Source organism: Streptococcus suis (assembly GCA_022354845.1).
Lineage (GTDB): Bacteria > Bacillota > Bacilli > Lactobacillales > Streptococcaceae > Streptococcus > Streptococcus suis_AA.
The window spans coordinates 1,902,187-1,957,524 of record CP031970.1 but is presented as its reverse complement, the minus strand read 5'-3'; the positions used below and the strand labels follow the sequence as shown (position 1 = coordinate 1,957,524).

Genomic DNA, 55,338 nt, shown 5'->3' with positions numbered 1-55,338 from the left:
CAATTGATAGAATTTGTGAGTTCTATATATAGTGCATGGATAGGTTGTTTAATATTTTTTTACACAAGATATTGATTTTTGTTTTGTGAAGTGCTACACTATAAGGAGTGAAATATTTGGAGGTTTGTCAGATGAAAGTACAAGAAAATGTCTTGCCAAGCATAGAGTTGTTGGTATTAAAGCGTGATGGACGGAAAGTATCCTTTGAACAGGATAAGATTTTTTCGGCTCTTCGGCGGGCAAACCAAGAATTAGAACATCCTGTTTCAGAAGCAGGTTTGAAAATAGTATTAGAAGCTGTTTTGGCTGAAATTGGTCGCCGATATGAGAAAGATGTTCAAATTTACGAAATTCAAACGGTTGTTGAGCAAGAATTGTTAAAAGCTCATTTGTATGATTTGGCGGAGCTTTATATTCAATACCGAACACGTCGTGATTTTCGCCGTCATCAGGCTACCGATATCAATTTTGAGATCCATAAATTATTGAGCAAGGATCAAACCGTTGTTAATGAAAATGCTAATAAAGACGCGGATGTGTTCAATACCCAACGTGACTTGACAGCAGGAATTGTCGGCAAGTCAATCGGTCTCAAATTATTGCCAGCTCACGTGGCCAACGCCCATCAAAAAGGCGACATCCACTACCACGACTTGGATTACAGCCCTTATACACCTATGACTAACTGTTGTTTGATTGATTTCAAAGGTATGTTGGCACAAGGCTTCAAGATAGGAAATGCGGATGTAGAAAGTCCGAAGTCTATCCAAACAGCTACGGCTCAGATTTCACAAATCATTGCCAATGTGGCTTCTAGTCAATATGGTGGTTGCTCAGCTGACCGTATCGATGAAGTTTTGGCGCCTTATGCGGAACTCAATTACCAAAAGCATTTGAAAGACGCCAAGGATTGGGTGTTACCAGACAAGCAAGAAGAATATGCGCGTGCTAAAACGCAAAAAGACATCTATGACGCTATGCAGTCTTTGGAGTATGAAATCAACACTCTTTTTACTTCCAATGGACAAACACCCTTTACCTCACTCGGTTTTGGGTTAGGGACATCATGGTTTGAGAGAGAAATTCAAAAAGCGATTTTGAACATTCGTATCAAGGGTCTGGGGCGCGAAGGGCGGACAGCTATCTTTCCTAAGTTGATTTTCACCGTTAAGCGTGGATTGAACTTGGAGCCAGATTCTCCAAACTATGACATCAAGCAATTGGCGATTGAATGTGCGACCAAGCGTATGTATCCAGATATGCTTTCTTATGACAAGATTGTTGAGTTGACAGGTTCCTTCAAGGTGCCAATGGGCTGCCGCTCTTTCCTTCAAGGTTGGAAGGATGAAAATGGGCAGGATGTGACATCTGGTCGTATGAACCTCGGTGTCGTAACCGTCAACTTGCCACGAATTGCCATGGAGTCTGCAGGAGATAAGGATAAGTTCTGGGAAATCTTTGCAGAACGCATGGCCATTGCTAAGGATGCTCTGGTCTATCGTGTGGAACGAGTGAAAGAGGCAACCCCGGCCAATGCTCCAATTCTCTATCAATATGGGGCATTCGGCAAACGCTTGGCTAAGACAGATGCAGTAGATGAAGTCTTTAAAAATCGTCGAGCAACCGTATCTTTGGGGTACATTGGTTTGTATGAAGTCGCAACAGTATTTTACGGTGGCGAATGGGAGACCAACCCAGAGGCAAAAGATTTCACGGTGGATATTATCAAGAAAATGAAAGCCTTGGGTGAAGATTGGTCGGATGAATATGGTTATCATTTCTCAGTTTATTCGACACCATCTGAAAGCCTGACAGACCGCTTCTGCCGTATGGATACAGAGAAATTTGGCATCGTTAAGAACATTACGGATAAAGAGTATTACACTAATAGTTTCCACTATGATGTACGCAAAAATCCAACACCGTTTGAAAAACTGGATTTTGAGAAAATTTATCCTGCTGTAGGTGCTAGTGGTGGATTTATCCATTACTGTGAATACCCTGTACTGCAACAAAATCCAAAGGCTTTGGAAGCTGTTTGGGACTATGCCTATGACCGTGTTGGTTACTTGGGAACCAATACTCCGATTGACCATTGTTACGCCTGCGATTTTGAAGGTGATTTTGAGCCAACAGAGCGTGGTTTCAAGTGTCCAAATTGCGGGAATAGCGATCCTAAGTCGGTGGATGTTGTTAAACGAACTTGTGGATATCTAGGCAATCCGCAGGCACGTCCGATGGTAAAAGGCCGTCACAAGGAAATTTCATCGCGTGTGAAACACATGAACGGGTCAAGTTTGTAAATCATAAATAAACAAGATAGGACTTCCACAGTACCAGGTAGCTGTAGAAGTTTGTTATAAATGAACACAGGTTCGAAAATGAAAATGAGGTGAAAAGAATGGGAAAATATCAACTGGACGATAAGGGTAAGGCACTTATTGAGCGCTATCATGAGAAAAATTCTAACGTGAACCAGGACAAGAAGTCTCGCGTAAAAGAATTGTTAAAGCAAGCTAGAAATAAGAAAAAATAGTCATGGATTTTAAAGACATCAGCATACTTCATACCAATGACATGCATTCCTATATGGAGAATTTTCCAAAGAAGGCGCAACTAATTACGGACATTCGAGCGAGCAATGAGAAAAGAGGGATTCCAACCTTTGTTTTTGACAGCGGCGACCTCTTCTCTGGAAATGTTTTCTTCAATATGTACCGAGGTGTGAAGGAAATCGAATTAATGAATAGAATTGGTTGTCAGGCTATGACCTTGGGCAACCATGAATTTGACCACGGAGATGAGTTGCTTAGTCGTTTGAATGACTATGCTAAATTCCCCGTTGTTTCAACCAATATTACCTATCGGAATCCCCATGAGGCTGAGGAATTGGTTCCAATTGAAGATAAGTTGGTTTTCGATATAGCTGGTCAGCCTCTCTACGTTCTTGGTTTAACGACCCTAGAGACAGAAGAAGTCGCCTCTCCATCGGAAAAAGTGGTCTTTGAAGACCACAAACAGGCCTTGAAACGAGTATTAACGGAGATAGAGGAGGATGCACACATTGTTTTGCTTAGCCACTTGGGTTATGAAGAAGACCTCCGACTGGCGAGGGAATTTCCTCAGTTGAATCTTATTTTCGGGGGTCATACCCATACGATTTTATCAGCACCGAGTCAGGTTGGAAATGTCAGTATTTTTCAAGCTGGTCAGTATGGGCGTTTTCTTGGCAATCTACTGCTTAGTTGCTATGCGGATGGTAGTCACAAGGTCTTGTCCTATGACTTGGTGGAGATTGATAAACGAAAAACCGAAGACGAAGAGATTCGAAGAGTGATTGATCAGATGCAAGCAGAACGCAATGCACGCTTTGCACACCCCATTGCTCAGCTCCCAGCTCCCTTAGATGGAGAAAGGGACAGTATCCGTAACGGGCGATCAACTTTAGCCCCCCTCATTACGCAAGCTCTATTTGAACAGGCGGTTTCTTTCGGCTATCAGCCAGACGGGGCAGTTATCAATGGTTTTGGTATCCGAACATCCCTAAGTGCAGGCCCTGTTTACTATAGTGATGTCGTCAAGGTCTTGCCCTTTTCGAAGCGCGTGCTCCTAGTCAGCATACGGGGGGAGGACTTGATTTCTAGTCTCACGACAGGCCTTCATCCGCAAGTACATGGAATTCAACGTCGAGGAAATCGCTTCGGTATCAATGGCAGAGCAGTTGAGCCAGCCAAGAACTATCGGATAGTGACCAACTCTTTTGTTTGGTCGGGTAAGGACAACTACGATGAATTTCACAAAGCTACCATCATTCGTGACTTAGGTCTAGATGTGGATATTCTAAGCAATTTCTTAGAAGAAAAATTTGGAAATTAAGAGGAAATGTTCATGAAAAAGATTGGAATTGTTGGCCTGGGTGGTATTTTTCAAAAAGCCTATCTACCATATTTACGAACGCTATCGGGAATTGAGTGGCATCTATTTACCCGCAACCAATCAGTTCTCGCCAAGATCGCGACTAGTTTGCCTCACAGCCAAAACTACACCACGGTTCAAGAGTTGGTTAACCTTGATTTAGATGGGGTCATGATCCATGTAGCCACAAAGGCACATATGGAAATAGCAGAGCTGTTCTTGGAAAAAGGCATCCCAGTCTATATGGACAAGCCATTGACAGAGGATGTTTACCACACAGCAACCCTTTATCAATTAGCCCAATCCAAGGGTGTTTTGCTGATGGCAGGTTTTAACCGTCGCTTCGCACCCACCATTCAAAATCTAAAAAGCAAGCCTGATAAGCGAAGAATTGTTGTAGAGAAGAATGAAGTCAATGACGTGGGAAGTCAAACGTTCAAACTATTTGACCTTTTTATTCATCCCTTGGATACAGCCCTTTATTTGCTGGATGACCAGCCACTTTCGGCTACGTATAGTTATCATCTTGAAAATGGACAGCTTAGTCAGGTTTTGGTTACCTTACAAAGTAAGCAAACTTCAGTCCTTGCCTCAATGAATCTTCAAGCAGGTAGCCGTAGAGAGATCATGGAGGTACAGACGCCTCAGGCCACTTATCAGGTAAAAAACTTAGAAGAATTGCGCATGTATACGGCCGGCCAGGAAATACTAGAAAGTTTTGGATCTTGGGATAGCACCTTGTATAAACGAGGGTTTGAAAGCATGGTGGATGCATTTTTAGATGCCTTAGTTACCAAGCAAAATCCAGTCAATCCTACATCCAGTTTGTTGAGCCACTGGATTTGCCATCAAATCGCACACGCTGAGCACCAGATAGGAGAATTACATGTCAATATCCCAACCGAAATTAACCTTGAGACGTCCATCACTGTCGGATAAAACCACGATTTTAGAAATGATTGCTGAGTTTAAGCGGGCAGAAAGTGCCATGGATGGTGGCTTCTACCAGATGGGTGAAGAGTATGAAAATTGGTTAGAGAAATTACAACTAGCTGAGGCTGGCCTGGACTTGCCAGAGCGCTTTGTCCCTTATATCCAGTATGTTTCATTTGATGAAAGGGGCCAAGCCGTCGGTTTTCTCAATCTACGACTGCGACTCAATGACTTCCTGCTCAACAAGGGAGGCCATATTGGTTATTCTATCCGCCCTAGCCAACGGGGGAAAGGATTTTCCAAGAAGCAACTACATCAAGGCCTTCAGGAAGCTATTTCCAAAAACATTTCCCGAATTCTAGTGACCTGCTCACCAGAAAACGAAGCCAGTCGCAGAACGATTCTAGCCTGCGGAGGCGTCTTAGAGGATATCCGCGAAGGGACAGAACGCTATTGGATTGAGGGGAAGTAAGAAAGAAAAGCTACGAAAGCAAAATTGGAAAGGAATAAAGGTCATTTCGGGCACCATGACTCGAGCTGACCGAAGCAACCGTATGAGGAATACCATCAGACATTCGTTTATCCTACAGAGGATGGATTTCCTTTACACTTGCTCAAGGTATCAGATATGAATAATCCCAAACCACAAGACTGGAAAAGTGAGGAACTCAGTCAAGGACGCATTATCGACTATAAGGCTTTTAACTTTGTGGATGGTGAAGGCGTTCGCTGTTCCCTATACGTCAGCGGATGCATGTTCCATTGCGAAGGTTGCTACAATGTTGCAACCTGGTCTTTTAAGTCTGGCATTCCCTACACCCAAGAACTCGAAGACCGCATTATAGATGACTTATCTCAGCCCTACGTACAGGGATTGACCCTTCTTGGAGGAGAACCCTTTCTCAATACCGGGACGGTCTTACCCTTGGTCAAGCGCATTCGGAAAGAATTACCCGAAAAGGATATTTGGTCTTGGACAGGCTACACATGGGAAGAACTGATGCTGGAAACTCCAGACAAGTTGGAGTTGCTCTCGTATTTAGATATCCTAGTAGACGGCCGCTATGAGCGAACCAAACGCAATCTCATGTTGCAGTTCCGCGGCTCATCTAACCAACGAATTATTGATGTCCGACAGTCCTTAAAAGACAGTCGTATTCATCTATGGGAAAAGCTGAAAGATAATGGATAAGAACCGTAGATCAAATTGGCGATATGAAACGAGAAGAATCAACACACAACCAGTTAGTCCCAAAGATGGGAGCTGGTTTTTTTAATAAGTGTTGAAATGTATGAGATACTGCCTGCTGTTTTTGTTCGATATATGGAGAATGAACCGAGTCGAGAAAAAGCTGTTTAGTATAAGGATTCTGAGACAGTACAAAATAAGTGCAACTAAATAACAGGTGATATTTTCTTTAGAATAGTCATCGACAAAGGGATAATCAATCCATTGTAGCTTTGACTTGTGAACAGCTAGTAAGGATTGTTTGTTATAGAAGTCTGTAAAAATAAGATGAATATTCACTGTTCACTGTTTGTTAACACAAACATATCAAATGTTTATCAGAATTTGCATGATAAAGAACAATGAGGAGTCGAATTGGAATAAAAAGCAATGGGTTTGATGTAAAACCCCAAATTTCAAGTTGAAATTAGCCACCCATAAGAAATTCACTCGACGACTTGTAGTCAAAGCATTTTTTAGGGTAATAGTTCATCCAATTTTCGATAAAAGCGACTTCTTTTGGGGTCGTTTTCTTGGTTCCTTTTGGTAACCATCTCCGAATCAATCGATTGTGATTTTCATTCGTTCCCCTCTCCCATGAAGAGTAGGGATGCGCATTGTAGATATGTTCCTCAGGAAACAACTCAGCCAGACGACTAAATTCTGTACCATTAACAGAATACGATGTTCCCTCAAGATTCCCTCCAGTGCCTGATTGATTGATTCAGTGGTTTTGTTAGGTATCAGACGGATGATTTGGTGTCTACTCCGACGGTCGGTCAAGACTAAAAGGCAATGATTTTTTACTCTGGTTAGTAGAACGATATCAATTTAATAATGACCCTTTTCTAAGCGAAGATTAATAACTTCAGGTCGTTCTTCAATTGATTTGCCTGCTGGTTTAAAGTTAGGACTAGCTTTCTTTTTGATCGCTTTCTTTTTGATCGCTTTCTTTTTTCTAGGATAAAGCATATCCGCTTTTTTCAATCCTAAATGACCATGATGAACCCAATAGTAAATAGTTGAAATCCCAACAGCCAGCTGTTTCTTCTTCACCATCATTTCAGGAGAAAATTTTTGCTTAGCATAGTGTAAAATCTTCTCTTTGATTTCTTTGGTTAGAATTAATTTTTTCACCGACCTCTTTCGATTGGTGTGGTAAACAGTTTGTGCGTAGTCAGCTGAATAGACCTTTTTATACACCCCTTTTCGTACTTGTTGTAAGGTTGTACCCCGATTGATCTCGTTATTAATGGTCTGAGGAGCCTTTGCAAGTAAACCAGCAATTTCACGATTAGACTTGCCTTCCTTCTTCCACCGTTCAATCAAGCGACGGTTATCCATTGTCAAATGTTTGCCTTTTGGTGTATACTGTTCTTGCATCTCTGTGCCCTTCCTTGTGTTTGTGGTGAACGACAAGTATAGCATAGAGGTATTTTCTTTTGCCTTAAATTGGATTTCATTTGACAACAGGAACCCTTGAACCTGTTTTGTCAGCTAAACCAAGGCTACTGTTAGCCTTGGCTACTTAGCCTAACAGCTTCAAGCCTGTTATCAAATGAAATTACCGGCTTACTCAAAGATAGCGAAACAAATATTTTTGAGAAAGGCGAGATGGCTAACTTCATTATAGAAATTTCAAGGAAATTGAATAAACTATTTTTTTAAAAATAAAAAGCAAAACTTCTTGCATTGTTTCCGATAATTTGGTAAACTGTTCTAGTGCCGTAAAATTTACGGCTATAGCTTTGATGCAAGAGGTTGCGACACGCTCGGTTGCATTGCCACGCAACAGGTGTTGGTTTTCTTGTGGAGCTAGCCTATTATTCTAAATAGACGAAAAGGAGAAAAAGATGGCAAACAAAAAAATCCGCATCCGCTTGAAAGCGTACGAACACCGTACACTTGATACAGCAGCTGCAAAAATCGTTGAAACTGCAACACGTACAGGTGCTCAAGTAGCAGGTCCAGTTCCGCTTCCAACAGAACGTAGCCTCTACACAATCATCCGTGCGACTCACAAGTATAAAGACTCTCGTGAGCAGTTCGAAATGCGTACACACAAACGTTTGGTAGATATCATTAACCCAACTCAAAAAACAGTTGATGCGTTGATGAAATTGGATCTTCCAAGTGGTGTGAACGTAGAAATTAAATTGTAATCAAGTAGCGAGGCAAAAAAGCAAGTGTTCATTTAGTAATTGAACACGGGCTAAACTCCGTGTGAAAAAGATAAAATCGCCTAGGCTCGTTGAGTCGTCGTCAGATTTTCCTATTTTCACTTTGAGTTTGATGCCCTTTGTATCTTGATTTGAGCATGAAAAACGCTCGTTAAAAACTTTTTAACTATAAAATAAGAAAAGGAATATTTTTCTCATGACAAAAGGAATCTTAGGGAAAAAAGTGGGAATGACTCAAATCTTCACTGAATCTGGTGAATTTATCCCTGTTACTGTCATCGAAGCAACTCCAAACGTTGTTCTTCAAGTGAAAACAGTTGAAACTGACGGTTATGCAGCAGTTCAAGTTGGTTTTGATGACAAACGCGAAGTATTGAGCAACAAACCTGCCAAAGGCCATGTAGCTAAAGCTAACACAGCTCCTAAGCGCTTCATTCGTGAATTCAAAAACATTGAAGGCTTGGAAGTTGGACAAGAAATTACAGTTGAAACTTTCGCAGCTGGTGATGTTGTTGATGTAACTGGTACATCTAAAGGTAAAGGTTTCCAAGGTGTTATCAAACGCCATGGTCAATCACGTGGTCCTATGGCTCACGGTTCTCGTTACCACCGTCGTCCAGGTTCTATGGGTCCTATTCCACCTAGCCGTGTATTTAAAGGTAAAAATCTTGCAGGTCGCATGGGTGGCAACCGTGTAACAATCCAAAACCTTGAAGTTGTACAAGTTGTTCCGGAAAAGAACGTTATCCTTATCAAAGGTAACGTACCAGGTGCTAAGAAATCTCTTATCACTATCAAATCAGCAGTTAAAGCTGGTAAATAATAAGGAAAGGGGAAATCAGTCGAAATGGCAAACGTAACATTATTTGACCAAACTGGTAAACAAGCTGGTGAAGTAGTTCTTAACGATGCAATCTTTGGTATCGAGCCAAACCAAGCAGTTGTATTTGATGTGATCATCAGCCAACGTGCTAGCCTTCGTCAAGGTACTCACGCAGTTAAAAACCGCTCAGCAGTTTCAGGTGGCGGACGCAAACCATGGCGTCAAAAAGGAACTGGACGTGCTCGTCAAGGTTCTATCCGTTCACCACAATGGCGTGGCGGTGGCGTAGTCTTCGGACCAACTCCACGTTCATATGCGTACAAACTTCCACAAAAAGTTCGTCGCTTGGCACTTAAATCTGTTTACTCACAGAAAGTTGCTGAAAACAAATTTGTAGCTGTTAACTCACTTGAATTCACAGCTCCAAAAACTGCTGAATTTGCAAAAGTGCTTGCAGCATTGAGCATTGATTCTAAAGTCCTTGTTATTTTTGAAGAAGGCAACGAATTCGCAGCTCTCTCTGCTCGTAACATCCCAGGAGTGAAAGTTGCAACTGCAACTACTGCAAGCGTACTTGACATCGCAAATGCAGACAAACTTCTTGTAACTCAAGCAGCTATCTCTAAAATTGAGGAGGTTCTTGCATAATGAATTTGTATGATGTTATCAAAAAACCTGTCATCACAGAAAGCTCAATGGGCCAACTCGAAGCAGGCAAGTATGTATTTGAAGTTGACACTCGTGCACACAAACTCTTGATCAAACAAGCTGTTGAAGCTGCATTTGAAGGTGTTAAAGTTGCAAATGTTAACACAATCAACGTGAAACCTAAAACAAAACGCGTAGGTCGTTATGTAGGTCGCACAAACAAAGTGAAAAAAGCAATCATCACATTGACTGCTGATTCAAAAGCGATCGAATTGTTCGCTACAGCTGACGCTGAATAATCAAAGGAGGAATTAACGTGGGTATTAAAGTTTATAAACCAACGACAAATGGCCGTCGTAACATGACTTCTTTGGACTTCGCTGAAATCACAACAAGCACTCCAGAAAAAAGCTTGCTTGTTGCATTGAAAAACAAAGCTGGTCGTAACAACAATGGTCGCATCACTGTTCGTCATCAAGGTGGCGGTCACAAACGTTTCTACCGTTTGGTAGACTTCAAACGTAACAAAGATGGCGTTGAAGCAGTTGTTAAAACAATTGAATACGATCCAAACCGCTCAGCAAACATCGCTCTTGTACACTACACAGACGGTGTAAAAGCATATATCATCGCTCCTAAAGGTCTTGAAGTTGGTCAACGCATCGTTTCAGGTCCAGAAGCGGATATCAAAGTTGGTAATGCACTTCCACTTGCAAACATCCCAGTCGGTACTGTTGTTCACAACGTCGAGTTGAAACCAGGTCGCGGTGGTGAGTTGGTTCGTGCTGCTGGTGCATCTGCACAGGTTCTTGGTCAAGAAGGTAAATACGTTCTTGTTCGCCTTCAATCAGGTGAAGTTCGTATGATCCTTGGTACTTGCCGTGCTACTGTTGGTACTGTAGGTAACGAACAACATGGCCTAGTAAACCTTGGTAAAGCAGGTCGTAGCCGTTGGAAAGGCATCCGTCCAACAGTTCGCGGTTCTGTAATGAACCCTAACGATCACCCACACGGTGGTGGTGAAGGTAAAGCGCCAGTTGGTCGTAAAGCACCATCTACTCCATGGGGTAAACCAGCTCTTGGTTTGAAAACTCGTAACAAGAAAGCTAAATCAGACAAACTTATCGTTCGTCGTCGCAACCAAAAGTAATTTATACTTAGTTGCTTAGCATGCTATATCATCCGCCAACTCGGTAGCCCGCATTGCGGGCAAGCCGCTGTGGTACATATTTTAAAGGAGAAAACACTATAATGGGACGTAGTCTTAAAAAAGGACCTTTCGTCGATGAGCATTTGATGAAAAAAGTTGAAGCTCAAGCAAATGACGAAAAGAAAAAAGTAATTAAAACTTGGTCACGTCGTTCAACGATTTTCCCAAGTTTCATCGGTTATACAATTGCAGTTTACGATGGTCGTAAACACGTACCTGTATACATTCAAGAAGACATGGTAGGTCACAAACTTGGTGAATTCGCACCAACTCGTACTTACAAAGGTCATGCTGCTGACGACAAGAAAACTCGTCGTAAATAATTTAGGAGGAAAACACAATGGCAGAAATCACTTCAGCTAAAGCAACTGCTCGCACAGTACGTGTTTCACCTCGTAAATCACGTCTTGTCTTGGATAACATCCGTGGCAAAAGCGTAGCAGACGCAATCGCAATCTTGAAATTCACACCAAACAAAGCTGCAAGCATTATCGAGGAAGTTTTAAACTCAGCAATCGCTAACGCTGAAAACAACTTTGGTTTGGAAAAAGCTAACTTGGTAGTCAGCGAAGCATTCGCAAACGAAGGACCAACGTTGAAACGTTTCCGTCCACGTGCGAAAGGTTCAGCTTCACCAATCAACAAACGCACAGCTCACATCACTGTAGTTGTGGCAGAGAAATAAGGAGGTAAAAACGTGGGTCAAAAAGTACATCCAATTGGTATGCGTGTTGGCATCATCCGTGATTGGGATGCTAAATGGTATGCTGAAAAAGAATACGCGGATTACCTTCATGAAGATCTTGCAATCCGCAACTTTATCAAAAAAGAATTGGCTGATGCGTCAACGTCAACAATTGAAATCGAACGTGCTGTAAACAAAGTAATCGTTTCTATCCACACTGCAAAACCAGGTATGGTTATCGGTAAAGCTGGTAGCAACGTTGATGCGCTTCGTGCTCAATTGAACAAATTGACTGGTAAACAAGTACACATCAACATCATCGAAATCAAACAGCCTGATTTGGATGCACACCTTGTTGGTGAGTCAATTGCTCGTCAATTGGAACAACGTGTGGCTTTCCGCCGTGCTCAAAAACAAGCTATCCAACGCACAATGCGCGCTGGTGCAAAAGGTATCAAAACACAAGTTTCTGGTCGTTTGAACGGTGCTGATATTGCCCGTGCAGAAGGCTATTCAGAAGGAACAGTTCCTCTTCATACACTTCGTGCGGATATCGACTATGCTTGGGAAGAAGCTTTGACAACTTACGGTAAACTAGGTGTTAAAGTTTGGATTTACCGTGGAGAAGTTCTTCCAGCTCGTAAAAACACTAAAGGAGGTAAATAACAAATGTTAGTACCTAAACGTGTAAAACACCGTCGTGAATTCCGTGGAAAAATGCGCGGTGAAGCTAAAGGTGGAAAACAAGTAGACTTTGGTCAATACGGTCTTCAAGCAACTACTAGCTCATGGATTACAAACCGCCAAATCGAAGCTGCCCGTATCGCTCTGACGCGTTACATGAAACGTGGTGGTAAAGTTTGGATTAAAATCTTCCCACACAAATCATACACTGCTAAAGCTATCGGTGTACGTATGGGTTCTGGTAAAGGTGCTCCTGAAGGTTGGGTAGCTCCAGTTAAACGCGGTAAGGTTATGTTTGAAGTTGCTGGCGTTTCTGAAGAAGTTGCACGCGAAGCATTCCGCCTTGCTGGTCACAAATTGCCAGTTAAAGTTAAATTCGTAAAACGTGAAGCAGAATAAGGAGAAGACATGAAACTTCAAGAAATTAAAGATTTTGTAAAAGAACTTCGTGGCCTTTCTCAAGAAGAACTTGCTAAGAAAGAAAACGAATTGAAGAAAGAACTCTTCGAACTTCGTTTCCAAGCTGCTGCTGGTCAACTTGAGCAAACTGCTCGTTTGAACGAAGTGAAGAAACAAATTGCACGTATCAAAACTGTGCAATCTGAAACTAAATAATAGATTGGGAAAGGAGAATTTCAATGGAACGCAATAATCGTAAAGTTCTTGTTGGACGCGTAGTATCTGACAAAATGGACAAAACAATCACAGTTGTAGTTGAAACTAAACGTAACCACCCAGTCTATGGTAAACGTATTAACTACTCTAAAAAGTACAAAGCTCATGATGAAAACAATGTTGCTAAAGAAGGCGATATCGTTCGTATCATGGAAACTCGCCCACTTTCAGCTACAAAACGTTTCCGTCTTGTAGAAGTTGTGGAAGAGGCAGTTATCATTTAATCAACCTGAAAGGAGAAAATTGACATGATTCAAACAGAAACCCGTTTGAAAGTTGCTGACAACAGTGGCGCACGTGAAATCTTGACAATCAAAGTTCTTGGTGGTTCAGGACGTAAATTCGCGAACATCGGCGACATCATCGTTGCTTCAGTAAAACAAGCTACTCCTGGTGGTGCGGTTAAAAAAGGTGACGTTGTTAAAGCCGTTATCGTTCGTACTAAGACAGGTGCTCGTCGTGCTGATGGTTCATACATCAAATTCGATGAGAATGCTGCAGTTATCATCCGTGAAGACAAAAATCCTCGCGGAACTCGTATCTTTGGCCCAGTGGCACGCGAATTGCGTGACGGCGGTTTCATGAAAATCGTTTCATTGGCACCAGAAGTACTTTAATTTAAAATCTAACAAACTAAGTCCCCTGGTTAACTAACTAACTAACCAGGGTGCCCATTAGGGCGTAAGAAATTATAGGAGAAATCAAATGTTTGTAAAAAAAGGCGACAAAGTTCGCGTAATCGCTGGTAAAGACAAAGGCGTTGAAGCAGTTGTCGTAACAGCACTTCCAAAAGTTAACAAAGTGATTGTTGAAGGTGTTAACATCGTTAAGAAACACCAAAAACCAAACAACGAAAACCCTCAAGGTGCTATCGTTGAAAAAGAAGCTCCAATCCATGTGTCAAACGTTCAAGTTCTTGACAAAAATGGTGTTGCTGGACGCGTTGGTTACAAATTTGTAGACGGCAAAAAAGTTCGTTACAATAAAAAATCAGGCGAAGTGCTTGATTAATCACGAAGGAAAGGAGAAGTATAATGGCAAATCGTTTAAAAGAAAAATATCTTAAAGAAGTAGTTCCTGCCTTGACTGAACAATTTAACTATTCTTCAGTTATGGCTGTGCCAAAAGTTGATAAGATTGTTTTGAACATGGGTGTTGGTGACGCTGTTTCTAACGCTAAAAACCTTGAAAAAGCTGCTCAAGAGTTGGCTTTGATTTCAGGTCAAAAACCACTTATCACTAAAGCTAAGAAATCAATCGCCGGCTTCCGTCTTCGTGAGGGTGTTGCAATCGGTGCGAAAGTAACTCTTCGTGGCGAACGTATGTATGAATTCTTGGATAAATTGGTTTCAGTTTCACTCCCACGAGTACGTGACTTCCACGGAGTACCAACTAAGTCATTCGACGGACGTGGTAACTTCACACTTGGTGTGAAAGAGCAATTGATCTTCCCAGAAATCAACTTCGACGATGTTGATAAAACTCGCGGTTTGGATATCGTTATCGTTACAACTGCTAACACTGACGAAGAATCACGTGCATTGCTTACTGGCCTTGGTATGCCATTTGCAAAATAAGAGGGAGAGAATAAATGGCTAAAAAATCAATGATCGCTAAGAACAAACGCCCAGCTAAGTTCTCAACTCAAGCCTACACACGCTGTGAAAAATGTGGACGTCCACACTCAGTTTACCGCAAATTCAAACTTTGCCGTGTATGCTTCCGCGACTTGGCTTACCTTGGACAGATTCCGGGCGTAACGAAAGCTTCTTGGTAAAATAAGATGTGAGAGCGGTTAGCAACCAGTGCAAAGATAGGAGATTTGACGATGAAGCTTCCTTCTAGGAAAATCTATCTTCTTTGCTAAGGTTGTAGCCCGAACTCAAGTGTCTAAATAAACTCGATACAAAGTTTGCTTGTCAATTTGGATTTTAGCGCTCTTTGTATCATGAATTAACTAGTAAGTGATTTAATCAAACTGCTAGTAAGAGGAGAAACAACAAATGGTTATGACTGACCCAATTGCAGATTTTTTGACACGTATTCGTAATGCTAACCAAGCAAAACACGAAGTGCTTGAAGTACCTGCATCAAACATCAAAAAAGGTATTGCTACAATCCTTAAAAACGAAGGTTTTGTAAAAAACGTTGAATTTATCGAAGATGACAAACAAGGCATCATCCGCGTATTCTTGAAATACGGACAAAACGGTGAAAAAGTTATTACTAACTTGAAACGTGTTTCAAAACCAGGTCTTCGTGTTTACTCAAAACATGAAGATATTCCTAAAGTTCTTAACGGACTTGGTATTGCAATCATCTCAACATCAGAAGGTCTTTTGACTGACAAAGAAGCTCGTCAAAAGAAAGCTGGTGGTGAGGTTCTTGCATACGTTTGGTAATTGGATGATACCAAGAGCGTAGTGACCCAAGTGAAAATAGGAAATCAAACGAAGAATGCTTGCATTCAAGTTTGATTTATCTTTTTCACACAGGTCATAGCTCGGGTTAAAATCTAACAATCTGATTTGAATGTATCATAAAACCAAATAGCATGATTGCTTCTCAAGTGCGATCATGAATCCTGCTCATTCGAACACGGGCTAAAGTCTGTAAAAAAGACAATCCTTCCTCGAAGCTTAGGCTTCTGCGTCAGGATTCCTATTTTTACTTTGACTTCTTTACGCCCTCTGTATCATGAGCCCCCGTGAAAACTAGTCGCTCGACGGCTTGATAATTTAACAGGAGAAATAAAAAACATGTCACGTATTGGTAATAAAATTATTACATTGCCTGCTGGTGTTGAGTTTACTCAAGACAACGGTGTGGTAACTGTAAAAGGACCTAAAGGGAAATTGACTCGTGAATTCCCGACTGCTATTGAAATCCGTGTGGAAGGTACAGAAGTAACTCTTCGCCGTCCAAACGATTCAAAAGAAATGAAGACTATTCACGGTACTAGCCGTGCCAACCTCAATAACATGGTTGTTGGTGTTTCTGAAGGCTTCAAAAAAGAACTTGAAATGCGTGGTGTCGGTTACCGTGCGCAATTAGCTGGTAACAAATTGACACTTGCTGTTGGTAAATCACATCCAGATGAAGTGGTTGCACCAGAAGGTATTACATTTGAAGTTCCAACACCAACACAAATCGTCGTGTCTGGTATCAACAAAGAAGTTGTTGGTCAAACAGCAGCTTACATCCGTAGCCTTCGCGCTCCTGAGCCATACAAAGGTAAAGGTATTCGTTATGTTGGTGAATTCGTTCGCCGCAAAGAAGGTAAAACAGGTAAATAATAAGTTGCTGAGGTGGCTATGCCACCTGGCTGACTATTTCTCAAATTGTTTCGAAAGAAACAGAATCATACATTAAGAGGTGAATATTGTGATTTCAAAACCAGATAAAAACAAAATCCGCCAAAAACGCCATCGTCGCGTTCGCGGTAAAATCTCTGGAACTGCTGCTCGCCCACGTTTGAACATTTTCCGTTCTAATACAGGCATCTACGCTCAAGTGATTGATGACGTAGCGGGTGTAACGCTCGCAAGCGCTTCTACTCTTGATAAAGAAGTTTCAAAAGGTACTAAGACAGAACAAGCTGTTGTTGTAGGTAAACTCGTTGCTGAACGCGCGGTAGCTAAAGGTATTTCTGAAGTGGTCTTTGACCGCGGTGGATATCTCTATCACGGACGTGTGAAAGCTTTGGCTGAATCAGCTCGTGAAAACGGATTGAAATTCTAATAGGGAGGACACTAAGAAATGGCATTCAAAGATAACGCAGTTGAAATTGAAGAACGCGTAGTAGCCATCAACCGTGTTACAAAAGTTGTTAAAGGTGGACGTCGTCTTCGTTTCGCAGCTCTTGTGGTTGTTGGTGACCGTAACGGTCGCGTAGGTTTCGGTACTGGTAAAGCTCAAGAAGTACCAGAAGCTATCCGTAAAGCAGTTGAATCTGCTAAGAAAAACATGATTGAAGTACCAATGGTTGGTACAACAATCCCTCACGAAGTTCGTTCAGAATTTGGCGGAGCTCGTGTATTGTTGAAACCTGCTGCTGAAGGTTCTGGGGTTGCTGCCGGTGGTGCAACTCGTGCCGTAATCGAATTGGCAGGTATCGCAGATGTGACTTCTAAGTCACTTGGTTCAAACACACCAATCAACATCGTTCGTGCAACTGTTGAAGGTTTGAAACAATTGAAACGTGCTGAAGAAGTGGCTGCACTTCGTGGCATCTCAGTTTCTGATTTAGCATAAGAAAGGAGATACTAATGGCTCAAATTAAAATTACTTTGACTAAGTCTCCAATCGGTCGCAAACCAGAGCAACGTAAAACAGTTGTTGCACTTGGACTTGGTAAATTGAACTCTTCAGTTGTTAAGGAAGATAACGTAGCTATTCTTGGAATGGTTAATGCTATCTCTCACTTAGTAACTGTTGAAGAAGTTAAGTAATCATACAAATAGGCTAAGTCGCATAGAAGAATCTTTGCGACTTCTAGTCCATTTTTACATAAGGCGAGTTTGTGAATGAAGACTCTTGTACTTCACAGGCGCTAGCATATAAAAGAGGAGAAAATAATAATGAAACTTCATGAATTACAACCTGCTACAGGTTCACGTAAAGTACGCAACCGTGTAGGTCGTGGTACATCATCAGGTAACGGTAAAACATCTGGCCGTGGTCAAAAAGGTCAAAAGGCTCGTAGCGGTGGCGGTGTTCGCCTAGGTTTTGAAGGTGGACAAACTCCATTGTTCCGTCGTATTCCAAAACGTGGCTTTACAAACATCAACGCTAAAGAATATGCAATCGTTAACCTTGATCAATTGAACGCTTTTGAAGATGGTGCAGAAGTAACACCAGTTGTGCTTATCGAAGCTGGAATCGTTAAAGCTGAAAAATCAGGAATTAAAATTCTTGGTAACGGTGAATTAACGAAGAAATTGACAGTTAAAGCTGCTAAATTTTCTAAATCAGCTGAAGAAGCAATCACTTCTAAAGGTGGGTCAGTAGAAGTCATCTAAGAGGTGCTAGCCTATGTTTTTAAAACTTTTAAAGGATGCCGTAAAGGTTAGATTAGTACGTAACAAAATATTGTTCACTATCTTCATCCTTTTTGTCTTCCGAGTTGGAACTCACATTACAGTTCCAGGTATTAACGCCAAGAGTCTTGAAGCCCTCTCAAATGTACCATTTTTAAATATGTTGAGCTTGGTTTCAGGAAACGCAATGCGTAATTTTTCAGTTTTTGCACTAGGGGTTAGTCCATATATCACTGCTTCGATTATTGTTCAACTTTTACAAATGGATATCCTTCCAAAATTTGTTGAATGGGGTAAGCAAGGTGAAGTGGGCCGTCGCAAACTGAATCAAGCAACACGTTATATCTCTTTGGGATTAGCTTTTGTCCAATCTATTGGTATTACTGCAGGTTTTAATGCGCTTTCGGGTGTACAACTGACAAATATGCCCTTGAATTGGCAAATGTACCTTTTGATCGGTTCTATTTTGACAACTGGTTCAGTCATTGTAACTTGGTTGGGTGAGCAGATTACAGAAAAAGGGTATGGAAATGGTACGTCCATGATTATCTTCGCAGGGATTATATCTTCCCTACCAGGAACGTTTCACGAGATTTATATTGATCGTTTTGTCAATATTGAATCTAGTCGATTGGGAGAATCAGCTATCTTTGTAGCAATCTTGGTTGTATTAATTTTATTAGTCGTTTACTTCACGACATTTGTACAACAAGCAGAATACAAATTGCCAATCCAATATACAAAAAGAGCTCAAGGAGCACCATCTAGTTCTTACTTACCATTGAAATTAAATCCAGCAGGTGTTATTCCCGTGATTTTTGCTGGTTCAATTACAGCAGTACCTACATCTCTTATTCAATACTTTGCAAGTCAGAATCAGAGTGCAGGTTGGTTATTGACTGTTCAAGAATATTTTGATTATTCAACGGTAAAAGGAATGCTGGTATATGCCGGATTGATTATTTTATTCACATTCTTCTATACCTTTGTTCAAGTCAATCCAGAAAAAACTGCTGAAAGCCTTCAAAAGAGCGCAGCATATATCCATGGGGTTCGACCTGGTAACGGGACTGAGCAATATCTTTCTAAGCTTCTAACAAGATTGGCAACAGTTGGTGCTTTATTCTTGAGTTTTGTTGCTTTGTTGCCGATTATTGCACAAAATCTCTTTGGACTTTCTTCAAACATTGCATTCCTAGGTACAAGTTTGATCATTGTTATCTCTACAAGTATTGAAGGAATCAAGCAATTGGAAGGCTACCTTCTTAAGAGAAAATATGTAGGTTTCTTAGAAATTACAGAATAGAATACAGGTTGACCTCGTCAACCTTCTATTTTGTTTTTAGATAAGTTTGTCAATATTGGCAAATTTATGTGAAAACAAAATAAGGAGTTTGTCATGAATCTTTTAATTATGGGTTTACCAGGTGCTGGTAAAGGAACACAAGCAGCTAAGATTGTTGAGAAATTTAATGTTGCTCACATTTCAACTGGCGACATGTTTCGCGCAGCAATGGCTAATCAAACTGAAATGGGCAAATTAGCTAAGTCATATATTGACAAAGGCGAACTTGTGCCTGATGAGGTTACAAATGGTATTGTGAAAGAGCGTTTAGCTCAGAATGATATCAAAGAAAAAGGTTTCTTATTAGATGGATACCCACGAACAATTGAACAAGCATATGCGCTTGATACAAACCTAGATGAGTTAGATATTGAGCTGCAGGGAGTTATCAATATTGAAATTGATCCTTCTAAACTTGTAGAACGTCTCAGTGGACGTATCATTCATAAAGAAACTGGGGAAACGTTCCATAAGGTATTCAACCCACCTGTTGGAGACTATAAGGAAGAAGATTTTTATCAACGTGAAGATGACAAACCAGAGTCTGTTAAGCGCCGTTTAGAAGTAAACATTGCCCAAGGTCAGCCAATTATCGACCATTATCGTGCAAAAGGTTTGGTTCATGATGTTGAAGGCGATCAAGACATCGAACTTGTTTTCCAAGCAATTGATACTGTATTATCAAAATTGCAATAATCTAATGGATTTGGCTTGCGTTTTTCTTGCAAAGATGATAAAATAGCCTAGTCTGACTTATAATTGTTACCTCTGTGTTCAGAGGACATCAAATCGATATTTAGAGAGGGGTTACTTTTGCATGGCAAAAGAAGATGTGATTGAAATTGAAGGCAAAGTAGTCGATACAATGCCAAATGCTATGTTTACTGTTGAGTTGGAAAACGGACACCAAGTCCTTGCAACTGTTTCTGGTAAAATCCGTAAAAACTACATCCGTATTTTGGTCGGTGACCGCGTAACTGTTGAGCTTAGTCCTTACGACTTGACACGTGGACGTATCACATACCGCTTTAAATAGTCGAAATACTTGGAGGGATTAAACATGAAAGTAAGACCATCGGTCAAACCAATTTGCGAATACTGCAAAGTTATTCGTCGTAATGGTCGTGTTATGGTGATTTGCCCAGCAAACCCTAAACACAAGCAACGTCAAGGTTAAGAAATAGAAAGGAGAAAACATGGCTCGTATTGCTGGAGTTGACATTCCAAATGACAAACGTGTAGTTATTTCATTGACTTATGTTTATGGTATCGGTCTTGCAACATCTAAAAAAATTCTTGCAGCTGCAGGCATTTCAGAAGATGTACGCGTGAAAGATTTGACATCAGATCAAGAAGATGCTATTCGTCGTGAAGTTGATGCAATCAAAGTTGAAGGTGACCTCCGTCGTGAAGTTAACTTGAACATTAAACGTTTGATGGAAATCGGTTCATACCGTGGAATCCGTCACCGTCGTGGACTTCCTGTCCGTGGACAAAACACTAAAAACAATGCTCGTACTCGTAAAGGTAAAGCCGTTGCGATTGCAGGTAAGAAAAAATAATATAGGAGGTAGAAAAATTGGCTAAACCAACACGTAAACGTCGTGTGAAAAAGAATATCGAATCTGGTATTGCACATATTCACGCTACATTTAATAACACAATTGTTATGATTACTGATGTGCATGGTAACGCTATTGCTTGGTCATCAGCTGGTGCTCTTGGTTTTAAAGGTTCACGTAAATCTACACCATTCGCAGCCCAAATGGCTTCAGAAGCAGCTGCTAAATCTGCACAAGAACACGGTCTAAAAACAGTTGAAGTTACCGTTAAAGGCCCAGGTTCAGGTCGTGAGTCTGCTATCCGCGCTCTTGCTGCCGCTGGTCTTGAAGTAACAGCAATTCGTGATGTGACTCCTGTACCACACAATGGTGCTCGTCCTCCAAAACGTCGCCGTGTATAATCATACATACCATACACAGCTTTTCGTTTAAGAGGGAGTAAGAAATGATTGAGTTTGAAAAACCAACAATAACAAAAATTGATGAAAATAAAGATTACGGCAGATTTGTAATCGAGCCATTAGAACGTGGTTACGGTACAACTCTTGGTAACTCTCTTCGTCGTGTACTTCTTGCATCACTCCCAGGTGCTGCAATTACATCAATTAAAATTGATGGTGTACTCCACGAATTCGACACAGTTCCGGGTGTCCGTGAAGATGTTATGCAAATCATTCTTAACATCAAAGGCATTGCTGTAAAATCTTATGTCGAAGACGAAAAGAAAATTGAACTTGATGTAGTAGGTCCAGCTGAAGTGACAGCAGGTGACATTCTTACAGATAGTGATATAGAAATTGTAAACCCTGACCATTATCTATTTACTATTGCTGAAGGTAAAACATTTAAAGCGATTTTGACAGTCAATTCAGGTCGTGGTTATGTCCCTGCAGAAAGTAATAAAAAAGATGACGCGCCAGTAGGTACACTTGCTGTAGATTCTATCTATACGCCAGTAAAAAAAGTCAATTATCAAGTTGAACCGGCCCGTGTTGGTAGCAACGATGGTTTTGACAAATTAACACTTGAAATCAATACTAATGGTACTATTATTCCAGAAGATGCTCTAGGTCTTTCTGCACGTATTTTGATGGAACACCTTGGTCTATTTACTGATTTGACTGAAGTTGCAAAGTCAGCAGAAGTGATGAAAGAAACAGAGACTGCATCGGATGATCGCATGCTTGATCGTACGATTGAGGAATTGGACCTTTCTGTTCGCTCATATAACTGTCTTAAACGTGCAGGTATCAACACTGTATTTGATTTGACAGAGAAGACTGAACCAGAAATGATGAAAGTGCGCAATCTTGGCCGTAAGAGTCTTGAAGAAGTCAAAGTTAAATTGGCAGATCTTGGTCTGGGATTGAAAAAAGATAAATAATATAGGAGGAAATCATGGCATACCGTAAACTAGGACGCACTAGCTCACAACGTAAAGCAATGTTGCGCGATTTGACAACTGACCTTTTGATCAACGAATCAATCGTTACAACTGAAGCTCGTGCTAAAGAAATCCGTAAAACAGTTGAAAAAATGATCACACTTGGTAAACGTGGTGACTTGCACGCTCGTCGTCAGGCTGCTGCATTTGTTCGTAATGAAATTGCATCTGAAAACTATGATGAAGCAACAGATAAGTATACTTCTACAACTGCACTTCAAAAATTGTTCTCAGAAATCGCACCTCGTTATGCTGAACGCAACGGTGGATACACTCGTATTCTAAAAACTGAACCACGTCGTGGCGATGCTGCCCCAATGGCAATTATCGAACTTGTATAAGATCATCAATTTTGTTGAGTGTTATGATGATGGAATTCCATGTGGGTTCTTAGTCTAGCTCTGGTCTACCGCCGAGCCTGTCTCGGCGGTAACACTCATCATATTGATTGGACGCTTGTTTACGAAATTATTCTAAAGTAGAATAATTTCGTAAGCAGGCGTTTTTCTTTCTATAAAACTATACCTGAAGTGACGTTTTATGCTTGCTCAATGTCAATTAGGATGAAGAAAGCATAAACGTTGTGTTTTTTGTGCAAAGCAATTCAGCTAAAACATTTGAAGTAAACTTCCAAAAAGTAGAGAGAGCAAAATGTGTGGGTATTTAAGGCTACCTGATCAACTTTTAAATTTCTTTAGAGTCCCATCTCAGAATCTATAGATTAAGAATTATTCATCACTCTTTAGTCTTTATATTTTGACCTAAAAACGTCCACTGATCTAATATACTCCGTCTTTCCCATGAAGGGGGTAGCTGTTGCAGCAAATACATTCTTCAGGAAACAATTCGCTTAAATGACAAAATTCTGTACCAGATGCAGCAGAGATGTGAGAATTTGCTAAACTATAAAGATTACCATCAGTGCGGGATACCTGCACAGTCTGTAGTTTTGTGAGAATGAATTGGTATCAACTTCGTCAATCCTAAATGGCGATTATGAAACCAAAAGTAAATGGTTGAAATACCCACTTTTATTTTCTTCTTCTTAACCATCATTTCAGGAGAAAATTTTTGCTTAGTATAGTATAATATTTTCTCTTTCAATTCTTTCGTTAGGATTATCTTTTTTACCGATCGTTTTCGATTAGTTTGGTATACCGTTTGTGCATAGTCGGCAGAATAGGCTTTTTTATACAGCCCTTTTCGCACTTGTTGTAAAGTTGTCCCACGTTTTACTTCATTATTAATCGTCTGAGGAGCCTTTCCAAGCAACCCTGCAATTTCACGATTGGATATATTTTCATTCTTCATCGTTCAATCAGGCGACGGTTATCCATTGTCAAATGTTTGCCTTTTGGTGTATACTGTTCTTGCATCTCTGTGCCCTTCCGTGTGTTTGTGGTGAACAACAAGTATAGCACAGAGGTGTTTTCTTTTGCCTTAAATTGGATTTCATTTGACAACAGGAACCCTTGAACCTGTTTTGTCAGCTAAACCAAGGCTACTATTAGCTTTGGCTACTTAGCCTAACAGCTTCAAGCCTGTTATCAAATGAAATTACCGGCTTACTCAAAGATGGTGAAACAAATATTTTTGAACAAGGGGAGGTGGCTAACTTCATTATAGAACTTTTAAAAATAAAAAAGTGAAAAAAACAGGAAAAACTACTTGACAATGATGGATAAGATTTGATAGAATAATTGAGTTGTCTCGCAAGACTAGTCAGCTTAAAAAAACGAAAAAAGGTTTAAAAAAGCAGTTGACAATAGTAAGTGAAGATGATAGAATAATTGAGTTGTCTCTTGAGGGCGATCGATACAAAGGGAACGAAAAAAAGTTTCAAAAAAGTATTGACAAGACCTTGAAGAAGTGATATACTAATATAGTTGTCGCAAGGACGTGACAACGACAAGACCTTTGAAAATTAAAGAAGACGAACCAAACGTGCAGGGTGATTTATCTAAGGATAAATCGTCAATGACAAAACAAAAAACAATAAAACGGAAAGCTAGCAATAGCTTGAGTTTGAATCAAAACTTTTAATGAGAGTTTGATCCTGGCTCAGGACGAACGCTGGCGGCGTGCCTAATACATGCAAGTGGAACGCATGATTGATACCGGAGCTTGCTCCACCATTAATCATGAGTCGCGAACGGGTGAGTAACGCGTAGGTAACCTACCTCATAGCGGGGGATAACTATTGGAAACGATAGCTAATACCGCATAACAGTATTTATCACATGGTAAATGCTTGAAAGGAGCAATTGCTTCACTATGAGATGGACCTGCGTTGTATTAGCTAGTTGGTGGGGTAACGGCTCACCAAGGCATCGATACATAGCCGACCTGAGAGGGTGATCGGCCACACTGGGACTGAGACACGGCCCAGACTCCTACGGGAGGCAGCAGTAGGGAATCTTCGGCAATGGGGGGAACCCTGACCGAGCAACGCCGCGTGAGTGAAGAAGGTTTTCGGATCGTAAAGCTCTGTTGTAAGAGAAGAACGTGTGTGAGAGTGGAAAATTCACACAGTGACGGTAACTTACCAGAAAGGGACGGCTAACTACGTGCCAGCAGCCGCGGTAATACGTAGGTCCCGAGCGTTGTCCGGATTTATTGGGCGTAAAGCGAGCGCAGGCGGTTTGATAAGTCTGAAGTAAAAGGCTGTGGCTTAACCATAGTATGCTTTGGAAACTGTCAAACTTGAGTGCAGAAGGGGAGAGTGGAATTCCATGTGTAGCGGTGAAATGCGTAGATATATGGAGGAACACCGGTGGCGAAAGCGGCTCTCTGGTCTGTAACTGACGCTGAGGCTCGAAAGCGTGGGGAGCGAACAGGATTAGATACCCTGGTAGTCCACGCCGTAAACGATGAGTGCTAGGTGTTGGGTCCTTTCCGGGACTCAGTGCCGCAGCTAACGCATTAAGCACTCCGCCTGGGGAGTACGACCGCAAGGTTGAAACTCAAAGGAATTGACGGGGGCCCGCACAAGCGGTGGAGCATGTGGTTTAATTCGAAGCAACGCGAAGAACCTTACCAGGTCTTGACATCCCAGTGACCGTCCTAGAGATAGGATTTTTCTTCGGAACACTGGAGACAGGTGGTGCATGGTTGTCGTCAGCTCGTGTCGTGAGATGTTGGGTTAAGTCCCGCAACGAGCGCAACCCCTATTGTTAGTTGCCATCATTCAGTTGGGCACTCTAGCGAGACTGCCGGTAATAAACCGGAGGAAGGTGGGGATGACGTCAAATCATCATGCCCCTTATGACCTGGGCTACACACGTGCTACAATGGCTGGTACAACGAGTCGCAAGTCGGTGACGACAAGCTAATCTCTTAAAGCCAGTCTCAGTTCGGATTGTAGGCTGCAACTCGCCTACATGAAGTCGGAATCGCTAGTAATCGCGGATCAGCACGCCGCGGTGAATACGTTCCCGGGCCTTGTACACACCGCCCGTCACACCACGAGAGTTTGTAACACCCGAAGTCGGTGAGGTAACCATTTGGAGCCAGCCGCCTAAGGTGGGATAGATGATTGGGGTGAAGTCGTAACAAGGTAGCCGTATCGGAAGGTGCGGCTGGATCACCTCCTTTCTAAGGAAAAGGAACCTGTACGTTAGTCTTCTTTAATTTTGAGAGGTTTTGTTAAGAAAAGACCACAAATGTGGGGCCTTAGCTCAGCTGGGAGAGCGCCTGCTTTGCACGCAGGAGGTCAGCGGTTCGATCCCGCTAGGCTCCATTAGGATAGAAATCCTACTAAACTGAATAACAGTGAAGTTGAATTCACGACTAACTTCTTAGGAAAATAGATCATCTTCCTTGTGTGCAAGACACACATTGTCAGATTCCTAATTTTCTACAGAAGTTTCGCAGAAGCGACCGTCGTTCATATCCTAAACTTGTCCATTGAAAATTGAATATCTATCAAACAATCCTTATGTATTTGAAAAGATACATAAAGAAATAGTAACAAGAAAATAAACCGAAAACGCTGTGAATATTTAATGAGTTTTCTAATTTTTGAAAAAATTAGGTTAATAAGGTTAAGTTAATAAGGGCGCACGGTGGATGCCTTGGCACTAGAAGCCGAAGAAGGACGTGACTAACGACGAAATGCCTTGGGGAGCTGTAAGTAAGCAATGATCCAGGGGTGTCCGAATGGGGGAACCCGGCAGGTAAAGCCTGTCACTCACTACTGTTAAGGTAGTGAAGAGGAAGACGCAGTGAACTGAAACATCTAAGTAGCTGCAGGAAGAGAAAGCAAAAGCGATTGCCTTAGTAGCGGCGAGCGAAACGGCAGGAGGGCAAACCGAGGAGTTTACTCCTCGGGGTTGTAGGACTGCAAAGTGGACTTAAAGAGTATAGAAGAACTACCTGGGAAGGTAGGCCAAAGAGAGTAACAGCCTCGTATTTGAAATAGTCTTTATACCTAGCAGTATCCTGAGTACGGCGAGACACGCGAAATCTCGTCGGAATCTGGGAGGACCATCTCCCAACCCTAAATACTCTCTAGTGACCGATAGTGAACCAGTACCGTGAGGGAAAGGTGAAAAGAACCCCGGAAGGGGAGTGAAATAGAACCTGAAACCGTGTGCCTACAACAAGTTCGAGCCCGTTAATGGGTGAGAGCGTGCCTTTTGTAGAATGAACCGGCGAGTTACGATATGATGCGAGGTTAAGTTGAAGAGACGGAGCCGTAGGGAAACCGAGTCTTAATAGGGCGGATTAGTATTATGTCGTAGACCCGAAACCATGTGACCTACCCATGAGCAGGTTGAAGGTGCGGTAAGACGCACTGGAGGACCGAACCAGGGCACGTTGAAAAGTGCTTGGATGACTTGTGGGTAGCGGAGAAATTCCAAACGAACTTGGAGATAGCTGGTTCTCTCCGAAATAGCTTTAGGGCTAGCGTCGACATTGAGAATCTTGGAGGTAGAGCACTGTTTGGATGAGGGGGCCATCTCGGTTTACTGATTTCAGATAAACTCCGAATGCCAATGATTTATGGTCGGCAGTCAGACTGCGAGTGCTAAGATCCGTAGTCGAAAGGGAAACAGCCCAGACCACCAGCTAAGGTCCCAAAATAATTGTTAAGTGGAAAAGGATGTGGGGTTGCACAGACAACTAGGATGTTAGCTTAGAAGCAGCTATTCATTCAAAGAGTGCGTAATAGCTCACTAGTCGAGTGACCCTGCGCCGAAAATGTACCGGGGCTAAAACAATTTACCGAAGCTGTGGATAACACGAAAGTGTTATGGTAGGAGAGCGTTCTATGTGTGAAGAAGGTATACCGTGAGGAGTGCTGGAACGCATAGAAGTGAGAATGCCGGTATGAGTAGCGCAAGATGGGTGAGAATCCCATCCACCGTAAGACTAAGGTTTCCAGGGGAAGGCTCGTCCGCCCTGGGTTAGTCGGGACCTAAGGAGAGACCGAAAGGTGTATCCGATGGACAACAGGTTGATATTCCTGTACTAGTGTATATAGTGATGGAGGGACGCAGTAGGCTAACTAAAGCGGGCGAATGGAAGAGCCCGTCTAAGCAGTGAGGTGTGATATGAGTCAAATGCTTGTATCTGTAACATTGAGCTGTGATGGGGAGCGAAATTAAGTAGCGAAGTTAGTGACGTCACACTGCCAAGAAAAGCTTCTAGCGATAAGTATACACTACCCGTACCGCAAACCGACACAGGTAGTCGAGGCGAGTAGCCTCAGGTGAGCGAGAGAACTCTCGTTAAGGAACTCGGCAAAATGACCCCGTAACTTCGGGAGAAGGGGTGCTGACTTTTAGTCAGCCGCAGTGAATAGGCCCAAGCAACTGTTTATCAAAAACACAGCTCTCTGCTAAATCGTAAGATGATGTATAGGGGGTGACGCCTGCCCGGTGCTGGAAGGTTAAGAGGAGGGTTTAGCGTAAGCGAAGATCTGAATTGAAGCCCCAGTAAACGGCGGCCGTAACTATAACGGTCCTAAGGTAGCGAAATTCCTTGTCGGGTAAGTTCCGACCCGCACGAAAGGCGTAATGATTTGGGCACTGTCTCAACGAGAGACTCGGTGAAATTTTAGTACCTGTGAAGATGCAGGTTACCCGCGACAGGACGGAAAGACCCCATGGAGCTTTACTGCAGTTTGATATTGAGTATCTGTACCACATGTACAGGATAGGTAGGAGCCTATGAAATCGGGACGCCAGTTTCGATTGAGGCGCTGTTGGGATACTACCCTTGTGTTATGGCTACTCTAACCCGGTAGGTTAATCATCTACGGAGACAGTGTCTGACGGGCAGTTTGACTGGGGCGGTCGCCTCCTAAAAGGTAACGGAGGCGCCCAAAGGTTCCCTCAGAATGGTTGGAAATCATTCGCAGAGTGTAAAGGTATAAGGGAGCTTGACTGCGAGAGCTACAACTCGAGCAGGGACGAAAGTCGGGCTTAGTGATCCGGTGGTTCCGTATGGAAGGGCCATCGCTCAACGGATAAAAGCTACCCTGGGGATAACAGGCTTATCTCCCCAAGAGTTCACATCGACGGGGAGGTTTGGCACCTCGATGTCGGCTCGTCGCATCCTGGGGCTGTAGTCGGTCCCAAGGGTTGGGCTGTTCGCCCATTAAAGCGGCACGCGAGCTGGGTTCAGAACGTCGTGAGACAGTTCGGTCCCTATCCGTCGCGGGCGTAGGAAATTTGAGAGGATCTGCTCCTAGTACGAGAGGACCAGAGTGGACTTACCGCTGGTGTACCAGTTGTCTCGCCAGAGGCATCGCTGGGTAGCTATGTAGGGAAGGGATAAACGCTGAAAGCATCTAAGTGTGAAGCCCACCTCAAGATGAGATTTCCCATAACATTAAGTTAGTAAGAGCCCTGAGAGAAGATCAGGTAGATAGGTTGGAAGTGTAAGTGTGGCGACACATGTAGCGGACCAATACTAATCGCTCGAGGACTTATCCAAGAATAAGTAAAGAGAACGTAAAGAAAAGCGTATGATTTATCTAAATCAGTAGCTTTTTAGTTCGAGTACAAATACTCACGAGTCAATATTGACAGCGTTGGTTTTTCTTGTTAGAATATAGATATTCAATTTTGAGTTGACAAGACTCAGTAGTTAAGTGACGATAGCCTAGGAGATACACCTGTACCCATGCCGAACACAGCAGTTAAGCCCTAGAACGCCTGAAGTAGTTGGGGGTTGCCCCCTGTTAGATACGGTAGTCGCTTAGCTATATTCCGCCATAGCTCAGTTGGTAGAGCGCATGACTGTTAATCATGATGTCACAGGTTCGAGCCCTGTTGGCGGAGTAAAGAGAAGTCTTTATTTATGGTCCGTTGGTCAAGGGGTTAAGACACCGCCTTTTCACGGCGGTAACACGGGTTCGAATCCCGTACGGACTATAATGTGGAGGATTACCCAAGTCCGGCTGAAGGGAACGGTCTTGAAAACCGTCAGGCGTGTAAAAGCGTGCGTGGGTTCGAATCCCACATCCTCCTTTACTTATTATCGCGGGATGGAGCAGCTAGGTAGCTCGTCGGGCTCATAACCCGAAGGTCGTAGGTTCAAATCCTGCTCCCGCAATTCTATTTATATTATGGATTATGGCTCGGTAGCTCAGTTGGTAGAGCAATGGATTGAAGCTCCATGTGTCGGCGGTTCGATTCCGTCTCGCGCCATTAACTTAATATTTTGGAGAGATAGCGAAGAGGCTAAACGCGGCGGACTGTAAATCCGCTCCTTCGGGTTCGGGGGTTCGAATCCCTCTCTCTCCATACCTTTACGGGCATAGTTTAAAGGTAGAACTAAGGTCTCCAAAACCTTCAGTGTGGGTTCAATTCCTACTGCCCGTGTTCTATGGCGGGTGTGGTGAAGTGGTTAACACATCAGATTGTGGCTCTGACATTCGGGGGTTCGATTCCCCTCACTCGCCTATTTTGTTATTGGGGTATAGCCAAGCGGTAAGGCAAGGGACTTTGACTCCCTCATGCGTTGGTTCGAATCCAGCTACCCCAGTTTAACTATATGCCGGCGTGGCGGAATTGGCAGACGCGCTGGACTCAAAATCCAGTGTCCGCAAGGACGTGCCGGTTCGACCCCGGCCGCCGGTATAGTTTAAAAGACAAGGTTTCTAAGCCTTGTCTTTTATTTTTTCCTATAGAATTGTTGGCCAGAGTTACTTAAAATTTCTTCCTAATTATATATGTACATCTAATGCCTTGTATTTTCTACAATAAATCATCTAATTTTTCTGCCAAGTCTTTCTGTTTACTTGGATACAAGTGTGAGTAGGTATCAATTGTTGTTGTAATTGAAGCATGTCCTAAACGTTCTTTTACTATATGATAATCCTCACCTTGGTTTATTAAAAGGGATGCGTGGGAGTGTCGAAAATCATGTATTCTTATTTTTTTTAGTTGCCTATCTCGACTCAAGATTTTTTTATATTGCTTTTCTATACTATCTTTTGTAAGTATTACTGGACTGTTTTGAAAAATTTTTAGTTTCAATGGCTCTTTTGTAAATGCCTTTAATAGATTAAATTGTTTTTCTTTCCAAGTTTCTAGTTCAGTGATTAGCTTCTTGTTAAGGATGATTCTTCTGGTTCCTGCTCTAGTTTTTGTAGTGCTAATATGACTTACTTTATCTTTTGTATAAATTGACTTGGTTACAAAGATTGTATTTATATTTAAATCAATATCTTCCCAGGTTAATGCAAGTGCTTCTCCTAGCCTCATACCTGTAAAGTACAATACTGTGAAAAGCAGTTTTAAATGGTACTCCTCTACTGTAAATAGTTTGAGAAATTGATGGAACTCTTGTATAGTCCAGTATTTTATTTGTGGCTTTACAATTGGTAGTTTCTTTAATTGATTTACTGGATTTTGAGTGTAGTAGCCTTTTCTAATTCCTACATCAAGTATTTTTTTAAGTAAAATCATGATTTTATTGATAGTATTTGTACTTAATTTTTTTTCTGAGTTTTTAGCTCTTTTTTTTCTTAAGTGTTCTCTGAATTCATAAATATCTTCGTATGTTAATTTTCCCACATTATTTAATTTTGAAAAGTAATCTTTAATGTGTTTGTTATAGTTATTTTCCTGCGTGTTTATATAGCTAATTTTTCGTTGATTTATAACATCTTCTTCTTTAAGGAGATTATATAGTAATGGGATTGTAGCTTTAGTACCGTATTTATTGTTTTTTAATTCTACAGTTCGTAGAAAGGTTTCTGCCTCGATAGCTTCTTTTTTTGTTTTATATCCTTTACGGATGATTCTTCGTTGCTTTAATGTTATCGGATCATATCCATTACTAACATCAACATCCCAACTTCCATTATTCCTTTTTCGTATTACCATTGCCTACCCCTTTCTGAGCTTACTATCTTGTATTTCAATACCAAGTAATTCAGATACAATCGTTGCAGGTATTGTTCCAATGCGCTTGTTTTTATATACTACAAAGCCTCTTTCGACGAGCAGTTTTTTTCCTTTTCGAATTATTTGTTTTGAGGTTCCTTCAGTAAATCCAAGAAGTATTAAATCATCTTTATTTATTGTTATTATCATCTTTTCTCTCCTTTGCATTAAAAATGAAAACAAGCCCATTTCTAAGCTTGCTTTCTAGGAGATTATGAATATGAAAAATATTTGGATGATGATAGTATAATCCAAGGGTTTTTAATTTTAATCCTTCAAATCGTTTTATTAAAGCCATTTTATCTCCCCATTCTGCTTCACAGTTTTCCACAGGTACATATTTTATTTTTAGCATATTAGTTCCTTTCTAATTTTATTTCCCAATCACATAAGTGAATTGTTTAGCTGTTTGTGCATCAAAGACTCGATACGAGATAACCCCCAGACCTTGAACATTTGATTCAGAGATTAATATTGAACCGTCAGGCTTGACTTGCTCCACAAAGGCGATGTGTCCATAATACGGATGAGAACCGCCTTCACCAGGTGAAAAGCAGATTGCTGAATGTTTGGTTGGTGTTCTAGTGGTCTGATAGCCTGGTTTGTATTTCCAATCCCCACCGTTTCCCATGTATGGATCAAAAGTAATTCCGAGTTCTCGTCCTCGATTCCAAACAAACCAAGTGCACTGCCCCCAAGGGTATGAACTCGTGATATAGGATGAACTATCAATCGCTTTAGTAAGACTATAACCAGCAGGGATATTACCAGAAGTTACTCCACCTTCAGTTCTTGAACCAGACGTTTTAGGTGGTTCTGGAGTTCCACCATGTTCATCTATCCATTTATCTAATTTTTCCATCACCTCAGCACGTCCTTTTCCAGAACCAGAGGTGTCCGTAAAATATACCCCTCCGTCTCTAGCGACGTTCACAGTACCATTGGCATTTTTCTTTGCTTTTTCATCTTGGATTTTAAAGGTCTCATTACGATTATTAATAATGGATACTCTTGTTAATGCAACAACCGCTGTTTCATCATTATAGTTTGAAGCATTGTCAGGATTTGAGTCAAAGGCTCCATAACCAAACATATTAGCTCCAGGTTTAGTTGCTACACCAGCAGTCCCAAATGAACTTTCCATCTGAGCGATAGCAACTATAGCACGAACATCTAGTCCTGATTTATTAGACCACTCTAAAAGTTTTTTACCGTTGATACGGGTTTTGTCATAGGCAATTCCAGTTGAATCTAGAAATCCATCAAGTTGTTCGGCAGTAATACCATATCGATGGATTAAAATGTTGTGAGTATAGGCATCACCATTTGACCAATGGTCTACATACTGAACTCCGTCTAGAGTGGAAGCTGACCCACTGTTTGAAGTTGAACCAGCACCTATAAAAAGAAAAAGCACCGCTAATAGTGGTGCTAGTAATAGAGTAAGACAGCCAAAACGTTTAACAAACCACTTCATAATTAAACCTCCTGCTTTCTAAAGCTTCTAGGTTTTATCTGAGCGAGTTGTTCCTTGATGGCGGACTCTTTTTCAAGATAGGTTTTAAATTGGCTCTGAGGCCTATTCTGTCTGTTTAGACGCTGTGCTTGAAGCCTTTCTTTAGACTTCTGATTATAAGCAGATTGTCTCAATTGAGAGACTCTCTCTCGTTTAATTTGAATCGCTTGACCTAACTCATCTGAACGGTTTTTAGCTTCACTTGCTTTCACTTTATCACGATTATCGCCTGTTGAAATGGACTTGGCATAGTAGATACCATGCTCTGCATTTTTAAGGCCTTTTTTGACATTTAGGACTGCACTTGAAACTTGTTCAGATCGGTGAGCTTGATTCGCTTTTTCTTCTTTAAACGTAACTGCATAGCTTTCCCCTAAGGACTCAGCACGTCTAGCTTTAGAATGCGCTAGAGAGTCTGAAATGGCTTTAGATGAGGATTGATACGCAGTACCAGCAACTTGTCTTGATTTCGTTTTGATTGCTTGTTTAGCAAGTGTCGTAGAACCGGCTAGAACACTGCCTGCAACTGCTAATTTGGCCTGAGAGTTCTTCTGAACTCTGCCTAAAGTATTCTCTTGTATCTTTCGTCCAGCCTGATCAACACGCTGAGTGAAACGATTTGAGATATGGCGAATACGATCTGCTGTTAAAATAGAAAGGAAGTAATTCCGCTTTTTCCAAAGGATAACCAAGACAATAGCTTTTAAAACATAACCAACAATCATATTGTCAAAGCCAATAGCTGTTGTGATAGCAGTAAGGACACTATTGAAGTAAAGAGCAATGGTTGCAATAAATGTCATTAATCCACTTAGGACGATTGTTCCTCCAAGCTTTTTAATGATATTGAAGAGAATATTTTCAAAGGTTGGAATCATTGAAAAGATTAAGGTAAATGGTGTAAAGACTAATAGTATCAGAATAGCGATATTCAGAATAAATTGCATAATTGCAAAGAAAACTAAGATAAGTCCCATTAGTAAAGCCTCTAAAACCGCTACAAAGGCGTATGAGAACATAGCACCCCAATTGGATTTTAACATGTTATTCTTAGGTTCTTTTTCACTGCCTGCCATCTCAGAAATTTTAGTTTCTTCAGATCCATCACTGACTTTATAATCATCATCGCCATCGTTATATGCGACTAAGCTTTTAAGTTGCTCTTCGGACAATTTAAACTTTCCGTCAGTTCCTGAAGTATCTGAATTCATGTAGGTATAGGGTACCCAAATAGCAGACTTTGAGTATTCAGTTAGTGCACCATCTGTATTAGGTGCATCTATGGCTGTCCCATTTAAACTTTTAGTAACTGTAGATGATAAGTTTGTCGTGATAGAAGCTGTATTCGTGTAAAAGCGAGAAACAACATAAGATCCATCACTATATTTTGAAAAGAAGAGTATACCACAAGTAAAGACCAATAAGAGTCGAATCAACGTTCTAAAGAAAGAACCGTGTTTAACAAAATAAACATAGGATAAATATAGTGCCATACTTGCACCAATAAACGGTAACATCGCTCCTTGTAAACTTGAAAAAATAGAAGCCGTTGCTGTGATGATATCTGATACATAAGTTGCAAAAAGTTCAGCAGAGTAAACCAATTTTTCATAGACAGACGAAAAGATGGTGAAGAAGAATTTAGCTAGCCAAAAGACTGATTGGACCAGTTTGTTAATAAGATATAGCATTGTTGTGTCTAAACCGAACCAAGAATCTTTGAACCAAACTTTACTAGTAATTTGTGACAGATTCTCTTTGACATACTGGTAATCAATTTCAGAAGCAAATACACTTATTCCTGTAACAAGCGAGGTTAAGATAGTCGATAGAAAAATAATAGGTTTTATTCTTTTTGGATTCATTGTACTCCTTTCTAGTTAAAATAAAAAAGCACCTTGTATGAAGGTGCAAATAAGTTAGTTATCCATATAATTCAATTTTAGTAGGCTCTATGAAATCTTCATAAAATGATTTAATAGATGTTGAAACATACTCAACTGACGCTAGAGGTGTTTGTTCTAATAAAAGAGTGTGGGAAGACATCGACTCGATTACCTCAAAAGCAACATCAAACTCTTTTTGTTCACAAATTTTCAGGAAATCTGCTACAAATTTCTTTAATTCAGAAGGGGTCTCACCCTTGAAAACATTCTTAGAAATACGAATTTCTAGGTTGTAGAGTTCATCTTGAAGATTATCTAGCAATTCTTGTGTGTCCATAAAGGTAAACTCCTTTTATATTTAGTATTAGATGATTGTAGTCTATCATAAATTTAAATAGCCTTCAACTTTGTTTCGACAGTATCAAAGAGTTGGGTGATTTCAGGGAACATGCCATCAACCGTAATTCGTTCTTTTCGACCAAAGGTATCTAGAAAAATACATTGAGCCATGGTCATATTGCCTAGCCATTCAGATGTTGTAGTGTTTTTCGGTATCTTTAGATACTCTAACACTGCATCAATTTCAGTGTCCTCTAAGAAAGCAAAGACAGAACCAAAACCAGTACCATCTTCTTCACTAGATAAGTCATGGACGGATTGGGTGATAAATACTAGGAAGTTGTTTTCAGATCGGCCAACACGTTTCATCCGTTTTAGAATTTGTTTTCCAACTGTAGTTGAATTGAAAAACCATGCTTCATCGAAAAACTCAATCGTTTCAACTGTTCGATCTTGCTTTCCAAATTTGGTACAGTAATACCCTAAAGCGTACATAATTGTTAGGCTTTTCTTATCATCAGGCGTTAGTTCAATATTGGATTTATCATTAGGTAGGTTAAGGCCATTGATTTCTAAGATTGTAATTTTTGAATCAACTGAAATAGCCTCATTTTGACCATTTGAGAATCCAAGCGCTAGAATAGATTGATTGACTGCTGTTAAGAGGAAATCCCCAGCCTCTTGAACAGATTTGTCATCATGTTTCATTAGGTCCTTAAAGACATGAATCATGCCAACCTTTTCGCCACGTTCCCGTTTGGCAAGGTATTTATCCAAACTCTTTAAATAAGCATTTCGGATTCGTAAGCTATTGTCTTTGCCTAGAAGGGTATCGATCATAGAGTCTGCTAGGTCACGAGCCTCTTGACCTTTTAGAAAGACAATTGGATCTAAGACACCGTGGTTCTTATCATAGCGAGCATCCAAAGTAATAAAGTTAATCGATTTGATGTAATTCTGAAGTTCTTCAAAATCGCCTGATTCCTCATGTTCTTTTAGAACTTTTTCATATTGTTTCCGCATTTCTGCTTTGGGATCAATGTAGAGGATTTTCGTTTTTAGAAATGAATGATATGTGAATAGTAATTTGGTCAAGAAGGACTTTCCTGTACCTGTTTCACCGATGATGGCTACATGTGGGTTATTTGTAGACTTATCTTTGACTCCTAATTTATTGGCTTGAAGAAGGTTTGTAAAGACAGGTATTGAAGAGGCTTCAATAGCTTTTTTGTAATCTCCTTGCCAGGAATCGATTTGGTTGTCGATACGCCCAATAGAAAACCCAATATCTGTACCTACCTTCTTTGTCATAAAGAAAAGATTTTCGCAAAAAGCTTCCAAGGACATCGCCTGGAGGAAGTTTCTATCTTCACTGGATAAAGTTTCAGTCATTCGATTCTTATAAAACAGATAGACTTGATCTGCATTTGCCCGAACAACTTCAACAGAAAGTTGGTTTAAAGTCGCATAGAGAAGGTCGTATTTGGCTCTCAACTCATCTAAAGTAGAAGCAGTGATTGTTAGAGTGTGTAAATAAGTTACTAATGGTTCGTTCTTATCAAATTTTCCTTGTAGGTCTTCTAAGAGGAATTTACTCTTAATGACAGACCCTTTTTGAACGTCCTCAACTTCCTCTGCTTCTGAGATAGTGTTTTTTAGTCGTTGTCTTGCACGCTTTGCCTTTCCTAACAGTGAGAAGACGCCTTTAGGTAAAGAGAATTGAATTTTAAAATCCGACTCAACCGGAAAGCGAAGTGCTTGTAACTCTTCTTGAAGGTGTAAGTAAGACATATTCTCAGGCAGACTGTTGATTGGCAAAAAAGCGACATAAGAACTTTCTCCTAGATTGTTTAACTTGAGGATATTGATATGTTCAAACTCAATGTTGGTCTCATCAAGATTTTCTATAGAGTTAGTAATTCGCATTATTTCAGTGTCTTTCTGATAAAGCTGACCTCTTAGAAATTGGTGACGTTGGATGAAGATATTTTCATTAGTGGAGAGTGGTCGAGCATTTAGAAGGGATAGATTGTTCTCAAGGATTTCTTTTTGACCTTGATAAGATTCTTGCCAATTACTTGGTACGGTCTCGCCAATGCCGAGGGTGTTTAGTACTAAGTTTCTGGAAGAACGATAACCTTCATAAACCACTGATTTGAGATCCATTGAAACAGTCAAAGATTTTAAAGGTACCAAAAGAAAATATTGATATTCATAAAGTTGGCCAATATCTGTTTCCAGATAGTCAATCGTTTTGTTTAAGACATAGTCGGCTAAGTCTCCAACTTGTGATTCCCAATCAATATCAAGCGCTAGTTTTTGATAACGACTGTAAAGGTCTAAATCCATAGGAATCATCCGAATCTCAAAATCATGATAACTTCTTAAATGGCTAAGGGCTGTGTAGATTAAATCTTTATGTTTTTCTTTGGTTTTACCATCAACAGAATTAATCACTTTAGAAGGTATCTGATAAATAGCAAATACTGAACCATCCTTTCGAAGAATGAGATTGTCTTTAATATCCCAGATATTATTTTGATAATTCATTGGTCTCCTTTCGTTTTGTTATATTTTGGGGACGCTTATAAAGCAATCCTTTATTGAGGTAGACAGTATCGTATCTCATGCCATACTGGAAGTAGTATTTAAAATAGTCCCAAAGATAAACGATAAAGGTTTTACCATCAATAATAAGATTAGCTAGTGTCTCTGATAATCCCCAGGCAATTAGAGCTGACACTGTTAGTCTCAGTCCCATCGGAAGAAAGGCTAATACCTTTTCTGATGGGAAAAATAGGAGACTAAAAATTGTTACAGTATAGACAATGCGCGAAAATTTTATTGGTGATTGCAGTGAGAAATCATCATTTATTTTTTGAATCCAGTAGGGTTGACTGAGAGCTTGCTTATAGGAATAGAGCTGTTTATCCTTTAATTGGTCACTCATATTACCTCCTATCCAAAGATCTGAGCCATGATGTCTGAAACGCTATTAAGGACAGTTGTAGGATTATTTAGAAAGTAAACAGTAGCTCCTCCAATACCAATTGCCATGATGGCCCGTCCAATACGTTGATCACGAACGGCCTCGATAAATTTCCAACCTGCGAAACCTGCAACAATCCAGATTCCGATGTTTGTTACGAACCATTGAAAAAGATTTTGTAATGTCATTTAGTTTCTCCTTTAGTTGTGTTAGTTTTTGTGTAGTTTTTAGGAATAGTGTGTTTTAAAGATTGAACAAAGTAGGACTCATCTTTTGGTTGAAGCGATAAAGTGAAGTTTTCACTGTGGGTGTTACCAGCAATTTCAAACGTGACTTGTGCAAAGGCCATTACTTTTTTGCCATCACTTTTGTAGTAAGAATAATCCAAACTTTTGTACGTTGTGTTTTCTAGTGCTGAGATGTCTTTAGCTAACAAGTCTAGATTTTCTTGATTAGTTGTATAGTTAGTGAAGAAGAGGTTTAGAAAGCTGTCCAAATCCTCTTTTTTCTCACTTTCTGTTTCTGTATCATCAATTAATTTCAATTTGTCTTGAGTAGCAAAACCTGTGGCTTGTTGCTCCGTGAGAGGGATGAACCAAGGCAAGCCAGAAATATAGTATTGGTTTTCTTTGACCCCAAAAGGAATCGCAAAACCAGTTGTTATTTCTTTAACATCATCTCCCTTACCTACAGAGTATGTCACTTGATAGGTAGCTGTATTGTCCTTAATACTTAATAAACGAGCACTGACAAGGGATGAAGGTGATTTGGTATGTCCTTGGTTTCTTGTTTCTGGAACACTATCATAGAAGCTATTGAGCTTTTCAATTTCATCTAGCTGAATTGCATTGTCCTCAGACAAATTGAAGTACGCTTTAACATAATCGTTAAGGTAGTATTGAAGGTGGTAGTCAGTTGTTGTCGTATCTTTTGAAACTTCCTGAATGATTGTTTGAGGCTTGTTAGAGCGAGTTAGGCTTACAATAATAGAAAGTGTTGCAAGCACAACAATGGCTATTAAGCCTCCTAGAAATAATCGATTCATCCATTTTTGATCAACCTGTTTCATTTCAATCTTTTGTTTTGGTTTTCGTCGTTTCAGGAAAGTTGGTTTTATGTTTTTCATTGAACTCCTTTCTTAAATTAATATCTTAGCTGTCATTGCACCATTAACAATGACTTCTAGAGTTGATTTCTTAATCAAACCACCTTTTCGGAAGATAAAGGTCATATCATAATATTGAGCTTCCTGTTCAATGGTGATTTCCTTTCTTTTTTGGAAGACTTCACCTTTGACCATTTTGTCTATCTGGGTGGCATTTTCTGTTAAGAACTCTTTGACAAAATAAGACAGGCGAGCTCTAAACTCACCTGTATCTTGTCTCAGCATTTCTATTTCCATTAGACCTCCTTACTGTTGAGATAGTTCTAAGAGCTTATGCCCCTTAGCAACCAAACGTTTATGTAAGCTATTAATCTCATTATTTGTGGCATAATAACCTTTTAGTTCGGTTCGGATACTATCCAGTTGATCTGCTGGGAGTTGGATGACTTCTTCAGTCTTCAATAGACCGTTAAGCCGTCCAGCAACTGTCCAAGCTTCATCAAATTTGTAACTGGTTAGTAGTGTTGAAAATTCAGCTATCGCTGATAGAATATCTTTTTCTAGTTTTCCTTGTGTCATCATGACCTCCTATTAGTTTGGTAAGATTCGTTTGTAAAACCCTTTGGGTGTATTGAGCAATTCACCAGAAGAGAGATACTTCTGTATACAGTTGACCCAATTGTTGTTTTGATAGAAGATGTGAATAACCTCGTTATTGTCATAGTCTTTTAGAAGTTCGCACAGGGCTTCTACCTCATTCTGACTTGCAAAGCGGTAATAAACCGTCACAATGTCTTTCACTTTCCAGTGACGCTTTAAGAGGTAAACAATGATGTATTCGTCATTATCGTATAACCCTTCGAGACAGAGCTTTAGTAATTCAATTTCCTGAAAAGTTAAATTTGTGGTTACTCCCCAATCAACAATTTCAGTGATAACTAATTGACTATCATAAGAATAGCCTTTTTCAACCAAGCGTTGTCTGATAGCCTCCTCATTAAAGCGAATAAGATCTACCTGAGCCAGCTCTTTAGACTGTCCGTTTTGTAGGATTCGAATGGTTCCAATCATCCATACATCAGTCCTTCCACAAACTCGTCATAAGCGAGCCAATCATTTGAGAGATCAAAGGCTTGTTCTTTTGTGAGAATTCCTTCGTCCACAAATTTTTCTAGTTCTCGTCGTATTAGTCTAAAAACTTCGCTGAGTTGGAGATCCGTATGAATTTCTTCTTCATCGTTACGGTACCAAACCCAGGTAACGCCTTCTTGACGATAGCGAGAACGAGCAGTATATATTTCCATAAGTTTCCTTTCTATTGCCAAGCATAGTATTGATCTGAGATGACACAGTTTAGTTCAAGGCGTGCATCACGACCATAAGCTTCATAATCAAAATACGGTTGGATATTATCAGGGATTTTAATGACGCTTAATTCTTCAATGAGATAGGCTCCAAAATCTTCATCCCTACTAACTTCAGCAACAGTCCAATTATTGATATCAAACTCTTCAATAAAGTTATCGATAGAATTATAGTGGATAATCCAATCATTTATCAGAGAGCTGTAATTATCAGGGATTTCTTGTAACTTCTCAGCAAGACGATTAAGAGAACTAATAGAGGTATATTCATTGATGATACCGTTAAAATCATCCCAATCCGCAATTAGATACTCATCGTGATCTGATAGGCCTAAACTTTTTCGAATGGTTTGTTCTGATTCCGGGAATTCAAACCATTTATATAGGCCAGTTTGTATATTTTGAATACAGATTTTTAAGTTACTTGCCACTCTTTACCTCCTTTCACAAGTTCATTCTGATGAGAAACATAACTTTCTTTTAAATACTTTAGTTCGGTTTCCATCCGATCTGTTAGTTTTCCAGTATTTCGAATCATTTCCAGGTATTGGGTATTCATGATTTTATCTGCCTCTTCCACAAATGATAGCGAATTGGAAACTTGGTAAAGCAACCAACGAACTGTTCGATCAATGGAATAAGGTTCTGGTTGGACAGATAATTTTAATGGGTCAGCTGATCCGAACATATCTTGCCATTTAGGATCAGGGATGTAGGCTCCGTATTTCCCAACGCCTTCAAACACCTCCATTTCTTGATTAATTAATCCACGGGCTAAGTTTCCTAAATCTTGACCTAGCACGTAGTGTTCAACTAACTTTTGAGCTTTTGCTTGTGACAAACGAATTTCATATCGATTCCAGACGCCAAATATTTCTAGAGCCTCTTCAACACTTATCCCTTCCTTTTGAGCGAATTCATATCGTTTCTCATAAAAGTTAAAAAACATATTGGATTTACGTGATCCAAAGTAAAGCGATATTCCTTGTCTATCCTCATTCTCAGAATGACTGTTTAGATTTCCACCACCGATATGACTCCAAGTTCTAAGGCGGTCAAATGTAACAAGGTGTTGGTAAACTTTGTTAATCATATCTGATAGATGAAAGTGTGTTTCTTCTTGATCATACCCACGGTAGAGTTCATCTAATGCTAAGTCTATCCGAGTAACTTTCATGTCAGAACGTTCATAAAGTATTTTTTCCAAGAATTCCCTCCAAGAGATCCCTTCTCTTTCAAGAACCAGTTCCATCTGTCTACACCCTTGACCAGAGAGTTGTAAGGTGATTTGGTAATTGTTTCGATCTTCTTTATCAAAGTAATCAAATATCCAAATATCACCACGCTTGTAGAGGTGATTATAGGTCATCATGGTTGTTTCTTGTGAAGTGAACTCATTAAAGCTAACATAGAGGTAAGTTTCAACAAAGTCTTTTAAATGACGGACTTCTTTAAAGGTGATTCGCAGATAGTCAATCATAAGACGTAGAGGATGAGGGCTGTCTGAGAAGGAGTATCCCATCTTGGTCTTGATTTCCTTGAATTTTTCGAGAGTAAATTCTCGTCTTCCTGTTTCATAGGATTTTAGACTTGATAAGCTTACTCCAGCAACTTCTGCAAATTCCTTTTGTTTTAGTCCAAGACTAGCTCTAAATTTTCTTAGTTGTTTGCCATCAATAATAGTCACTCCTTTCTATTTTTGAGAGTAGGTGTACAGTTTTTGGCAAAAAAGTGTACAGTTGTTTAATTCTCTAATCCCTTGACCCACAAGGCTTATGGAGGTTTCACTACGTGATTTTTTCAAATCTCTACCCCCATATTATAATCTGGGGGTTGTGAACACGATTGAAGTGAGTTTTCGCCTTACCCACCCTGCTCTGTTCGCTTCGCCTCCGGCTCGCTCCCAGGGGTGGGGCGTTAACTCACCTCAACCGCTGATTCCTTTTGAGACTGATAATAGGCCTCAACTGCCTCTTTATAGGTCGTGCTGGTGTCGTCAATAGAATTAAAAATAACCCCTAGTGTATAGAGGTCATCCTTACCAAATAGCATTTTTCCATCTTTTTTGGTGAAAGTAGAATAGCCTCCTTTCTCTATGAGATTGACCAGTTTTTTCACCTGGTCGTAGGTTTTATCGAGTTTTATTTTCATTTCAGAAATAGTGAATTGTTCAGGTTCAAAATCCACAAATGTTTTTACAAGTTCACTCTCTGTAGATGTAATCACTGAATCTTGATGAGGTGTCATCTTGAGAAATGCATCTTTAAAAGAGAATCCTTTATCAAAAGGGACGTTGGGAGAGAAGAACTCACGGGCAATCTCACCAGCGTTAGCAATATAACCCCGTCCGACAACTTTTTTCCCGTCAATTTCATCAATGTATTTGAACTCTTTGTTTCTATTGGCATCTCCGTACATCATGGTATAGCCAGTATCTTCTAAGTGTCCTACTGAGAGACGTTTCATAAACTGATCCCGTAAGCTTGTTTTGATATATTCACCATCAGGCCGTTGCATGGCCATGATGACAAAGATGCCAGCTTGTCTAGCTTCTAGAATCAATTGTGTGAGGTATTTATTGACCTGTTGTTGGAGTTGGTAGTTGCCTTCTAGTTTTGCCATGAATGCTGCCCACTCATCAAAGAAGATGAATTTAGGACGTAAGCCAAACTGAGAGAAGTTCATCCCAGCCACATAGTTAGGCTGACTTTTCATGTAGCGGTAACGCTCTTCCATTCCCTCGACATTGCTTTTGAGACAGTCTACAATTTCCTCCTTAGTGATGAAGACGTGTCCTTTAAAGATTGGCACGTCCGCAAAAGAAGAGAGGTCAGATTGTTTCGGGTCACAAATATCAATATCAGAAATCGGAGCTAGTCCATAGAGAAGAGTCATGAGAAGAACGGTTTTCCCACCACCAGTACCACCCCCAATCAGTAAGTGAGGTTGTTTTACAAAGTCCCAATAGACGTCTTTCATTAATCGGAGGCCTTGTTTTGTAACTTTAATCTCTTCTAGATTTAAACGTCCTGCAAACTGATCTATAGCTATCTCGTAAGTGACAAAACCTTTGGTGAATTTCTTACCCGTAAAGTCTCCATCGTGTTGGATTTCAAGTGTATTTCCGAGATTAAGAAAACGATCCTGGAATTTATTTCCTTGAAGAATGAATGAAGCTTTCAGGCCGTACTTACTTTGCTTGAGGTAAACTTTAGGGAGAATGATTTTTTCTTGGACTTGTTTATCTCGTTTGAATTTCTTTGTAGTATAATAACCGTTTTCTAAGAGAAAGTTTGCCATGATTCTCAGGTTGTTCCATTTTGAGAATACCAACAGATTTAGATAGCCTAGTTGGTTCAGGATAAAGACCAGCCCTAAGCCGATGACTAAAATAGTTCCTGTTGTGAGACTGTAATAGACAGGCTCTAGGAGCAAATTATCTTTTTCCAACCAAAGAAAAAAGCCACTTCCAAGGAGAAATGGCATGTAAAGTATTAGCAAGGTAATCCCTTTAATGTGTTTATGGTACTTTCTGACTCTTCGGCCACGCTTTTTCCAAAGCATTAGTCTTTAGCCTTTGCTTGTTCAGGTTTTGGAGCAGGAGAGCCTTTCTTTGAAATGGTTTGGGCAAAGAGCTTGTAAACACCACCAGATACACTGGAGTAAGTCACGATAATACCAGAAAGTTCCACTTCATCACCAAATTTAAGACCAAGGCTTTCTACCTCACTTGGTAGCATACCAATAATTGAGAACTCTTCTGTACCATGCTGGTTAGCTGATTTAATAGCCACCTTAGTAGCAAGAATTTCCCCTGTTGCGACTTGGGGATAAGAACCGTCCATATTTCGAGGTTGAGTGGTATCATCTTCGTATTTTTGTTCCACTTCATTAATCCCACGCCAGGTCAATTTACCAAAGACTTCTGGAATGTTAAGAGCTGATGTAATGTCCAAATAACGCTTATCTGTAATTTCTACTTTATCAAATTTTAATCCAACTTTTGCCATAATTTATTTTCCTCTTTTCTTTCTGTTTTTTATTTTTTCACAATGAGTTTGTCAGCATAGACGTTTAGAGCAGGTGCCATATCCCGACCATTAATGGCATCTGGATAGAAAATTGGGTTAACCAATTCCACCTCGGCATCCTCTTCAAAAACTTCAGCAGTAGCGGGAGTAATCACATAAAACTGAAGATGCTTTTCATTGACTACTTCATGACGTTGAAATTGTCCTTGTTTCCCAAAGACCGTACGGGGAGCTGTTCCTAGTTTTTCATAGATAGCTGTTCCAATAAAATTAGGGTTCATTTTAAGTGTTTCTTTAATCATAATAGTTCCTTTCAGGGTATAAAAAAATCAAGCCATAGCTTGATGAGAGTGATAATATTGTGTAATTAAACGGCGATAGTAGTTGCCGTAAAAAGTTAATTCCCCATGTGGGTAATGTGCTTTTTTTAAACACTTTAATTGATCGCTTAAGTGTTCTAAAGTATCTACATACAAGAGCCTCAGTAAGTGTTTATCATAACCATAGACACCTGCTGAGAAAGTAAAATTGGTATAAATCTGTTTTAGTTTCTGTTCACAATAAGTCATAACTTCCTTTCTAAATAGTAAAAGCTACTAGTAGAAGGTGATGTCAGACTAGTAGCTTAGGTGTTAAGAGATGAAACTTGCTCGAAGATTTCCAGTCCTGTCATGGCAAGTCTTCATCAATGGTTATTTGGTTGAGAAAAGAAGAACTCCTTTCTCACGGTGGCAACGTTTAGCAAGGTGCATTGCGTCAATTACCATCGCTGTCCCAGCCAATCCGCTAGACCGATACTCGTATCCAGAAGATTCTCTTATGCCTTTTGGCAAAGCCGGTTCACTTTACTATTCGGAAAAGTGCTAAAGTCCGATATGCGTGTGGGTATCTCCCAAATAGAGAATTCAACTCCAACCAGGATACGGACTTGACATTTTTGTCATGTGTGATACAATAAAGGTACGAAGTTTATTGTGTGTTTGTCGGTCAGTCCTCTGGTTGTCAGACGCACATTTTTTATTAAAGATTTCAAGGGACGTTGTTTGGTTTCAGATAATGCTTATTATTTTTTGAAACCAGCATACTCAACTGAATATATTTATATTATATACTCAAATGAGTATATTGTCAACCCTTTTTATAAAAAAATCGAAAAAAATTTTAAAAGAGGTCTATCATGGGATTCCCAGAACGCTTAAAAGCCCTACGTTTAGAGGCAAATTTAACTCAAAAAGAAATTGCTGAGCAGTTTGGTATAAAGCAACCTAACTACCAGCAATGGGAGAGTGGAAAACGAAAACCAGGTTTTGATACTATTGAAAAGTTTTCTAATTTCTTTGGAGTATCTGCCGATTATTTGTTAGGTAATACTGATAATCGAGCAGTTGAAGAAGATGAGCTTGCGGAAGTAAGTATGCTTTTCCGTGCAACATCTTTAGACATGACTGATGAAGAAAAAGCTATTTTCAAGCAAGAACTTCTCGAGTTCATGAAGGAACGTCAGAAGTTGTTTGATGAGGATAAGAAATAGGAGATTGACTTTTGAGATTAAAAGAGTTGAGAATTGAAAAAGGGATAACTCATAAGCAGTTATCAGATGATATTGGCGTGCCTGTTAGGACAATCTCACGTTGGGAAAAAGGTGAGACAGATATGCTTCTTAAGAATGCAATTAAACTTGCGGAGTATTTTGATGTAACAATGGATGAGTTTGTGAGGTGATTTACACCTATATAAGAATTTTGGGACTGAATATTCCCGAATTCTTTTTTATTTTCGACAAAAATCTTGTATAATTTACTTAACCTAATGAAATGAAGGCAATGGTATTTTCAATGAAAGATAGTATCTTTAAAAGTGACCCAAAAAAAGTGTTCGTAAGCACTATAAAAAGAAAAGAGCATGACCAAACTTTTAATGAATACATAAGGAATTTATCCAAACAGAAACCAAATAATAGTGGTGGATGGGGTGTAAAGACTCAGGAATTAGCTTGTAGAGTGGGAATAGAATATGAGATGTTTAGGAAAATACTAAACCAAACTAAACCAAACCAGCCTCGAGATTGTATCATAGCGATATGTGCAGCATTATTCTTATCAACGAGTGAAACTAATAAAGCCTTGTTCTATTACGATGATTTGCCAAAATTAGATGATTCAACTGGTTGTAGAGATTTTTTTATTATCGAAACTCTAGAAGCAAATTTTGATAGAGAAACTGACTTAATGGAGGGTGTGAATAATATCAACAAAAAGTTAAGTTATTACCAATTCTCTGAACTAAGACTATCTAATCGAATCAAGACCAAGGAAGCTCAAATAATACCAATTAAATCAAGATATGATACGGATTATAAAGTAGAAACTGAAATAAGTTCGAGTCAATATTTTTATCAAAACTCATTGTGTGAACTTTATAATCCGATGCATTATAGTGCTAGAAGCTATATGAAAATATTTGAAGAAAATAAGGAAGACACTACATTAGTTTGTCAGAGCAATGATGATAGATTATACAGATACAAAAGCGCAGTGGATAGAGACGTTTTAGAGGAAGACTCTGAGCTGTATGACCTATTTTCCAGCCATATAAAAGATTCTAACCTAAGGGAACTAAGAAAATATTATGAAGTCGATTTTGATTCTAGAAATCATGGTATGAGAAAAAGTGCAAAATACATTGATGGGAGTATTGTTTTATTTGCAGAATCTTATAATTATATTCAACCGCAACGAAATGAATATGTTTACGCCGAACTATCTAAAGGAGTCTTTACTTTTACTATTTTGAAAAAGAGTCAATTTATGTGTCGTTACCTAGATAAAATGGAGTTTGAAAAGTATTACCCACAAAAACAATATATGTCAGAGAGAAATAGAATCAGTTTTACTTCTCTTGAAAGTCTGAGGGATTTTTGTGAAAACAAAAATTATATTAGTCCATATACGAATTCAGCCTACGGCAGTTATTTTTCAACATTAAAGAAAGTTCTAGAAGAACTTGCTAATAATTTGAAAGAAAGAAAAGAATATATCAGACAATTTGATGAATGTTTTGATAATGTGCCTTGGAGAATCTATGAATTTTATAACGTTATAGAAGAATTTGAGTGTGAAGAAAAAATGGAAGTATACAAAGAGGAAAATCCATTTGATGCGAAATACGGAGTAGACGATGGAAAAGAAATAAGTGATTTTCTGGGTTACGATATTTTTACGTGGATTGAGGCACAAAAGGATGAAGCAGAATTTGAATATAATAACCAAAAGGTGAGATTAAGAAAGGAGGACTTAAAATTTGCTTTTGAGCTTGGGATAGATGATGTTGAAGAAATTTGTAAATTCAAATTAAAATATCTTGATTCATTAAAAATTTATGAAGAGTTATAAATATAGAAAACGGGACTCAAAAGTCCCGTTTTTGCATTGTCGAATATCGAATTAATTTGTAGAATAAATCTATAAAGTAAAAGAGGTAAATAGCAATGACTAACAAGGAATACGTGCAAAATTTATTATTAGCCAACGACATTATCTATATTGACACTTCTTCTTTAATGAATGTTGAAGAATTTAAGGTATTTATTGAATCATATAGCGAAGATTTTCTTAATTTTGGAATGAAAATTACAGTTACTAGAGAAGTGTGCTTGGAAATCGTAAAGCATCTAAGTTCAGAACACATTGAGAAGCAGACAAAGGCTAAACGTGTAATAGATATCTTCAAAAATTTTAACACCATTTTTATTTTTGAAGATGAGAATCTAACTAGTCATGAAGCTAATTTTGCTTTTGCAGATTCAGAATTACTTTCTAGAATGACAAAAAGTAAAATAGATTATAAGCAATTACTTATTACAAATGATAAGAACTTGTGTATAGATGCCTTTAATCTAAACACTTTAAATTCTTGTAAAGGGCAACAAATAATGGTTTGTTATATCAATAGAAACGGGAAATTGCATAAGGGAATAACAGAACCTTTAGAAAAGAGAGAGAATAAAACAGTAGAAGCTTATGAAAACTCTTTTGCAGATAGAACAGAAGAATTACCTGGTACACCTGCTAGAAATACTATCAAAAATTGTTTTTTCGGTGCCTGTTTGCTATTAGTAGGGTTTAGATTAGGAAAAATCGTTAAATAATTTAAGATTGGAGTGACAAAAATGGATAAAAATATGATTGAATTTCTAAAAACAAGTGATGCAAAATTCTATGTTATACTTGCTTCTGGATTAGTAGTCTTTTTAAGCTATAAAGGTCTAGATATAGAGGCGAATGGTATAAAGGTAAAGTTAGGTCTAAACAATTCGACTAAGCAATATATATAACTATCAGTGGACAATCGTCCGCTTTTTTAGTACAATATAGTCAGTTTTTTAACTGACAAGGAGGTGAAGTATTTGGGAGACACCCTTTCAAAGATTAGTTCAGTTGTTAAATCACAACTTTATCCCTTTATCAAACTAAGAAAATTATCTCTCTTGTCCTATACTTTTGAAGATTTCTTTGACTTTGTTATCTCTGAGAATGATATTAAGGTGTTAGGACATCATTTTTCCAATCGTCAGATTGATGGTCTTACCTTAATAGATTCAGTAGGAATTTCGCTTTCCTACGAAAAAGAGAATCCAAAAGTACGTCAGAATTTTACCAAATGTCATGAATTGGGGCATTTTTTGCTGAGTCACCATGGTACAGTCTTTACCGAACTAAAAGAAAATCAGACTGCCCCTGAGGAAGTTGAAGCTAATTATTTCTCAGCTTGTTTGCTTATGCCTGATATAGTCTTGTTGTCTAAGATTTACTACAAAAAATCGAGCTTTCAGGAAGTTGCTAATTCTCTTCATGTGTCCTATGAAGCATTGAATATCCGTCTTATAGACTTGCTAACTTACTTGACGGGTGAGAGCAAAGACTCATTTATTCAAACTGTTCATCACTATCAATCAGGAGATAATAGAAAAATTCTAGAAAGTTTTGCTAGAGTTCATGATAGCATTGTCTCGGAGTACAACTCTTATGATCCTAGACCAGTGGAAAAGTTATCCTATCTTCTGAGTCAAAAAGATTTTGTTACTGATAAAGAGGTGGCAGAATTATCTCAAACAAAATTCAGAAGCACTGTTTCCTCGACCAGCGTAGGAACTTGGGCGTATTATGACAAAGGCATAGCAATCTTTTATGCTTGGAATAAAGAAAAGTTGACAGAGGGTCAAGCTTATCAAAAAGCGAAAGACATATATTATTTAAGTTAAGGAGGTAACTATGTTTTCATCAGAAGCTCTCAAAAAGAGACGTACAGAATTAAAAATCAGTCAAGCTGACATGGCTAGAAAGCTTGATATTTCCCGTCAGTCCTATTTCACTTGGGAAAGTGGAAAGACAAAACCAAACAGTCATAACATCGAAAAGTTGGCAGATATTTTGGGTGTGTCAACGGGCTATTTTGAATCAGAACATAGGATTGTAGAGACTTATCTGAAACTCAATGATATTAACCGTGTAAAGGTTGAGGAGTATGCAGAAGAATTGCTTACTGTCCAAGAGGAAAGTAAAGTTGTTCAACTATACAGTATCAAGGTTATTGATGATGTTGAGCTGTCTGCTGGTCTAGGGGAAAGTACCTATGATGAAACTGATACCGTAGAAGTCTTTTCAGAAACAGATTACCAGTATGATATTGCCACATGGATTAAAGGGGATTCTATGGAGCCTGTCTATGCGAGTGGGGAAGTTGCTCTTATCCGTGAGGGTGGCTTTGACTATGACGGAGCAGTTTACGCTGTGGTCTGGAATGAGAGAGCTTATATCAAGAAGGTTTACCTAGAAGAAGATGGCTACCGCTTAGTATCTCTCAATCCTGACTATTCAGACATGTTTGCCTCCGCAGAAGACAATCCAAGGATTGTAGGAAAAATCATTGGTCACTTTATGCCAGTAGTGGGAGGATAAATCTATGGGCTATTTTGATTATTCAAGAGAGCCTAAAAGTGATATTGCCTTTATTGATATGAAGTCTTTCTATGCCAGCGTTGAGTGTGTCGAGCGAGGGCTTCACCCCTTAAAAACGTCTCTTTGTGTCATGAGCAGAGCGGATAATTCAAACGGCTTGATTCTTGCTTCATCACCTATGTTTAAAAAGGTCTTTGGTAAGCAGAATGTCGGAAGAGTATATGACTTACCCTTTGATATACATACTCGAAAGTTTTCTTACTATAATGCCAAACGTCAAGGGATTGAAATTACACCTGAGTATGTTCAATTTGTCGAAGAATGGGCAAAGGTGACCTTTATTGTCCCACCAAGAATGAGTCTCTATATCGAAAAGAACCTAGAAATCCAGCGTATTCTACAAAACTATGGCAGTCCAGAAGATATTCTCCCTTATTCGATTGATGAGGGATTTATTGACCTGACAGGCTCTCTAAATTACTTTGTTCCTAACAAAAACTTGTCCAGAAAAGAAAAGCTGGATGTGATTTCAAGTAAAATTCAACACGATATTTTCCGACAGACAGGCGTTTACTCAACCGTAGGCATGTCTAACAGTAACCCACTTTTGGCTAAGTTAGCGTTGGATAATGAAGCCAAGAAGACGAAAACCATGCGTGCAAATTGGTCTTATGAGGACGTAGAAACCAAGGTCTGGGGTATTCAGGAAATGACAGATTTTTGGGGAATAGGCAGTCGCATGAAGAAACGACTCAATGCTTTGGGAATTATGTCTATCAAGGAACTAGCTAATAGTAATCCTGATGTCCTCAAGGCTCATCTAGGAGTCAATGGTGTTGACCTTTTCTTTCACGCTAATGGAATTGATGAAAGTAACGTCCATAAACCCTATAAACCAAAATCTAATGGCATAGGCAATTCTCAAGTATTGCCAAGAGATTATGTCAGACAGAAAGAAATTGAGATAGTCCTTTCGGAAATGGCAGAGCAGGTAGCTGTCCGTCTCAGAAAAACAGGCAAGAAGACGACTTGTGTTTCTATTGGCGTAGGTTATTCTCGAAGTGAAGGCAAGAAAAGTATTCATGCTCAGATGAAGATTGAACCAACAAATCAAACAGAAACCTTGAAGAATCATGTTCTGGTTCTGTTTCATAAGAAGTATAGTTCAGGAGCGGTTAGAAGTATTAGCGTTTATTATTCACAATTAGTAGACGAATCTTTTGGACTTATTTCATTATTTGATGACGTAGAAAAAATTGAGAAAGAAGAAAGGCTCCAGTCAGCAATTGATACCATCAGACAAGAATTTGGTTTTACTTCTTTACTAAAAGCTAATGCTTTAGCAGAAGGGTCACGAGTAATCGCAAGAAGTAAATTAGTTGGTGGTCATTCAGCTGGAGGATTAGATGGATTAAACTAGTGATAGATAGAAGTTATTTACCTTTTCAATCAGCTAGAGATCATCAAGACCGTGGTATGATGAAATGGATGGGCTTTTTCTTATCTGAGCATACTACATCTCTAGTTGAAGAGAAATATAAAATAAAATTTTCAGATGAGCTTAGTTTGCTTGATAAGCTAACACTTATCTCACAACTCTATGCAGGTCAACTTGAAGGACAATTTACTGTAAAAAAACACAATCAAAAAGTCACCTATCATGGACAGGTGACGGAAATATCCAAAGATGGAATTGTAATTAAATCGGATAGTAAGTTTCATTTGGTTGAAGTTGAGACTATCCTAGATATTCAATTAGCAGAAGGAGGAATGGAAAGTGGATAGGAATGAACTTTATAAAGATAAGCTACAGATAGACTATTTTTCAGAAAGCTATATCAAGTTTGAAGAAGATTTTTATCGTCACTCAGCAGATGGAACTCCCTTAACATTTATCATTGATGATATACTATTATCTATGGCATTATCTCATAAAAACTATTTTAAGCTCAATAAGGAAAGGTCAATTGATGGACGAGACCATTATTTCCACTTCCAAGTATCTTTGGAGAGAGATAACAAAAATGTTAGGACGTTTCAATACGTGGGACATAGTACAAATCCAAAAGTAATTTAAGTTGTATTTGAGGTCTTTTCTTACATATATATTCTAATTAATACAAAATTTTACATATAATCTTCTTGAAGCAGTCAGTGTATACTATACTGGCTTTTTCGCTTTGTTAAACAATTTAGTTTGGTTATAATGGAAATTTTAAGAAAAATCCGTTATAAAAGGCATTGTTCAAGCTAAATTCAAAACTGCTAAAATGTCGGATTATCACTTTAAAAAAATGACTTAGGAACTGCTCTAAGTCATCATTTTAGTTACACATAGAAAAATTCAATTCATATTAAAGGAGTTTAGTATGAATTGTGTGAAGACTAGATAGATAATAGATATGAAAGTAGTCTTTATTTATCAATACTATCCATTAAAATTTTGGATATAATTGTATGTCCAGCTCCAGAAGAATAATTTGAATACGTACCATTCGGCACCCAGTTTTCATAATTGTCATTTATCCTTTCGATTGCAGTTTTTATTTCTTTTATAAGAATTTTATCATCAACTGTACCTCTTGATTCATCCTTGTTTAAATAGTTAATCAGGAACTTAATAATTGCACTTGAACCAATAGTTCCTTGAACAATGCTATTCTTTCCTTCATTGAAAAGTTGAGGCCATTTTTTCTCAAATGAATCCCAAATGGAATTAATTATGTTGAAACAAAGATTTATGTATTTAACTAAGTCTGAGTTTTCACTTAAATCAATAAGATTATGCTTTACTAAATAATTTACAATTGGCATGTAAGCTCTGACAAATGTATTGAGAGAGATTGTTTTTCCAGTTGATCGAGGTGTACCTTCCCAGGCAATATTATTTAAGAAATGTGAACCATCAGTGGTATCCATTTTTCGAGCAGTTTCTACCAAAATAAATTGTTTTTTTGCTGTTTGGTCACTCGAGTCTAGGCCAGAATGTAAAGTTTTAGCAATGAGGGCTAACGATGTGTCAACTTTTTTAGAAGTTTTATTAATGGTAATAAATGTATCTACTTCGAGTTTTATTGTTGGTTTTTCTAAAACGATAATATTAAGTTCAAAGTCGTTAATCATCTCAAATAGCTCAGGTTTGTTGTCTTGGATATTTTTAAATGCACTAACCCTATGCTGACCATCTACAATGAATAAGTTTGAATCGCCATCTCGTCTAGAACAGATAATTGGACTAGGGAAAAGAAAGTTGCCTTGTCTAAATTCATCAGTGATATATTTTACAATTTTTAAAACATGTTTTTCATTAATTTCACGCTGGTAACCAGTGAAATTTATAGAATCGAAAACATCAACTTTTGTTGAGCGAATTAATTTTTCCAACGTAATATTTTGTGATTCAATCCAATCTAATTCTGAATGGATTTGATTTATCTTACTTGTTGACATTTTTTTCAAACCTTTCTGTTTTAAAACCTAACTTCGATAACATTCCCAAAAATTCAGCGTTATCCTCTGTAATTAAATCGTTTTGTTCATCTTCATCCTCATCGATATCAGAACCAAATAATTCTGGATCATCTGTCTCATCCAAACCCATATTTTTTATTATGGAAAATATTAAAGTATCTAGAAATTCAGTTTCCTTTATATTAAAGCAATAATCAAAAATTTTTTTAATAGTTTCCATTTCGTTTTGGTAAAGTATACCTGATAATATTTCTTTTAAACTTGAGTATGTGTAATTTTGTTTTAGATTTGAAATTGAATATTGGAGTTTTGATTCGATATTTTTTTTAACAATTAATTGGGATACTAAATCTTCTAAAGTATTTATATTTCTGTAAATGAAAACATTGAAGAAGATTGAATAATAGTAATGAGAGTTCAATGGTTCTAAGAAGTTAATTTCTTCAAGGTAGGTTGTAAATAACTGTTTTAATAAATCTTCTTTTTTATATGTTTCTTTATTTAGATGAAATAGTTGTTTATCAGAACTAGTGAGAGTTTCCCAAATGTTTTCAACACTTTCTTTCTTTTGATTAATTCTGAAATCAAACTGACTAGGTTTGTAAATTGAACTGTGTTCTACTTCACCCCACAAATTATGAATTGAAGATTTAATTTGTATTTCAAAACCAAACTTTAGAGGTGTGTCATTTTCTGGTGTGATAAAACCCTGGAATTTCATTATTGAGTGACCATTTACTTGCAAATTTTTTGGGTTTTTTTGGGTTTCAGGGATTTCAACGTTTTGTTTTTTTGTTAAAAAGTCAATTAAGGCATTAGCAAATTTTTCCTCTTCATTGAAGAATAATGTAGTAATTCTAAATCCAATATAGTCATGAAGGCTTTTGCTAAGAGTTTTCATATTTGCT

General features: G+C 39.1%; 65 protein-coding genes, 11 tRNA genes, 3 rRNA genes and 3 pseudogenes (1 of these 82 only partly in view). 58 read left to right on the top strand and 24 right to left on the bottom strand.

The genetic code is table 11. The annotated features are described in order from the left end of the window. Positions 1-131 precede the first annotated feature (131 nt). The 6 genes from D2A30_10235 (at position 132) to nrdG (ending at position 6,040) form a co-directional block, all read left to right on the top strand. Positions 132-2,303, top strand: coding sequence for an anaerobic ribonucleoside-triphosphate reductase (locus D2A30_10235; GenBank protein ULL21896.1), 2,172 nt, complete (start codon positions 132-134; stop codon positions 2,301-2,303). Positions 2,304-2,401: 98 nt separating this feature from the next. Next, the gene (locus D2A30_10230) at positions 2,402-2,536 is read left to right on the top strand and encodes a hypothetical protein (protein ID ULL21895.1); all 135 of its coding nucleotides are present in this window, start codon (positions 2,402-2,404) and stop codon (positions 2,534-2,536) included. A 2-nt stretch (positions 2,537-2,538) separates the two neighbouring features. Next, a complete protein-coding gene (locus D2A30_10225; protein ID ULL21894.1) occupies positions 2,539-3,876 on the top strand; it encodes a bifunctional metallophosphatase/5'-nucleotidase in 1,338 nt (445 codons plus the stop codon). Between the two features lie 12 nt (positions 3,877-3,888). Then, a complete protein-coding gene (locus tag D2A30_10220; GenBank protein ID ULL21893.1) occupies positions 3,889-4,854 on the top strand; it encodes a gfo/Idh/MocA family oxidoreductase in 966 nt (321 codons plus the stop codon). Beyond that, complete coding sequence (locus D2A30_10215) at positions 4,802-5,320, top strand: GNAT family N-acetyltransferase (GenBank protein ID ULL21892.1); 519 nt, start codon at positions 4,802-4,804, stop codon at positions 5,318-5,320. Before D2A30_10220 ends, D2A30_10215 begins: the two co-directional genes overlap by 53 nt. Positions 5,321-5,476: 156 nt before the next feature. Further along, the gene (nrdG, locus tag D2A30_10210; protein ID ULL21891.1) at positions 5,477-6,040 is read left to right on the top strand and encodes an anaerobic ribonucleoside-triphosphate reductase activating protein; all 564 of its coding nucleotides are present in this window, start codon (positions 5,477-5,479) and stop codon (positions 6,038-6,040) included. Positions 6,041-6,503: 463 nt separating this feature from the next. Here nrdG and D2A30_10205 read toward each other — a convergent pair. Continuing rightward, positions 6,504-7,459 (bottom strand): annotated as a pseudogene (locus tag D2A30_10205) (IS30 family transposase). A gap of 470 nt (positions 7,460-7,929) precedes the next feature. Here D2A30_10205 and D2A30_10200 point away from each other — a divergent pair. The 29 genes from D2A30_10200 (at position 7,930) to D2A30_10060 (ending at position 22,712) form a co-directional block, all read left to right on the top strand. Further along, entirely contained in the window at positions 7,930-8,238 is a 309-nt protein-coding gene (locus D2A30_10200; GenBank protein ID ULL21890.1) for a 30S ribosomal protein S10, read from the top strand. 214 nt (positions 8,239-8,452) lie between these two features. Beyond that, complete coding sequence (locus tag D2A30_10195) at positions 8,453-9,079, top strand: 50S ribosomal protein L3 (GenBank protein ULL21889.1); 627 nt, start codon at positions 8,453-8,455, stop codon at positions 9,077-9,079. A gap of 24 nt (positions 9,080-9,103) precedes the next feature. After that, positions 9,104-9,727 (top strand): 50S ribosomal protein L4, encoded by a 624-nt coding sequence (locus D2A30_10190; GenBank protein ID ULL21888.1) that lies wholly within the window; start codon positions 9,104-9,106, stop codon positions 9,725-9,727. Then, entirely contained in the window at positions 9,727-10,026 is a 300-nt protein-coding gene (locus D2A30_10185) for a 50S ribosomal protein L23 (GenBank protein ULL21887.1), read from the top strand. Before D2A30_10190 ends, D2A30_10185 begins: the two co-directional genes overlap by 1 nt. A 17-nt stretch (positions 10,027-10,043) precedes the next feature. Then, positions 10,044-10,877 (top strand): 50S ribosomal protein L2, encoded by an 834-nt coding sequence (locus D2A30_10180; GenBank protein ID ULL21886.1) that lies wholly within the window; start codon positions 10,044-10,046, stop codon positions 10,875-10,877. Between the two features lie 101 nt (positions 10,878-10,978). After that, positions 10,979-11,260, top strand: a complete 282-nt coding sequence (locus D2A30_10175; GenBank protein ID ULL21885.1) for a 30S ribosomal protein S19 — start codon at positions 10,979-10,981, stop codon at positions 11,258-11,260. A 17-nt stretch (positions 11,261-11,277) separates the two neighbouring features. After that, positions 11,278-11,622 (top strand): 50S ribosomal protein L22, encoded by a 345-nt coding sequence (locus D2A30_10170; GenBank protein ULL21884.1) that lies wholly within the window; start codon positions 11,278-11,280, stop codon positions 11,620-11,622. Between the two features lie 12 nt (positions 11,623-11,634). Continuing rightward, positions 11,635-12,288 carry a 30S ribosomal protein S3 gene (locus D2A30_10165; protein ID ULL21883.1) on the top strand — a complete coding sequence of 218 codons (654 nt, stop codon included), beginning with the start codon at positions 11,635-11,637 and terminating at the stop codon, positions 12,286-12,288. A 3-nt stretch (positions 12,289-12,291) separates the two neighbouring features. Further along, on the top strand, positions 12,292-12,705 hold the full coding sequence (locus tag D2A30_10160; GenBank protein ULL21882.1) for a 50S ribosomal protein L16: 414 nt from the start codon (positions 12,292-12,294) through the stop codon (positions 12,703-12,705). A 9-nt stretch (positions 12,706-12,714) separates the two neighbouring features. Further along, entirely contained in the window at positions 12,715-12,921 is a 207-nt protein-coding gene (locus D2A30_10155) for a 50S ribosomal protein L29 (protein ULL21881.1), read from the top strand. 23 nt (positions 12,922-12,944) lie between these two features. Next, positions 12,945-13,205 carry a 30S ribosomal protein S17 gene (locus D2A30_10150; protein ULL21880.1) on the top strand — a complete coding sequence of 87 codons (261 nt, stop codon included), beginning with the start codon at positions 12,945-12,947 and terminating at the stop codon, positions 13,203-13,205. 24 nt (positions 13,206-13,229) lie between these two features. Beyond that, complete coding sequence (locus D2A30_10145) at positions 13,230-13,598, top strand: 50S ribosomal protein L14 (protein ID ULL21879.1); 369 nt, start codon at positions 13,230-13,232, stop codon at positions 13,596-13,598. Positions 13,599-13,686: 88 nt separating this feature from the next. Next, on the top strand, positions 13,687-13,992 hold the full coding sequence (locus D2A30_10140; protein ULL21878.1) for a 50S ribosomal protein L24: 306 nt from the start codon (positions 13,687-13,689) through the stop codon (positions 13,990-13,992). Between the two features lie 23 nt (positions 13,993-14,015). Next, complete coding sequence (locus D2A30_10135; GenBank protein ID ULL21877.1) at positions 14,016-14,558, top strand: 50S ribosomal protein L5; 543 nt, start codon at positions 14,016-14,018, stop codon at positions 14,556-14,558. A gap of 14 nt (positions 14,559-14,572) precedes the next feature. Continuing rightward, positions 14,573-14,758, top strand: coding sequence for a type Z 30S ribosomal protein S14 (locus D2A30_10130; GenBank protein ID ULL21876.1), 186 nt, complete (start codon positions 14,573-14,575; stop codon positions 14,756-14,758). A gap of 226 nt (positions 14,759-14,984) precedes the next feature. Continuing rightward, positions 14,985-15,383 (top strand): 30S ribosomal protein S8, encoded by a 399-nt coding sequence (locus D2A30_10125; protein ULL21875.1) that lies wholly within the window; start codon positions 14,985-14,987, stop codon positions 15,381-15,383. A 357-nt stretch (positions 15,384-15,740) separates the two neighbouring features. After that, complete coding sequence (locus D2A30_10120) at positions 15,741-16,277, top strand: 50S ribosomal protein L6 (GenBank protein ULL21874.1); 537 nt, start codon at positions 15,741-15,743, stop codon at positions 16,275-16,277. Positions 16,278-16,365: 88 nt separating this feature from the next. Beyond that, positions 16,366-16,722, top strand: coding sequence for a 50S ribosomal protein L18 (locus D2A30_10115; protein ULL21873.1), 357 nt, complete (start codon positions 16,366-16,368; stop codon positions 16,720-16,722). A gap of 18 nt (positions 16,723-16,740) precedes the next feature. Then, a complete protein-coding gene (locus D2A30_10110; protein ULL21872.1) occupies positions 16,741-17,235 on the top strand; it encodes a 30S ribosomal protein S5 in 495 nt (164 codons plus the stop codon). Positions 17,236-17,249: 14 nt separating this feature from the next. After that, positions 17,250-17,432, top strand: coding sequence for a 50S ribosomal protein L30 (locus D2A30_10105; GenBank protein ID ULL21871.1), 183 nt, complete (start codon positions 17,250-17,252; stop codon positions 17,430-17,432). A 129-nt stretch (positions 17,433-17,561) separates the two neighbouring features. Beyond that, positions 17,562-18,002, top strand: a complete 441-nt coding sequence (locus D2A30_10100; protein ID ULL21870.1) for a 50S ribosomal protein L15 — start codon at positions 17,562-17,564, stop codon at positions 18,000-18,002. A gap of 13 nt (positions 18,003-18,015) precedes the next feature. After that, positions 18,016-19,326 carry a preprotein translocase subunit SecY gene (gene secY / locus D2A30_10095; protein ULL21869.1) on the top strand — a complete coding sequence of 437 codons (1,311 nt, stop codon included), beginning with the start codon at positions 18,016-18,018 and terminating at the stop codon, positions 19,324-19,326. 93 nt (positions 19,327-19,419) lie between these two features. Continuing rightward, on the top strand, positions 19,420-20,061 hold the full coding sequence (locus D2A30_10090; protein ID ULL21868.1) for an adenylate kinase: 642 nt from the start codon (positions 19,420-19,422) through the stop codon (positions 20,059-20,061). A gap of 121 nt (positions 20,062-20,182) precedes the next feature. After that, positions 20,183-20,401: a translation initiation factor IF-1 gene (locus tag D2A30_10085; protein ID ULL21867.1), complete on the top strand. Its 219-nt coding sequence runs from the start codon at positions 20,183-20,185 to the stop codon at positions 20,399-20,401. A gap of 24 nt (positions 20,402-20,425) precedes the next feature. Beyond that, complete coding sequence (locus tag D2A30_10080) at positions 20,426-20,542, top strand: 50S ribosomal protein L36 (GenBank protein ID ULL21866.1); 117 nt, start codon at positions 20,426-20,428, stop codon at positions 20,540-20,542. Between the two features lie 19 nt (positions 20,543-20,561). Beyond that, entirely contained in the window at positions 20,562-20,927 is a 366-nt protein-coding gene (locus D2A30_10075; GenBank protein ID ULL21865.1) for a 30S ribosomal protein S13, read from the top strand. A 17-nt stretch (positions 20,928-20,944) separates the two neighbouring features. Then, positions 20,945-21,328, top strand: coding sequence for a 30S ribosomal protein S11 (locus D2A30_10070; GenBank protein ULL21864.1), 384 nt, complete (start codon positions 20,945-20,947; stop codon positions 21,326-21,328). Between the two features lie 44 nt (positions 21,329-21,372). After that, complete coding sequence (locus D2A30_10065; GenBank protein ULL21863.1) at positions 21,373-22,311, top strand: DNA-directed RNA polymerase subunit alpha; 939 nt, start codon at positions 21,373-21,375, stop codon at positions 22,309-22,311. A gap of 14 nt (positions 22,312-22,325) precedes the next feature. Then, positions 22,326-22,712, top strand: coding sequence for a 50S ribosomal protein L17 (locus D2A30_10060; GenBank protein ULL21862.1), 387 nt, complete (start codon positions 22,326-22,328; stop codon positions 22,710-22,712). 631 nt (positions 22,713-23,343) lie between these two features. On the opposite strand, the pseudogene D2A30_10055 reads toward D2A30_10060, so the two are convergent. Then, positions 23,344-23,747: pseudogene (locus D2A30_10055) on the bottom strand (IS30 family transposase). 663 nt (positions 23,748-24,410) lie between these two features. On the opposite strand from D2A30_10055, the gene D2A30_10050 reads away from it, so the two are divergent. The 14 genes from D2A30_10050 to D2A30_09985 all read left to right on the top strand — a co-directional run bounded on the left by D2A30_10050 (position 24,411) and on the right by D2A30_09985 (position 30,461). After that, a 16S ribosomal RNA gene (locus tag D2A30_10050) occupies positions 24,411-25,973 on the top strand. A gap of 64 nt (positions 25,974-26,037) precedes the next feature. After that, positions 26,038-26,110, top strand: a tRNA-Ala gene (locus D2A30_10045). A gap of 301 nt (positions 26,111-26,411) precedes the next feature. After that, positions 26,412-29,314, top strand: a 23S ribosomal RNA gene (locus D2A30_10040). A 152-nt stretch (positions 29,315-29,466) separates the two neighbouring features. Next, positions 29,467-29,582, top strand: a 5S ribosomal RNA gene (gene rrf / locus D2A30_10035). The 16S, 23S and 5S rRNA genes sit together here with 11 tRNA genes alongside, the layout of an rRNA operon. A gap of 5 nt (positions 29,583-29,587) precedes the next feature. After that, positions 29,588-29,660, top strand: a tRNA-Asn gene (locus D2A30_10030). A 21-nt stretch (positions 29,661-29,681) separates the two neighbouring features. Continuing rightward, positions 29,682-29,753: transfer RNA gene (locus D2A30_10025), tRNA-Glu, on the top strand. A 6-nt stretch (positions 29,754-29,759) separates the two neighbouring features. Further along, positions 29,760-29,849 (top strand) — tRNA-Ser (locus D2A30_10020). Between the two features lie 11 nt (positions 29,850-29,860). Next, positions 29,861-29,934: transfer RNA gene (locus D2A30_10015), tRNA-Met, on the top strand. A 22-nt stretch (positions 29,935-29,956) separates the two neighbouring features. Continuing rightward, a tRNA-Phe gene (locus D2A30_10010) sits at positions 29,957-30,029 on the top strand. A gap of 15 nt (positions 30,030-30,044) precedes the next feature. Further along, positions 30,045-30,125, top strand: a tRNA-Tyr gene (locus D2A30_10005). Between the two features lie 7 nt (positions 30,126-30,132). Next, positions 30,133-30,203: transfer RNA gene (locus D2A30_10000), tRNA-Trp, on the top strand. A 7-nt stretch (positions 30,204-30,210) separates the two neighbouring features. Then, positions 30,211-30,283, top strand: a tRNA-His gene (locus D2A30_09995). A gap of 11 nt (positions 30,284-30,294) precedes the next feature. Beyond that, positions 30,295-30,366: transfer RNA gene (locus D2A30_09990), tRNA-Gln, on the top strand. A gap of 11 nt (positions 30,367-30,377) precedes the next feature. Then, a tRNA-Leu gene (locus tag D2A30_09985) sits at positions 30,378-30,461 on the top strand. A 117-nt stretch (positions 30,462-30,578) separates the two neighbouring features. Here D2A30_09985 and D2A30_09980 read toward each other — a convergent pair. The 20 genes and pseudogenes from D2A30_09980 to D2A30_09885 all read right to left on the bottom strand — a co-directional run bounded on the left by D2A30_09980 (position 30,579) and on the right by D2A30_09885 (position 45,571). Next, the gene (locus D2A30_09980; GenBank protein ID ULL21861.1) at positions 30,579-31,712 is read right to left on the bottom strand and encodes a site-specific integrase; all 1,134 of its coding nucleotides are present in this window, start codon (positions 31,710-31,712) and stop codon (positions 30,579-30,581) included. Positions 31,713-31,715: 3 nt separating this feature from the next. Beyond that, complete coding sequence (locus tag D2A30_09975) at positions 31,716-31,922, bottom strand: DUF3173 domain-containing protein (GenBank protein ID ULL21860.1); 207 nt, start codon at positions 31,920-31,922, stop codon at positions 31,716-31,718. Between the two features lie 103 nt (positions 31,923-32,025). Further along, positions 32,026-32,127, bottom strand: a pseudogene (locus D2A30_09970) (DNA-binding protein). A gap of 18 nt (positions 32,128-32,145) precedes the next feature. Then, a complete protein-coding gene (locus D2A30_09965; GenBank protein ULL21859.1) occupies positions 32,146-33,249 on the bottom strand; it encodes a CHAP domain-containing protein in 1,104 nt (367 codons plus the stop codon). 2 nt (positions 33,250-33,251) lie between these two features. Beyond that, the gene (locus tag D2A30_09960; protein ULL21858.1) at positions 33,252-35,153 is read right to left on the bottom strand and encodes a hypothetical protein; all 1,902 of its coding nucleotides are present in this window, start codon (positions 35,151-35,153) and stop codon (positions 33,252-33,254) included. 58 nt (positions 35,154-35,211) lie between these two features. Further along, positions 35,212-35,511, bottom strand: a complete 300-nt coding sequence (locus D2A30_09955) for a hypothetical protein (protein ID ULL21857.1) — start codon at positions 35,509-35,511, stop codon at positions 35,212-35,214. A gap of 53 nt (positions 35,512-35,564) precedes the next feature. Continuing rightward, a complete protein-coding gene (locus D2A30_09950; GenBank protein ID ULL21856.1) occupies positions 35,565-38,063 on the bottom strand; it encodes a DUF87 domain-containing protein in 2,499 nt (832 codons plus the stop codon). Then, complete coding sequence (locus tag D2A30_09945) at positions 38,047-38,463, bottom strand: conjugal transfer protein (protein ID ULL21855.1); 417 nt, start codon at positions 38,461-38,463, stop codon at positions 38,047-38,049. Before D2A30_09945 ends, D2A30_09950 begins: the two co-directional genes overlap by 17 nt. 8 nt (positions 38,464-38,471) lie before the next feature. Next, positions 38,472-38,690: a hypothetical protein gene (locus D2A30_09940; protein ULL21854.1), complete on the bottom strand. Its 219-nt coding sequence runs from the start codon at positions 38,688-38,690 to the stop codon at positions 38,472-38,474. After that, complete coding sequence (locus D2A30_09935; protein ID ULL21853.1) at positions 38,687-39,628, bottom strand: conjugal transfer protein; 942 nt, start codon at positions 39,626-39,628, stop codon at positions 38,687-38,689. Before D2A30_09935 ends, D2A30_09940 begins: the two co-directional genes overlap by 4 nt. A 12-nt stretch (positions 39,629-39,640) precedes the next feature. Next, positions 39,641-39,904, bottom strand: coding sequence for a hypothetical protein (locus D2A30_09930; protein ID ULL21852.1), 264 nt, complete (start codon positions 39,902-39,904; stop codon positions 39,641-39,643). A gap of 9 nt (positions 39,905-39,913) precedes the next feature. After that, positions 39,914-40,186 (bottom strand): hypothetical protein, encoded by a 273-nt coding sequence (locus D2A30_09925; GenBank protein ID ULL21851.1) that lies wholly within the window; start codon positions 40,184-40,186, stop codon positions 39,914-39,916. Between the two features lie 12 nt (positions 40,187-40,198). After that, entirely contained in the window at positions 40,199-40,678 is a 480-nt protein-coding gene (locus D2A30_09920; protein ULL21850.1) for a hypothetical protein, read from the bottom strand. After that, complete coding sequence (locus D2A30_09915) at positions 40,675-40,911, bottom strand: hypothetical protein (GenBank protein ULL21849.1); 237 nt, start codon at positions 40,909-40,911, stop codon at positions 40,675-40,677. The genes D2A30_09920 and D2A30_09915 overlap by 4 nt, the downstream gene beginning before the upstream one ends. Before the next feature lie 11 nt (positions 40,912-40,922). Beyond that, positions 40,923-41,402, bottom strand: a complete 480-nt coding sequence (locus tag D2A30_09910) for an antirestriction protein ArdA (GenBank protein ID ULL21848.1) — start codon at positions 41,400-41,402, stop codon at positions 40,923-40,925. Beyond that, positions 41,387-42,658, bottom strand: coding sequence for an XRE family transcriptional regulator (locus D2A30_09905; protein ULL21847.1), 1,272 nt, complete (start codon positions 42,656-42,658; stop codon positions 41,387-41,389). The genes D2A30_09910 and D2A30_09905 overlap by 16 nt, the downstream gene beginning before the upstream one ends. Positions 42,659-42,888: 230 nt before the next feature. Further along, positions 42,889-44,535, bottom strand: a complete 1,647-nt coding sequence (locus tag D2A30_09900; GenBank protein ULL21846.1) for a cell division protein FtsK — start codon at positions 44,533-44,535, stop codon at positions 42,889-42,891. Then, positions 44,535-44,981, bottom strand: coding sequence for a hypothetical protein (locus D2A30_09895; GenBank protein ID ULL21845.1), 447 nt, complete (start codon positions 44,979-44,981; stop codon positions 44,535-44,537). The genes D2A30_09900 and D2A30_09895 overlap by 1 nt, the downstream gene beginning before the upstream one ends. Positions 44,982-45,010: 29 nt before the next feature. Continuing rightward, the gene (locus tag D2A30_09890) at positions 45,011-45,304 is read right to left on the bottom strand and encodes a cytoplasmic protein (GenBank protein ULL21844.1); all 294 of its coding nucleotides are present in this window, start codon (positions 45,302-45,304) and stop codon (positions 45,011-45,013) included. A gap of 27 nt (positions 45,305-45,331) precedes the next feature. Then, positions 45,332-45,571 (bottom strand): hypothetical protein, encoded by a 240-nt coding sequence (locus D2A30_09885; protein ID ULL21843.1) that lies wholly within the window; start codon positions 45,569-45,571, stop codon positions 45,332-45,334. A gap of 608 nt (positions 45,572-46,179) precedes the next feature. Here D2A30_09885 and D2A30_09880 point away from each other — a divergent pair. The 9 genes from D2A30_09880 to D2A30_09840 all read left to right on the top strand — a co-directional run bounded on the left by D2A30_09880 (position 46,180) and on the right by D2A30_09840 (position 53,036). Continuing rightward, a complete protein-coding gene (locus D2A30_09880; protein ID ULL21842.1) occupies positions 46,180-46,533 on the top strand; it encodes an XRE family transcriptional regulator in 354 nt (117 codons plus the stop codon). An 11-nt stretch (positions 46,534-46,544) separates the two neighbouring features. Continuing rightward, on the top strand, positions 46,545-46,724 hold the full coding sequence (locus tag D2A30_09875; protein ULL21841.1) for an XRE family transcriptional regulator: 180 nt from the start codon (positions 46,545-46,547) through the stop codon (positions 46,722-46,724). 113 nt (positions 46,725-46,837) lie between these two features. Beyond that, positions 46,838-48,394, top strand: a complete 1,557-nt coding sequence (locus D2A30_09870) for a hypothetical protein (protein ULL22036.1) — start codon at positions 46,838-46,840, stop codon at positions 48,392-48,394. A gap of 95 nt (positions 48,395-48,489) precedes the next feature. Further along, on the top strand, positions 48,490-49,149 hold the full coding sequence (locus D2A30_09865; protein ULL21840.1) for a hypothetical protein: 660 nt from the start codon (positions 48,490-48,492) through the stop codon (positions 49,147-49,149). Positions 49,150-49,407: 258 nt separating this feature from the next. Then, the gene (locus D2A30_09860; GenBank protein ULL21839.1) at positions 49,408-50,262 is read left to right on the top strand and encodes an ImmA/IrrE family metallo-endopeptidase; all 855 of its coding nucleotides are present in this window, start codon (positions 49,408-49,410) and stop codon (positions 50,260-50,262) included. Positions 50,263-50,272: 10 nt separating this feature from the next. Further along, positions 50,273-50,959 carry an XRE family transcriptional regulator gene (locus D2A30_09855; protein ID ULL21838.1) on the top strand — a complete coding sequence of 229 codons (687 nt, stop codon included), beginning with the start codon at positions 50,273-50,275 and terminating at the stop codon, positions 50,957-50,959. A 4-nt stretch (positions 50,960-50,963) separates the two neighbouring features. Further along, positions 50,964-52,379 carry a Y-family DNA polymerase gene (locus D2A30_09850; protein ID ULL21837.1) on the top strand — a complete coding sequence of 472 codons (1,416 nt, stop codon included), beginning with the start codon at positions 50,964-50,966 and terminating at the stop codon, positions 52,377-52,379. Then, positions 52,379-52,744, top strand: a complete 366-nt coding sequence (locus D2A30_09845; protein ID ULL21836.1) for a hypothetical protein — start codon at positions 52,379-52,381, stop codon at positions 52,742-52,744. Before D2A30_09850 ends, D2A30_09845 begins: the two co-directional genes overlap by 1 nt. Beyond that, positions 52,737-53,036, top strand: coding sequence for a hypothetical protein (locus D2A30_09840; GenBank protein ID ULL21835.1), 300 nt, complete (start codon positions 52,737-52,739; stop codon positions 53,034-53,036). The genes D2A30_09845 and D2A30_09840 overlap by 8 nt, the downstream gene beginning before the upstream one ends. Positions 53,037-53,374: 338 nt before the next feature. On the opposite strand, the gene D2A30_09835 is transcribed toward D2A30_09840, so the two are convergent. Both D2A30_09835 and D2A30_09830 read right to left on the bottom strand, forming a co-directional pair. After that, positions 53,375-54,409 carry a hypothetical protein gene (locus tag D2A30_09835; GenBank protein ID ULL21834.1) on the bottom strand — a complete coding sequence of 345 codons (1,035 nt, stop codon included), beginning with the start codon at positions 54,407-54,409 and terminating at the stop codon, positions 53,375-53,377. Beyond that, on the bottom strand, positions 54,396-55,338 hold the 3' portion of the coding sequence (locus D2A30_09830; protein ID ULL21833.1) for a hypothetical protein. It continues 242 nt past the right edge of the window; 943 of the gene's 1,185 nt are visible here — the last part of the coding sequence; its start codon lies off the right edge, out of view — the gene reads right to left on this strand; its stop codon occupies positions 54,396-54,398. Before D2A30_09830 ends, D2A30_09835 begins: the two co-directional genes overlap by 14 nt.

What these genes read in the sequence shown, in the direction of transcription:
- D2A30_10185 (ULL21887.1), top strand. Translation starts at nt 9,727, where the DNA reads ATGAATTTGTATGATGTTATCAAAAAACCTGTCATCACAGAAAGCTCA.
- D2A30_10170 (ULL21884.1), top strand. Translation starts at nt 11,278, where the DNA reads ATGGCAGAAATCACTTCAGCTAAAGCAACTGCTCGCACAGTACGTGTT.
- D2A30_09945 (ULL21855.1), bottom strand. Translation starts at nt 38,463, where the DNA reads ATGAGTGACCAATTAAAGGATAAACAGCTCTATTCCTATAAGCAAGCT.
- D2A30_10130 (ULL21876.1), top strand. Translation starts at nt 14,573, where the DNA reads ATGGCTAAAAAATCAATGATCGCTAAGAACAAACGCCCAGCTAAGTTC.
- D2A30_10220 (ULL21893.1), top strand. Translation starts at nt 3,889, where the DNA reads ATGAAAAAGATTGGAATTGTTGGCCTGGGTGGTATTTTTCAAAAAGCC.
- D2A30_10075 (ULL21865.1), top strand. Translation starts at nt 20,562, where the DNA reads ATGGCTCGTATTGCTGGAGTTGACATTCCAAATGACAAACGTGTAGTT.
- D2A30_10215 (ULL21892.1), top strand. Translation starts at nt 4,802, where the DNA reads ATGTCAATATCCCAACCGAAATTAACCTTGAGACGTCCATCACTGTCG.
- D2A30_10065 (ULL21863.1), top strand. Translation starts at nt 21,373, where the DNA reads ATGATTGAGTTTGAAAAACCAACAATAACAAAAATTGATGAAAATAAA.
- D2A30_09915 (ULL21849.1), bottom strand. Translation starts at nt 40,911, where the DNA reads ATGGAAATATATACTGCTCGTTCTCGCTATCGTCAAGAAGGCGTTACC.
- D2A30_09950 (ULL21856.1), bottom strand. Translation starts at nt 38,063, where the DNA reads ATGAATTATCAAAATAATATCTGGGATATTAAAGACAATCTCATTCTT.
- D2A30_10230 (ULL21895.1), top strand. Translation starts at nt 2,402, where the DNA reads ATGGGAAAATATCAACTGGACGATAAGGGTAAGGCACTTATTGAGCGC.
- D2A30_10125 (ULL21875.1), top strand. Translation starts at nt 14,985, where the DNA reads ATGGTTATGACTGACCCAATTGCAGATTTTTTGACACGTATTCGTAAT.
- D2A30_10190 (ULL21888.1), top strand. Translation starts at nt 9,104, where the DNA reads ATGGCAAACGTAACATTATTTGACCAAACTGGTAAACAAGCTGGTGAA.
- D2A30_10140 (ULL21878.1), top strand. Translation starts at nt 13,687, where the DNA reads ATGTTTGTAAAAAAAGGCGACAAAGTTCGCGTAATCGCTGGTAAAGAC.
- D2A30_09880 (ULL21842.1), top strand. Translation starts at nt 46,180, where the DNA reads ATGGGATTCCCAGAACGCTTAAAAGCCCTACGTTTAGAGGCAAATTTA.
- D2A30_10200 (ULL21890.1), top strand. Translation starts at nt 7,930, where the DNA reads ATGGCAAACAAAAAAATCCGCATCCGCTTGAAAGCGTACGAACACCGT.
- D2A30_09865 (ULL21840.1), top strand. Translation starts at nt 48,490, where the DNA reads ATGACTAACAAGGAATACGTGCAAAATTTATTATTAGCCAACGACATT.
- D2A30_09895 (ULL21845.1), bottom strand. Translation starts at nt 44,981, where the DNA reads ATGGCAAAAGTTGGATTAAAATTTGATAAAGTAGAAATTACAGATAAG.
- D2A30_09960 (ULL21858.1), bottom strand. Translation starts at nt 35,153, where the DNA reads ATGAATCCAAAAAGAATAAAACCTATTATTTTTCTATCGACTATCTTA.
- D2A30_10235 (ULL21896.1), top strand. Translation starts at nt 132, where the DNA reads ATGAAAGTACAAGAAAATGTCTTGCCAAGCATAGAGTTGTTGGTATTA.
- D2A30_10175 (ULL21885.1), top strand. Translation starts at nt 10,979, where the DNA reads ATGGGACGTAGTCTTAAAAAAGGACCTTTCGTCGATGAGCATTTGATG.
- D2A30_10085 (ULL21867.1), top strand. Translation starts at nt 20,183, where the DNA reads ATGGCAAAAGAAGATGTGATTGAAATTGAAGGCAAAGTAGTCGATACA.
- D2A30_09980 (ULL21861.1), bottom strand. Translation starts at nt 31,712, where the DNA reads ATGGTAATACGAAAAAGGAATAATGGAAGTTGGGATGTTGATGTTAGT.
- D2A30_09900 (ULL21846.1), bottom strand. Translation starts at nt 44,535, where the DNA reads ATGCTTTGGAAAAAGCGTGGCCGAAGAGTCAGAAAGTACCATAAACAC.
- D2A30_09920 (ULL21850.1), bottom strand. Translation starts at nt 40,678, where the DNA reads ATGATTGGAACCATTCGAATCCTACAAAACGGACAGTCTAAAGAGCTG.
- nrdG (ULL21891.1), top strand. Translation starts at nt 5,477, where the DNA reads ATGAATAATCCCAAACCACAAGACTGGAAAAGTGAGGAACTCAGTCAA.
- D2A30_10060 (ULL21862.1), top strand. Translation starts at nt 22,326, where the DNA reads ATGGCATACCGTAAACTAGGACGCACTAGCTCACAACGTAAAGCAATG.
- D2A30_10150 (ULL21880.1), top strand. Translation starts at nt 12,945, where the DNA reads ATGGAACGCAATAATCGTAAAGTTCTTGTTGGACGCGTAGTATCTGAC.
- D2A30_10110 (ULL21872.1), top strand. Translation starts at nt 16,741, where the DNA reads ATGGCATTCAAAGATAACGCAGTTGAAATTGAAGAACGCGTAGTAGCC.
- D2A30_10135 (ULL21877.1), top strand. Translation starts at nt 14,016, where the DNA reads ATGGCAAATCGTTTAAAAGAAAAATATCTTAAAGAAGTAGTTCCTGCC.
- D2A30_10160 (ULL21882.1), top strand. Translation starts at nt 12,292, where the DNA reads ATGTTAGTACCTAAACGTGTAAAACACCGTCGTGAATTCCGTGGAAAA.
- D2A30_09925 (ULL21851.1), bottom strand. Translation starts at nt 40,186, where the DNA reads ATGACACAAGGAAAACTAGAAAAAGATATTCTATCAGCGATAGCTGAA.
- D2A30_10105 (ULL21871.1), top strand. Translation starts at nt 17,250, where the DNA reads ATGGCTCAAATTAAAATTACTTTGACTAAGTCTCCAATCGGTCGCAAA.
- secY (ULL21869.1), top strand. Translation starts at nt 18,016, where the DNA reads ATGTTTTTAAAACTTTTAAAGGATGCCGTAAAGGTTAGATTAGTACGT.
- D2A30_09855 (ULL21838.1), top strand. Translation starts at nt 50,273, where the DNA reads ATGTTTTCATCAGAAGCTCTCAAAAAGAGACGTACAGAATTAAAAATC.
- D2A30_10225 (ULL21894.1), top strand. Translation starts at nt 2,539, where the DNA reads ATGGATTTTAAAGACATCAGCATACTTCATACCAATGACATGCATTCC.
- D2A30_09965 (ULL21859.1), bottom strand. Translation starts at nt 33,249, where the DNA reads ATGAAGTGGTTTGTTAAACGTTTTGGCTGTCTTACTCTATTACTAGCA.
- D2A30_10195 (ULL21889.1), top strand. Translation starts at nt 8,453, where the DNA reads ATGACAAAAGGAATCTTAGGGAAAAAAGTGGGAATGACTCAAATCTTC.
- D2A30_10100 (ULL21870.1), top strand. Translation starts at nt 17,562, where the DNA reads ATGAAACTTCATGAATTACAACCTGCTACAGGTTCACGTAAAGTACGC.
- D2A30_10120 (ULL21874.1), top strand. Translation starts at nt 15,741, where the DNA reads ATGTCACGTATTGGTAATAAAATTATTACATTGCCTGCTGGTGTTGAG.
- D2A30_10090 (ULL21868.1), top strand. Translation starts at nt 19,420, where the DNA reads ATGAATCTTTTAATTATGGGTTTACCAGGTGCTGGTAAAGGAACACAA.
- D2A30_10155 (ULL21881.1), top strand. Translation starts at nt 12,715, where the DNA reads ATGAAACTTCAAGAAATTAAAGATTTTGTAAAAGAACTTCGTGGCCTT.
- D2A30_09850 (ULL21837.1), top strand. Translation starts at nt 50,964, where the DNA reads ATGGGCTATTTTGATTATTCAAGAGAGCCTAAAAGTGATATTGCCTTT.
- D2A30_09955 (ULL21857.1), bottom strand. Translation starts at nt 35,511, where the DNA reads ATGGACACACAAGAATTGCTAGATAATCTTCAAGATGAACTCTACAAC.
- D2A30_09885 (ULL21843.1), bottom strand. Translation starts at nt 45,571, where the DNA reads ATGACTTATTGTGAACAGAAACTAAAACAGATTTATACCAATTTTACT.
- D2A30_09890 (ULL21844.1), bottom strand. Translation starts at nt 45,304, where the DNA reads ATGATTAAAGAAACACTTAAAATGAACCCTAATTTTATTGGAACAGCT.
- D2A30_10145 (ULL21879.1), top strand. Translation starts at nt 13,230, where the DNA reads ATGATTCAAACAGAAACCCGTTTGAAAGTTGCTGACAACAGTGGCGCA.
- D2A30_09870 (ULL22036.1), top strand. Translation starts at nt 46,838, where the DNA reads ATGAAAGATAGTATCTTTAAAAGTGACCCAAAAAAAGTGTTCGTAAGC.
- D2A30_10080 (ULL21866.1), top strand. Translation starts at nt 20,426, where the DNA reads ATGAAAGTAAGACCATCGGTCAAACCAATTTGCGAATACTGCAAAGTT.
- D2A30_09935 (ULL21853.1), bottom strand. Translation starts at nt 39,628, where the DNA reads ATGAAAAACATAAAACCAACTTTCCTGAAACGACGAAAACCAAAACAA.
- D2A30_09835 (ULL21834.1), bottom strand. Translation starts at nt 54,409, where the DNA reads ATGTCAACAAGTAAGATAAATCAAATCCATTCAGAATTAGATTGGATT.
- D2A30_09975 (ULL21860.1), bottom strand. Translation starts at nt 31,922, where the DNA reads ATGATAATAACAATAAATAAAGATGATTTAATACTTCTTGGATTTACT.
- D2A30_09940 (ULL21854.1), bottom strand. Translation starts at nt 38,690, where the DNA reads ATGACATTACAAAATCTTTTTCAATGGTTCGTAACAAACATCGGAATC.
- D2A30_09930 (ULL21852.1), bottom strand. Translation starts at nt 39,904, where the DNA reads ATGGAAATAGAAATGCTGAGACAAGATACAGGTGAGTTTAGAGCTCGC.